Origin of the sequence: Blautia sp. AF19-13LB (genome assembly GCF_003479105.1) — a bacterium.
GTDB classification, from domain to species: domain Bacteria; phylum Bacillota; class Clostridia; order Lachnospirales; family Lachnospiraceae; genus Fusicatenibacter; species Fusicatenibacter saccharivorans.
The window spans coordinates 2,926-59,503 of record NZ_QUGO01000018.1 but is presented as its reverse complement, the minus strand read 5'-3'; the positions used below and the strand labels follow the sequence as shown (position 1 = coordinate 59,503).

General features: G+C 46.1%; 63 protein-coding genes and 1 riboswitch (1 of these 64 cut by a window edge). Of the genes, 42 read left to right on the top strand and 21 right to left on the bottom strand.

Annotated features, from left to right (window positions below; genetic code table 11):
• Both DWX32_RS15810 and DWX32_RS15805 read left to right on the top strand, forming a co-directional pair.
• Positions 1–296 carry the end of an FAD-dependent thymidylate synthase gene (locus DWX32_RS15810; RefSeq protein ID WP_256372856.1) on the top strand. Its footprint begins 472 nt before the window's first position, so 296 of the gene's 768 nt are visible here — the last part of the coding sequence; the start codon falls outside the window, past its left edge; the stop codon is at positions 294–296.
• Positions 293–706 carry a dUTP diphosphatase gene (locus tag DWX32_RS15805; RefSeq protein WP_118427310.1) on the top strand — a complete coding sequence of 138 codons (414 nt, stop codon included), beginning with the start codon at positions 293–295 and terminating at the stop codon, positions 704–706. The genes DWX32_RS15810 and DWX32_RS15805 overlap by 4 nt, the downstream gene beginning before the upstream one ends.
• A gap of 119 nt (positions 707–825) precedes the next feature.
• On the opposite strand, the gene DWX32_RS15800 is transcribed toward DWX32_RS15805, so the two are convergent.
• Complete coding sequence (locus DWX32_RS15800; RefSeq protein ID WP_005361112.1) at positions 826–1,140, bottom strand: helix-turn-helix domain-containing protein; 315 nt, start codon at positions 1,138–1,140, stop codon at positions 826–828.
• Positions 1,141–1,289: 149 nt separating this feature from the next.
• On the opposite strand from DWX32_RS15800, the gene DWX32_RS15795 reads away from it, so the two are divergent.
• The 37 genes from DWX32_RS15795 (at position 1,290) to DWX32_RS15610 (ending at position 34,245) form a co-directional block, all read left to right on the top strand.
• Positions 1,290–1,799, top strand: coding sequence for an SLOG family protein (locus DWX32_RS15795; protein ID WP_117514300.1), 510 nt, complete (start codon positions 1,290–1,292; stop codon positions 1,797–1,799).
• A gap of 65 nt (positions 1,800–1,864) precedes the next feature.
• Positions 1,865–1,990 (top strand): DUF3789 domain-containing protein, encoded by a 126-nt coding sequence (locus tag DWX32_RS15790; protein ID WP_081017347.1) that lies wholly within the window; start codon positions 1,865–1,867, stop codon positions 1,988–1,990.
• A gap of 3 nt (positions 1,991–1,993) precedes the next feature.
• Positions 1,994–4,102: a DNA topoisomerase 3 gene (locus DWX32_RS15785; RefSeq protein ID WP_118427312.1), complete on the top strand. Its 2,109-nt coding sequence runs from the start codon at positions 1,994–1,996 to the stop codon at positions 4,100–4,102.
• Complete coding sequence (locus DWX32_RS15780) at positions 4,099–4,482, top strand: hypothetical protein (protein WP_117567355.1); 384 nt, start codon at positions 4,099–4,101, stop codon at positions 4,480–4,482. The genes DWX32_RS15785 and DWX32_RS15780 overlap by 4 nt, the downstream gene beginning before the upstream one ends.
• Positions 4,483–4,487: 5 nt before the next feature.
• Positions 4,488–4,856, top strand: coding sequence for a cysteine-rich VLP protein (locus tag DWX32_RS15775; RefSeq protein WP_117567357.1), 369 nt, complete (start codon positions 4,488–4,490; stop codon positions 4,854–4,856).
• Positions 4,857–5,049: 193 nt separating this feature from the next.
• Positions 5,050–5,643 carry a hypothetical protein gene (locus DWX32_RS15770; protein WP_182438755.1) on the top strand — a complete coding sequence of 198 codons (594 nt, stop codon included), beginning with the start codon at positions 5,050–5,052 and terminating at the stop codon, positions 5,641–5,643.
• Positions 5,644–5,656: 13 nt separating this feature from the next.
• On the top strand, positions 5,657–6,577 hold the full coding sequence (locus DWX32_RS15765) for a DUF4316 domain-containing protein (RefSeq protein ID WP_117504575.1): 921 nt from the start codon (positions 5,657–5,659) through the stop codon (positions 6,575–6,577).
• The gene (locus tag DWX32_RS15760; RefSeq protein WP_118427316.1) at positions 6,577–7,275 is read left to right on the top strand and encodes a hypothetical protein; all 699 of its coding nucleotides are present in this window, start codon (positions 6,577–6,579) and stop codon (positions 7,273–7,275) included. Before DWX32_RS15765 ends, DWX32_RS15760 begins: the two co-directional genes overlap by 1 nt.
• The gene (locus DWX32_RS15755) at positions 7,272–7,616 is read left to right on the top strand and encodes a plasmid mobilization protein (RefSeq protein ID WP_117468891.1); all 345 of its coding nucleotides are present in this window, start codon (positions 7,272–7,274) and stop codon (positions 7,614–7,616) included. Before DWX32_RS15760 ends, DWX32_RS15755 begins: the two co-directional genes overlap by 4 nt.
• Positions 7,617–7,701: 85 nt before the next feature.
• Positions 7,702–7,992, top strand: a complete 291-nt coding sequence (locus DWX32_RS15750) for a CD1845 family protein (RefSeq protein WP_117567363.1) — start codon at positions 7,702–7,704, stop codon at positions 7,990–7,992.
• 88 nt (positions 7,993–8,080) lie between these two features.
• Positions 8,081–9,490 carry a relaxase/mobilization nuclease domain-containing protein gene (locus tag DWX32_RS15745; protein WP_118535723.1) on the top strand — a complete coding sequence of 470 codons (1,410 nt, stop codon included), beginning with the start codon at positions 8,081–8,083 and terminating at the stop codon, positions 9,488–9,490.
• A 57-nt stretch (positions 9,491–9,547) separates the two neighbouring features.
• Positions 9,548–9,647: riboswitch (TPP riboswitch) on the top strand.
• Positions 9,648–9,870: 223 nt separating this feature from the next.
• Positions 9,871–10,545: a TenA family protein gene (locus tag DWX32_RS15740; RefSeq protein ID WP_118535721.1), complete on the top strand. Its 675-nt coding sequence runs from the start codon at positions 9,871–9,873 to the stop codon at positions 10,543–10,545.
• Positions 10,542–11,345 (top strand): bifunctional hydroxymethylpyrimidine kinase/phosphomethylpyrimidine kinase, encoded by an 804-nt coding sequence (gene thiD, locus DWX32_RS15735; protein WP_004611583.1) that lies wholly within the window; start codon positions 10,542–10,544, stop codon positions 11,343–11,345. The genes DWX32_RS15740 and thiD overlap by 4 nt, the downstream gene beginning before the upstream one ends.
• Positions 11,346–11,356: 11 nt before the next feature.
• Entirely contained in the window at positions 11,357–11,998 is a 642-nt protein-coding gene (gene thiE, locus DWX32_RS15730) for a thiamine phosphate synthase (protein ID WP_077326105.1), read from the top strand.
• Positions 11,988–12,644, top strand: a complete 657-nt coding sequence (locus DWX32_RS15725; RefSeq protein WP_005361145.1) for an HAD family hydrolase — start codon at positions 11,988–11,990, stop codon at positions 12,642–12,644. Before thiE ends, DWX32_RS15725 begins: the two co-directional genes overlap by 11 nt.
• A 2-nt stretch (positions 12,645–12,646) precedes the next feature.
• Positions 12,647–13,132, top strand: a complete 486-nt coding sequence (locus DWX32_RS15720; protein ID WP_223385983.1) for an NUDIX hydrolase — start codon at positions 12,647–12,649, stop codon at positions 13,130–13,132.
• An 847-nt stretch (positions 13,133–13,979) separates the two neighbouring features.
• The gene (locus tag DWX32_RS15710; protein WP_117686259.1) at positions 13,980–16,388 is read left to right on the top strand and encodes an ABC transporter permease; all 2,409 of its coding nucleotides are present in this window, start codon (positions 13,980–13,982) and stop codon (positions 16,386–16,388) included.
• A gap of 86 nt (positions 16,389–16,474) precedes the next feature.
• Complete coding sequence (locus DWX32_RS15705) at positions 16,475–17,167, top strand: response regulator transcription factor (protein ID WP_005361153.1); 693 nt, start codon at positions 16,475–16,477, stop codon at positions 17,165–17,167.
• Positions 17,164–18,195 (top strand): sensor histidine kinase, encoded by a 1,032-nt coding sequence (locus DWX32_RS15700; protein WP_117686260.1) that lies wholly within the window; start codon positions 17,164–17,166, stop codon positions 18,193–18,195. The genes DWX32_RS15705 and DWX32_RS15700 overlap by 4 nt, the downstream gene beginning before the upstream one ends.
• A 27-nt stretch (positions 18,196–18,222) precedes the next feature.
• Positions 18,223–18,639: a hypothetical protein gene (locus DWX32_RS15695; RefSeq protein WP_004611616.1), complete on the top strand. Its 417-nt coding sequence runs from the start codon at positions 18,223–18,225 to the stop codon at positions 18,637–18,639.
• A 182-nt stretch (positions 18,640–18,821) separates the two neighbouring features.
• The gene (locus DWX32_RS15690; RefSeq protein WP_117686261.1) at positions 18,822–19,082 is read left to right on the top strand and encodes a hypothetical protein; all 261 of its coding nucleotides are present in this window, start codon (positions 18,822–18,824) and stop codon (positions 19,080–19,082) included.
• Positions 19,083–19,087: 5 nt separating this feature from the next.
• On the top strand, positions 19,088–19,753 hold the full coding sequence (locus tag DWX32_RS15685) for an ABC transporter ATP-binding protein (RefSeq protein ID WP_004611618.1): 666 nt from the start codon (positions 19,088–19,090) through the stop codon (positions 19,751–19,753).
• A gap of 14 nt (positions 19,754–19,767) precedes the next feature.
• Positions 19,768–22,152: an ABC transporter permease gene (locus DWX32_RS15680; RefSeq protein WP_117506281.1), complete on the top strand. Its 2,385-nt coding sequence runs from the start codon at positions 19,768–19,770 to the stop codon at positions 22,150–22,152.
• A 187-nt stretch (positions 22,153–22,339) separates the two neighbouring features.
• Positions 22,340–23,110 carry a response regulator gene (locus DWX32_RS15675; protein ID WP_117686262.1) on the top strand — a complete coding sequence of 257 codons (771 nt, stop codon included), beginning with the start codon at positions 22,340–22,342 and terminating at the stop codon, positions 23,108–23,110.
• 204 nt (positions 23,111–23,314) lie between these two features.
• Positions 23,315–23,698 carry a GntR family transcriptional regulator gene (locus tag DWX32_RS15670; protein ID WP_002578893.1) on the top strand — a complete coding sequence of 128 codons (384 nt, stop codon included), beginning with the start codon at positions 23,315–23,317 and terminating at the stop codon, positions 23,696–23,698.
• Positions 23,691–24,551, top strand: coding sequence for an ABC transporter ATP-binding protein (locus DWX32_RS15665; protein WP_117686263.1), 861 nt, complete (start codon positions 23,691–23,693; stop codon positions 24,549–24,551). The genes DWX32_RS15670 and DWX32_RS15665 overlap by 8 nt, the downstream gene beginning before the upstream one ends.
• Positions 24,544–25,194, top strand: a complete 651-nt coding sequence (locus DWX32_RS15660; RefSeq protein WP_006861334.1) for an ABC-2 transporter permease — start codon at positions 24,544–24,546, stop codon at positions 25,192–25,194. The genes DWX32_RS15665 and DWX32_RS15660 overlap by 8 nt, the downstream gene beginning before the upstream one ends.
• Before the next feature lie 128 nt (positions 25,195–25,322).
• The gene (locus DWX32_RS15655; RefSeq protein ID WP_074021989.1) at positions 25,323–25,502 is read left to right on the top strand and encodes a cysteine-rich KTR domain-containing protein; all 180 of its coding nucleotides are present in this window, start codon (positions 25,323–25,325) and stop codon (positions 25,500–25,502) included.
• A gap of 80 nt (positions 25,503–25,582) precedes the next feature.
• Positions 25,583–26,206 (top strand): VanZ family protein, encoded by a 624-nt coding sequence (locus tag DWX32_RS15650; protein WP_025580950.1) that lies wholly within the window; start codon positions 25,583–25,585, stop codon positions 26,204–26,206.
• A 391-nt stretch (positions 26,207–26,597) separates the two neighbouring features.
• Complete coding sequence (locus tag DWX32_RS20485) at positions 26,598–26,732, top strand: hypothetical protein (RefSeq protein ID WP_256186109.1); 135 nt, start codon at positions 26,598–26,600, stop codon at positions 26,730–26,732.
• Positions 26,733–26,780: 48 nt separating this feature from the next.
• Positions 26,781–27,038, top strand: a complete 258-nt coding sequence (locus tag DWX32_RS15645; protein WP_071441246.1) for a DUF3592 domain-containing protein — start codon at positions 26,781–26,783, stop codon at positions 27,036–27,038.
• 131 nt (positions 27,039–27,169) lie between these two features.
• Entirely contained in the window at positions 27,170–27,562 is a 393-nt protein-coding gene (locus tag DWX32_RS15640; RefSeq protein WP_055201467.1) for a winged helix-turn-helix domain-containing protein, read from the top strand.
• Between the two features lie 504 nt (positions 27,563–28,066).
• Complete coding sequence (locus DWX32_RS15635) at positions 28,067–28,489, top strand: hypothetical protein (RefSeq protein WP_015542925.1); 423 nt, start codon at positions 28,067–28,069, stop codon at positions 28,487–28,489.
• Positions 28,490–29,089: 600 nt separating this feature from the next.
• Positions 29,090–29,305 (top strand): DUF6870 family protein, encoded by a 216-nt coding sequence (locus DWX32_RS15625; RefSeq protein ID WP_005361189.1) that lies wholly within the window; start codon positions 29,090–29,092, stop codon positions 29,303–29,305.
• A 135-nt stretch (positions 29,306–29,440) separates the two neighbouring features.
• The gene (locus tag DWX32_RS15620) at positions 29,441–31,069 is read left to right on the top strand and encodes a recombinase family protein (protein WP_117468927.1); all 1,629 of its coding nucleotides are present in this window, start codon (positions 29,441–29,443) and stop codon (positions 31,067–31,069) included.
• Entirely contained in the window at positions 31,070–32,719 is a 1,650-nt protein-coding gene (locus DWX32_RS15615) for a recombinase family protein (RefSeq protein ID WP_118174147.1), read from the top strand.
• Positions 32,704–34,245, top strand: a complete 1,542-nt coding sequence (locus DWX32_RS15610) for a recombinase family protein (RefSeq protein ID WP_118427045.1) — start codon at positions 32,704–32,706, stop codon at positions 34,243–34,245. The genes DWX32_RS15615 and DWX32_RS15610 overlap by 16 nt, the downstream gene beginning before the upstream one ends.
• A gap of 65 nt (positions 34,246–34,310) precedes the next feature.
• On the opposite strand, the gene DWX32_RS15605 is transcribed toward DWX32_RS15610, so the two are convergent.
• From DWX32_RS15605 to DWX32_RS15560, 10 genes are all read right to left on the bottom strand, one after another.
• Positions 34,311–35,369, bottom strand: a complete 1,059-nt coding sequence (locus DWX32_RS15605) for an Arm DNA-binding domain-containing protein (protein ID WP_243037609.1) — start codon at positions 35,367–35,369, stop codon at positions 34,311–34,313.
• 3 nt (positions 35,370–35,372) lie between these two features.
• Entirely contained in the window at positions 35,373–35,609 is a 237-nt protein-coding gene (locus tag DWX32_RS15600) for a helix-turn-helix domain-containing protein (RefSeq protein WP_118660533.1), read from the bottom strand.
• 428 nt (positions 35,610–36,037) lie between these two features.
• Positions 36,038–36,289 carry a helix-turn-helix domain-containing protein gene (locus DWX32_RS15595; protein WP_118660531.1) on the bottom strand — a complete coding sequence of 84 codons (252 nt, stop codon included), beginning with the start codon at positions 36,287–36,289 and terminating at the stop codon, positions 36,038–36,040.
• The gene (locus DWX32_RS15590; RefSeq protein ID WP_118592104.1) at positions 36,270–36,710 is read right to left on the bottom strand and encodes an RNA polymerase sigma factor; all 441 of its coding nucleotides are present in this window, start codon (positions 36,708–36,710) and stop codon (positions 36,270–36,272) included. Before DWX32_RS15590 ends, DWX32_RS15595 begins: the two co-directional genes overlap by 20 nt.
• 517 nt (positions 36,711–37,227) lie before the next feature.
• On the bottom strand, positions 37,228–37,416 hold the full coding sequence (locus tag DWX32_RS15585; protein ID WP_118660529.1) for a cysteine-rich KTR domain-containing protein: 189 nt from the start codon (positions 37,414–37,416) through the stop codon (positions 37,228–37,230).
• A gap of 38 nt (positions 37,417–37,454) precedes the next feature.
• Positions 37,455–39,065 carry a hypothetical protein gene (locus DWX32_RS15580; protein WP_118660527.1) on the bottom strand — a complete coding sequence of 537 codons (1,611 nt, stop codon included), beginning with the start codon at positions 39,063–39,065 and terminating at the stop codon, positions 37,455–37,457.
• Entirely contained in the window at positions 39,034–39,768 is a 735-nt protein-coding gene (locus DWX32_RS15575; RefSeq protein WP_118660525.1) for an ABC transporter ATP-binding protein, read from the bottom strand. Before DWX32_RS15575 ends, DWX32_RS15580 begins: the two co-directional genes overlap by 32 nt.
• A gap of 72 nt (positions 39,769–39,840) precedes the next feature.
• Complete coding sequence (locus DWX32_RS15570) at positions 39,841–40,149, bottom strand: DUF1648 domain-containing protein (protein ID WP_118660523.1); 309 nt, start codon at positions 40,147–40,149, stop codon at positions 39,841–39,843.
• An 18-nt stretch (positions 40,150–40,167) separates the two neighbouring features.
• Positions 40,168–40,764 carry an SdpI family protein gene (locus DWX32_RS15565; protein WP_118660521.1) on the bottom strand — a complete coding sequence of 199 codons (597 nt, stop codon included), beginning with the start codon at positions 40,762–40,764 and terminating at the stop codon, positions 40,168–40,170.
• Entirely contained in the window at positions 40,748–41,059 is a 312-nt protein-coding gene (locus tag DWX32_RS15560; protein WP_118660519.1) for an autorepressor SdpR family transcription factor, read from the bottom strand. Before DWX32_RS15560 ends, DWX32_RS15565 begins: the two co-directional genes overlap by 17 nt.
• A gap of 198 nt (positions 41,060–41,257) precedes the next feature.
• On the opposite strand from DWX32_RS15560, the gene DWX32_RS15555 reads away from it, so the two are divergent.
• The 3 genes from DWX32_RS15555 to DWX32_RS15545 all read left to right on the top strand — a co-directional run bounded on the left by DWX32_RS15555 (position 41,258) and on the right by DWX32_RS15545 (position 43,517).
• A complete protein-coding gene (locus DWX32_RS15555; RefSeq protein ID WP_118660535.1) occupies positions 41,258–41,611 on the top strand; it encodes a helix-turn-helix transcriptional regulator in 354 nt (117 codons plus the stop codon).
• Positions 41,612–41,877: 266 nt separating this feature from the next.
• A complete protein-coding gene (locus tag DWX32_RS15550; RefSeq protein WP_118660517.1) occupies positions 41,878–42,207 on the top strand; it encodes a plasmid mobilization protein in 330 nt (109 codons plus the stop codon).
• Positions 42,168–43,517, top strand: a complete 1,350-nt coding sequence (locus DWX32_RS15545; protein ID WP_118660515.1) for a relaxase/mobilization nuclease domain-containing protein — start codon at positions 42,168–42,170, stop codon at positions 43,515–43,517. Before DWX32_RS15550 ends, DWX32_RS15545 begins: the two co-directional genes overlap by 40 nt.
• A 182-nt stretch (positions 43,518–43,699) precedes the next feature.
• On the opposite strand, the gene DWX32_RS15540 is transcribed toward DWX32_RS15545, so the two are convergent.
• The 10 genes from DWX32_RS15540 to DWX32_RS15495 all read right to left on the bottom strand — a co-directional run.
• Positions 43,700–44,065: a cysteine-rich VLP domain-containing protein gene (locus DWX32_RS15540; protein WP_118660513.1), complete on the bottom strand. Its 366-nt coding sequence runs from the start codon at positions 44,063–44,065 to the stop codon at positions 43,700–43,702.
• On the bottom strand, positions 44,062–44,274 hold the full coding sequence (locus DWX32_RS15535) for a transposon-transfer assisting family protein (RefSeq protein ID WP_442857716.1): 213 nt from the start codon (positions 44,272–44,274) through the stop codon (positions 44,062–44,064). Before DWX32_RS15535 ends, DWX32_RS15540 begins: the two co-directional genes overlap by 4 nt.
• Positions 44,271–45,224, bottom strand: a complete 954-nt coding sequence (locus DWX32_RS15530) for a hypothetical protein (RefSeq protein ID WP_118660509.1) — start codon at positions 45,222–45,224, stop codon at positions 44,271–44,273. The genes DWX32_RS15535 and DWX32_RS15530 overlap by 4 nt, the downstream gene beginning before the upstream one ends.
• A 3-nt stretch (positions 45,225–45,227) precedes the next feature.
• The gene (locus DWX32_RS15525) at positions 45,228–48,938 is read right to left on the bottom strand and encodes a YodL domain-containing protein (RefSeq protein ID WP_118660507.1); all 3,711 of its coding nucleotides are present in this window, start codon (positions 48,936–48,938) and stop codon (positions 45,228–45,230) included.
• 202 nt (positions 48,939–49,140) lie between these two features.
• Positions 49,141–51,237, bottom strand: a complete 2,097-nt coding sequence (locus tag DWX32_RS15520; RefSeq protein WP_118660505.1) for a DNA topoisomerase 3 — start codon at positions 51,235–51,237, stop codon at positions 49,141–49,143.
• Entirely contained in the window at positions 51,234–51,935 is a 702-nt protein-coding gene (locus DWX32_RS15515; protein WP_170158610.1) for a DUF4366 domain-containing protein, read from the bottom strand. The genes DWX32_RS15520 and DWX32_RS15515 overlap by 4 nt, the downstream gene beginning before the upstream one ends.
• Positions 51,925–52,182, bottom strand: coding sequence for a DUF4315 family protein (locus tag DWX32_RS15510; protein ID WP_118592089.1), 258 nt, complete (start codon positions 52,180–52,182; stop codon positions 51,925–51,927). Before DWX32_RS15510 ends, DWX32_RS15515 begins: the two co-directional genes overlap by 11 nt.
• A gap of 33 nt (positions 52,183–52,215) precedes the next feature.
• Complete coding sequence (locus DWX32_RS15505; protein WP_118660503.1) at positions 52,216–54,270, bottom strand: CHAP domain-containing protein; 2,055 nt, start codon at positions 54,268–54,270, stop codon at positions 52,216–52,218.
• 35 nt (positions 54,271–54,305) lie between these two features.
• Complete coding sequence (locus tag DWX32_RS15500; RefSeq protein WP_118660501.1) at positions 54,306–55,187, bottom strand: DNA-methyltransferase; 882 nt, start codon at positions 55,185–55,187, stop codon at positions 54,306–54,308.
• The coding region (locus DWX32_RS15495; protein WP_243037608.1) for a VirB4-like conjugal transfer ATPase, CD1110 family at positions 55,184–56,578 on the bottom strand (1,395 nt) is incomplete at its 5' end. The genes DWX32_RS15500 and DWX32_RS15495, both read right to left, overlap by 4 nt.

Sequence of the window (56,578 nt, the reverse complement as noted above, 5' to 3'; positions counted from 1 at the left end):
GATTGCGGAATGTACTGCTCATCAGCGCCACCCCTTATCAGTGGAAACATATCATCAGCCAGCGGGTATGCCGGAGAAATACAGATGAAACAAGGATCGTGCTGCTAAAGGTCTGGAAAGAACTTTATGAACTAAGCCCTGCTTTGTTTGCCCCATCACTGACCGGGCCTTTTTGTCAGATGGATCGATGTCTGGAAGGGAAAATGACCTGCGGACGAAAACTGCAGGCAAATATGACGCCAGAGGATATTTTGGAAAAAGATTATCCTGCTCTTTGGGAAGGAGACTGCCGATGAAAATAAAACTGATCGACTTTGGCGTGCCGGAGCACCAGCGTCCTTACCGTCCGCATGGCAATGATGCCGGAGCGGATGTTTATCTGCCCTATGACTGTACCTTACAGCCCGGAGAAATCGCCAAAATTCCTTTGGGTTTTGGACTGGAAATACCGGATGGATATGCGGGATATATCTTTCCCCGTACCAGCATGGCGGTAAAAGGTCTGGTCTGTGAACTGCCGCCTGTGGATTCCGGCTATTGTGGAGAGATCCATGCGATCATCAGCAATGTAAGCAATCAGGCGCAGTCTCTTTTTAAGGGAGCCCGTATCGGGCAGCTTGTGATCACGCCGATCGTCATTGCGGATTTTGTAACCGATCTGGGAACAGAACGAGGAACCGGCAGCTTTGGCAGTACCGGCGAATAGAAAAAGGCTGTTTGGAGAACAGTTTTTGAATACTTATCGGTATAGGGAGCGGACATTTCGAGAACATTATAAAATATAATAAAGAAAGTCACGAAAAAAGCGGCCTTTACCGTGACCGCTTACTTTCTGCTATTGAGTTCTTTCATAATACCGAGGATATATTGCATGGATTGAGGATCAAGCTGTCTTGCCTCTGCAATGAATTCCTTTAAGGTTTCCGGGTAGGTATTTCCTTCATCAAAGAATTCCTGCGGTGTCACACCCAGATATTCGCAGATGTAGAAAAAAGACTGCATAGCGGGAAGTGACTTTTTATTCTCAATATTATTGATGTAGTTGTTTGCCTGACCTAACGATAAAGACATATCGCGTGCGGAAACTCCTTTTTGTGTCCGCAGTTTCGCTAATCGTTCCGGGACAAAATCTTCATACATCGCCTTCACCTCCCATTCTGTAATAGATTGTACCTCACGCCCCTTTATTATCCGCAAAAGGAAAAAGGGTATTATCGTTGACTTGCTAAATTAAATCTATTACTATATGAAAAGTGAAGAATTTTACCTATCAGATGGAGGGATGACCGATGAAAGGAAAAACTTGCTGTGTTACCGGACACAGGGATTTACCGCAGAATGAGATCAACAAAATAAAAACAGCCTTGGCACATGAGATCGATGCTGCTGTTACAGATGGGTTCACCTGTTTTATGAGCGGTTTTGCAGATGGCGTAGACCAGTATTTTGTGGAGCTGGTGCTGGAAAGAAAGCAGACCACCCCGGCACTGGAGCTGATCGCAGTGATCCCTTACCGCAAGCGTCTGGACAGCCTAAATAAGAAAACAAGAACCCGTGAACTGCTGGAGGCTTGTGCGGATGTTGTTGTGATACAGGAAAAATATCTCCCAAGCGTCTACTCCCACAGAAATCGTTATATGGTGGAACACTCCGACCGAGTGATCGCTGTATATGACGGACGGGAAACCGGAGGTATAGCAAAGACGATCCGCTTTACCCACCGGATGAAGAAGGAACTGCGGGAAATCCCAGTTGGAGAAATCGTCCTGCCGGATCACTTGAAACCAAAAACAAAATAGATACCTGTTGATGCGCTCACTTTGAAGTGGGCGTTTTTCTTTACCCATTTTTAGGAGGAATGCTTATGTGGAACCTGATTTCACATTTCCTTACCTTTGCCGGAGGAATGGCTTCCGGCGTTATGTTGATGTGTCTTATGCAAACCGGAAAACTTGCGGATAAAGAATTTGAAACTATGAAGGAGGAATAAAAATTGAAACTTGTGATTGCAGAAAAGCCCTCTGTTGCTATGTCACTGGCAGCAGTATTAGGCGCAACGGAAAGAAAAGACGGTTATCTCGAAGGTTCCGGCTATCTGGTGAGCTGGTGCGTGGGACATCTTTTGGAACTGGCACAGCCGGAGGCTTACAAAGAACAGTACGCCAAATGGCGGTATGAGGATCTTCCGATCCTACCGGAAAACTGGAAATATGAAGTGCCAAAGGATAAGAAAACGCAGCTTGCCCTTTTGTGCCGATTGATGAAGGACAAACGGGTGGATTCCGTGGTATGCGCTACGGATGCCGGACGAGAAGGAGAACTGATCTTCCGTCTGGTCTATGAATATGCCGGATGTAATAAGCCTATGGAACGCCTTTGGATTTCCAGTATGGAGGATGCGGCGATCCGTGAGGGTTTTGACCATCTCCGTCCCGGCAGTGATTACGATAAACTCTATGATGCGGCGGTCTGCCGGGCAGGAGCCGACTGGCTGATCGGGATCAATGCCACCCGGCTTTTTTCTGTCCTGTATGGTGTCACCCTAAATGTCGGCCGTGTTATGTCACCGACACTGGCACTTTTGGTACAGCGTGAGTCGGATATTGAATCCTTCATCAGTAAGCCTTTTTATGTGCCGGAAATCACCTGCGGAGGTTTTACTGCTTCCGGCGAAAAAATGACGGAACGATCCGAGGCTGAAAAAATCCGTATGGACTGTGACCACAACTCCGCTTTTGTGCGTTCTGTGGAAAAGCAGGTAAAAACTATACAGCCTCCCCGCCTTTATGACCTTACAACTCTGCAAAGGGAATGTAACCGTATTTATGGCTATACGGCTCAACAGACCCTTGATTATGTGCAATCTCTCTATGAAAAGAAGCTGGCAACCTATCCGAGAACGGACAGCCAGTATTTGACGAAGGACATGCAGGCAACCGCCGCTTCCCTGATCCTATGGCTGCGTGACAATATGCCCTTTGGAAAAGGCTGCGCCGGAGAGCCGGACATTGACCGGGTAACAGACGACAGCAAAGTGACCGACCACCATGCCATCATCCCAACTGTGGAGATTGCACGGACAGACCTGTCGGAGCTTCCTTCCGGGGAGCGGGATGTGCTTACCCTGCTTGCCGTCAGACTGCTTTGTGCCACAACGCAGGCAAACCGGTTTGAAGCGGTCACCGCTATGTTAGACTGCCAGGGATATACTTTTACGGCAAAAGGAAAGACCATCTTACAGTCCGGCTGGAAAGAGGTGGAACGGATTCACCGTATGAGTATCAGGCAGAGTGAAACGGAACACAGAGAAAATGAAGATGCCGCTCTCCCTGTGCTGAAGGAAGGACAGACTTTTGAAACTGTGTCAGCAAGTCTCCGTGAAGGGAAAACTTCACCGCCGAAACATTATACGGAGGACACGCTGCTGTCCGCTATGGAGACGGCCGGTGCGGAAGATATGCCGGACGATGCCAAGCGTAAAGGATTGGGTACTCCGGCTACCCGTGCGGCAACACTGGAAAAGCTGGTTTCTGCCGGATTTGTACAGAGAAAGAAAAAGCAGCTCATTTCTACGGAAAAAGGAAGGAACCTGATCGCAGTCCTGCCGGACAATATCAAATCTCCCATTTTAACTGCAGAATGGGAATCTATGCTGAAACAAGTGGAACATGGCGAACTGTCGGCAACATCTTTTATGGATCAGATTGCAGATATGAGCCGGACGCTGGTAAAAGAACATACCGCCCCGGAGAAACGTTTTGCGGATCTGTTCCCTTCTTCCAGAGAAACTGCACATGAAGCCGTGGGGGTATGTCCTCGCTGCGGAGCCCCGGTATATGAAGGAAAGAAAGGTTTTTTCTGCGACAACAGGGAATGTTCTTTTGCTCTTTGGAAAGATAACCGTTTCTTTTCCAGCAAGAAAAAGTCCATCACAAAGTCTGTGGCAGCGGCTCTTTTGAAAGAGGGCCGTATTTCTATGTCCGGGCTTTACAGTGAAAAAACAGGAAAGACCTATGATGCGGAAGTGATCCTGGATGATACCGGCGGTAAATATGTGAATTTCAAGCTGGAATTTCCCGTAAAGAAAGGCAGGCGTAAATGAGTGACCGAAAAACCTTTGAATATGGCGGTTATCACTTCACGCCCATACGAAAATTTCACAAAAAAGAAGGCGACTTTTTCGTCATATCGAAACGGCTGGCAAGTGACTTCAACTTAGGGTTGTGTACCTATCAGGATCGGCAAAAAGCACCTTATGATTACAAAGACTTTTATACCGTCGCAACCGACAAAGAATGTGACATTTTCCGGTGCGAAGAAAATGGTTTGTTGTATGTGCCGGGGAAAAACGAACTTTTTATTTACCATGAACCAAAACAGAAAAAGCGGAACTCTATTGCCGATGCCCTTTCACAGTCCAGGAATGTTACTGATATAACCGGATTTTCCAGCGGCCGGCAAAGAAGTGCCCCGGAAAGGTAGGCGTTATGGCAGAGAGAGAATTGAACCGCTCGGAGCGGGCTGCGATCCGAAAGCTGGTTACGGAGCTTTGCGCCAACTATGACTCTCAGGATAAGATCTGCCTTCCTTTGGACAGTCCTTGCTATATGCTGAATAAATGGTGGACCGGTGCTTATTGCAGGTACTTTGAAAAAGCGGTGCTGCCGGTGGATGCAGCACTGGAATCAGCCATTACCGGCGAGGACACCTCCATGAGACAGAAAATATGCCCTGTGTGTGGAAAAGTGTATCTTCCTATAACCAGCCAGGCATATTGTTCTGATGCCTGCCGGATCTATGCAAGACGGAAATCCGAGCGGGAACGCAAACGCCGGAAGCGGCAAAACCAACTATGATATGTACGCAACTTAGCCCCAAAAGTCCTTGATTTTCAAGGGCTTTTTGCACCTGTTTTCAAGGGCGCTGTATAAGAATACTCCAGTGCTTTGAAATGAGGTTAAGTTGCGGACAAAACATATATTTTAACAAAAACGATAGGAGGCGATTTTTTTGAATATCAACACGATTACTGCGGAGGATCTTCGCCGCATGCCGGATAAGGAAGGACTGATTTTACAGGGCTGTGGCGGGGATCTGACAGAATGGGTAGACGGAATCAATGAAATGCTGACACAGGCAGGCATATTGAAAGATGGCAGTCAGTTTGAGAATGTGTTTGCTTTTCAGCACGGAGAACTGACCTGTTTGCTTTACCCGTTTGATGATGTGAAACTGGATATAGGAAAACTTGCCCTGTGGCGTTTACAGACCCATGAAGTCTATGGCGGCACATGGCTGTCGGACTTTGTGCCGAATTATTTAGGCGGATTTATAGAAACACCGGAAGCGTTGGCAGATAAACCGGATTGTCCACTGATCGGAGCAGATGGGAACATTTTTAATCTGCTGGGTATTGCTTCCCGTACTTTGCGGGAGCATGGTCTGAAAGAACAGGCAAAAGAAATGTCTGATCGGGTATTTGCTTCCGGCAGTTATGGAGAAGCGCTCTGTATCATTGGCGAATATGTCAACATCACAGATTCCGAACCGGAGCATAAGAATTCTCTCCGTCAGCAGCTAAAAGCAACAAAACCGGCAGACCCGGTAAAAAAGCAGCAAACTTCCAAACAGCAGGAACGATAAGGAGGGATGCGGAATGGAAAAGAAACTGACCTATGGTGTATGGGCGGTACGAAGCAGCACTTCTATTTTCGGACCGGCACAAAGCTGGTGCAAGGAAAATGGAAAACCGTTGGAATTTGATAGCAAAGCCGATGCTGAAAACTATGCAAAGGAAGCCAACGAGCATACGACAGCAAATGTCCGATACTATGTGAAAGAAAAAGAACCGGAACCCGGTGCTGTTCGGAAAGGAACATCTCAACCGGAGCTGGATGCACGCAGCCATGAAGAAGTGACACCAAGAAATGATGCATCGGAAAAACAAAATGAGATTCCGGGCAGACAGATTCCTTCTCAAACAGATCCGCTGGTAGAAATCCGCTCTGCGGTTCATAGTAATTACGCAGGCATGGTCGCTATGCTGGGTGCGGACAACCGTGTGTATTTGGGGCGTGAGGAACGCTGCCATTGTCAGGATATGCAGCCATCTTACTATGACAATCAGGATGGTTCCCTGTGCTTTGTCTGTGATCAGCCCGACATGTATTATTTTCTTTATGGAGAAGGCTGGGCGCATACCCAGACGGAAATGCTGGAACGAGGGCTTACCCTGCGCCAGTATGAAGAATTTGCGAGACTGCAAAATGGCGTCCTTGCACAGTTTACCACACAAAGAGAAATCCTGTTTGCCGGACAGCCATTTCAAGCGCCAGAAAGTTATCTTCGCAATGCGGAACTTTATGAGGAAGGACAAACCGGCAACTACAATATGCTGGATGGCAGGCTGAACAACGAACCTCTTGTGCGTCCGGATCTGACAGATGGACAGACGGATGAAGAAATCCGGGAGCTGGTGCCGGAAGCAAAGCCGTCCTTGATGGACCGTCTGAAAGCAGATAAACCGGAGCATGAAGCAAGGCAGATGATCCCTCCGGTGCCGGAAAGGGAACGCTGATGGCTGGGGTAAGATTTGAGGATGTAGATCTTCTGGGTGCTCTTTCCCGTATCGTAGATCTTCATACCCAACATTATAAAGAGGACTTTGACCTGGATAAAGAACTGATCTCAAAACTGGCTGTGTCAGACCGTTCAGAGGATAAACAGCTTCTTTGGATGTCACGCCCCTGCGGAACCTATACCCTGCGTGAACGGGAAGTTTATCTGGAGGGCAGCCATGAAAACAAAGTGTGGCGGTTTTACCAGGAACATACAAATGATCCCGTTTTGGCTTATGCTATCTCTTTGAAAGAAGTCAGGGACGGAAAAATATTTGGCGATCTCTATCCGCTAAATTACAGAGAACATGTGGAACGGATGAAAAAACTGACCTGTCCAATCGGAAATGTAGCCGTTGCATTTGAGGATGGAAATATTATCACGATTCCCTATCAGGAACGGAGACAGCTTATGAACCGGCTTATGCCAGAGCATGGAGCACCTAAAACAATGACGTATCTGCCAGAAAATGAGCCGGAGTTGATGATGATCCTAAAACGGGAACGCTTCAAACGCAGCTATCATGCGACAGCCGGAAATCTGGAGGAATATCTTGATAAGCTGGAAAAGACCACCTTGCGGGAAAAACTCAAAAGAGCAAAGACGGTGGTTTCAACACAGGAGGTCTCATCTCATAAAAGAGGGTTGGAACGATGAAGGGCAGGCATAACAAAAAATCTGTCCGCGTCGAATTTGTCATGTCCGAAGCGGAGGCCGAACTGGTAAAAGAACGCATGGCGGAACTTGGCATTACCAATCTGTCGGCATATCTGCGAAAGATGGCCGTAGACGGTTACATCATTCACCTTGATATGGGAGACATTCAAGAAATGATCCGGCTTCTCCGCATTTGTTCCAATAACTTAAACCAATATACCAGACGGGCCAATGAGACCGGCAATATTTATGCCGCAGATATAGAGGACATCCGCACCCGTCTGGACAGCCTTTGGGATGGCATGGACAAACTGATCCGGGGATTTGCAAACATTTCATAAACATCCGGAAAGCCGTTGCTTTCTTTTTGCCGTCACGGTAAAATTTTTATAAGGGCAGATACCCTTCTGAAAGGAGGCAAAGCGTATGCGTTTGATAGGTAAATTACTGGCACTTCCTTTTATGCTGGTTACGGGAATTCTTTATCTGGTATGTAAATTTTTGGTGGTCCTTTCCGGTGCGGTACTTGGGATTCTTTCCGGGATCATCTTTTTGGCAGCATTGGTGCTGTTCTTTGTCGCAGGATTTTTGCCGGGTCTTGCCTGGCTTATGATCGCCTTTCTTATCAGTCCATACGGTCTGCCTCTGGCGGCTGCATGGCTGGTAGGGATCATTGGTGGGACAAACAGTGCCTTAAAGGATTTTATATTTGGTTAAGCAGATTTGGCGGGGCGCATAGGCAGCCCCGCTCTTTTTCTGCAATTATAACTTCTCTGATTGAAATTAAGTTAAGGAGGTGACGAAAATGGCGACCACAAGACTGATGCCGCTGCACATAGGAAAAGGCCGGGATATTTCTACTGCGATTGCAGATATTATTGATTATGTAGAAAATCCGCAGAAAACCGATTTGGGAAAATTCATTTATGGCTATGAGTGTGATACCCGGCTTGCTGATGCAGAGTTTCTTCTGTCCAAACGACAGTATGCAAATCTGACCGGCAGAAATCAGGGTGCAGATGATGTGATCGCCTACCATCTCCGTCAGGCATTTAAGCCCGGCGAAGTTACGCCAGAAGAAGCTAATCAGATCGGCAGGGAGCTGGCACTGAAGCTCACAAAAGGAAACCATGCCTTTGTTGTCTGCACCCATGTGGATAAGCACCATGTCCATAATCACATCATTATCAACTCTACTACACTGGACTGTCAGAAAAAATTTCGCAACTTCTGGGGTTCTACCTGGGCAATCCGGCGAATGAATGACAAGCTGTGTTTGGAGCATGGACTTTCGATTGTAGAAAATCCGAAACCCAGCCGGGAGCATTATGGCACATGGCTGGGAAATAAAAAGCAGCCTTCCTTTCAGGAGCAGATACGCATTGCTATTGATGCTGCATTAGAGGAAAAGCCAAAAGATTTTGAGGAACTTCTACAGAAGCTGGAAACTGCTGGGCTGGAAGTCAACCGTGAAAGAAAACATCTTCGGTTCCGAGTTCCGGGACAAGAAAATTATACCCGATGCGATACGCTCAAAGGCGATTATACAGAACAAGCCATCAAAGAACGGATTGCCGGTACACGGACAGTAAAACCCCGCCATGCCTTTTCTAAAAAAACGGTTTCCAAAGTTGGATTGCTGGTTGATATTGAAGTTGCAATCCGTTCCGGCAAGGGCCCTGGTTATGAGCGCTGGGCAAAAGTGTTCAACCTAAAGCAGCTTTCTCAGGCAGTGCTCTACTTAAAAGAACATGGCGATATGGGTTATGAGGATCTTCTGGAAAAAGCCAACGCCACTACCACTAATTTCAATACCTTATCCGTTCAGATCAAAGATCTGGAGTCAAAAATGAACGCCAATGCCGAGCTGCAAAAACAGATCGTAAACTATGCGAAAACGCGGGCTGTCTATGTAGAATATCGCAAAGCCGGGTACAGCAAAAAATTCCGAACAGAACATGAAGCTGAAATTCTGCTGCACCAGGCGGCAAAGAATCATTTTGACGAGCTGGGAATCAAAAAGCTCCCCTCTGTCAAATCTCTCCGGGAGGAATACACCGATCTTCTGGAACAAAAACGGAAAGCCTATTCTGCCTATAAGCAGGCCAAAAATGATATGAAAGAACTTCATAATGTTCGGGCCAATGTGGAATACCTATTAGAGATTTCTTCCCCACCACAACCGCAGCGCAGCACAGAAAAATCCCGTCAATAAGGTTTGCTAACTTGAATTCTATAGACCTTGACTTTCCTGGACTTCTTAACTATAATAATACTCAAGCAGGGGGACTACCTTGTAGTTGAGAAGGTTAAAACCTGACCGTTTGAACCTGTTGGCTAATACCAACGCAGGGAGCTAAAGAATACAGATTCGTATTTTTTGGACATTCTCTGTTTTGGGAATGTCCTTTTTAATTGAATAAGATATGATATGTGTTTGCGAGGGAACTGAACAAGTTGAAAAAGGTAAGACCTGACCTCTGGACCTGTCGGCTAATACCGGCGTAGGGAAGCAATTTCTTACGCTCGTATTGCGTCTGAAAGAGCTTCTAATTGTTTTAGAGGCTCTATTTTTTTATTTTAGGAGGAACAAACATGGCATTTATGAAAGACATTTTAACCCGCAACATCCCCATTTGGGAAGAATGTGCAGCTACCCCATTTGTGCAGGAAGTGCAAACTGGAAAGCTACCTCTTGAAAAGTTCAAGAGATATATGATTCAGGATAGTATCTATCTGAAAAACTATGCCCGTATATACGGCAAGGCAATTTTTCATGCTGATACATTAAGAGAAATTCAGCTTTACTATTCCATGCTGAATTTTGTAAATGATACGGAATCAGAAGTGCGTCTGGATTATCTAAAGCAATTTTGCATGACGGATAATGATATTGAACTGATCGCTCCTCTGCCTGAAAATCAAAATTACATTGATTTCATGTTTGAGATTGCGTCACATGGAAAGAATGAAGAAATTTTAATGGCGGTTCTTCCCTGTATGCTAAGTTACAGCTATATATTCCGCAAATTGGCGGCTGTTCCTACAAGCAGACAGTCAAGATATTGGGACTTTATCAAAGATCATGCGGATGAACAATATGCAGAAAGCTGCAAAGAATGGTCTGCTTTTGCAGAGCATAAATGTGCCGGGTTATCAGTAGCAAATAAAAAGTATCTGGCTGATATTTTTGAAAAAGCAAGTTTGTTAGAGCTTGCTTTTTGGAAGATGGCCTATCGGAACGAGAGAATGGAGGAAAATGCAAAATGAAAAAAGTATTGTCCATTGCCGGATCAGATTGCAGCGGAGGTGCAGGTATTCAGGCTGATTTGAAAACTTTTTCTGCTCACGGTGTATTTGGAATGAGTGTTATTGTTTCTGTTGTTGCAGAGAACACCAGCCGTGTTATCGACATCCAAGATATTACCCCGGATATGATTGAAAAACAGATTGACGCCGTATTTGAAGATATTGAAGTGGACGCAGTAAAAATCGGTATGCTTTCTACACCAGAATGTATGAAAGCGGTGGCAAAGAAACTATTACAATATAAGCCCCAAAATGTTGTAATCGACCCGGTTATGTATGCCAAAAATGGCTGCCCATTGATGAATCCTACGGCGGTTTCCACCTTGATAGACACAGTAATTCCACTTGCCGATGTACTTACTCCAAATATTCCAGAGGCAGAGAAAATAGCGGATATGCAGATTTCCACAGTTTCAGATATGGAGGCTGCCGCAAGAAAAATATATGCCATGGGTTGTAAGGCGATTGTTGTCAAGGGTGGACATCATATAGGAAATGCTGTTGATGTCCTATTTGATGGAGAAAATTTCTACCATTTTGAAACATCCCGCATTGATACGAAAAATACTCATGGGACAGGCTGTACCTTTTCTTCTGCAATCGCTTCCCAGCTTGCAAAGGGAAAAAGTGTTCCGCTTGCAGTCGAATCTGCAAAGGCTTATGTCACAATGGCAATCGAACACTCTCTTGCGATTGGAAAAGGCTGTGGCCCGACGCACCATTTCTACGAATTGTATCAGCATGGTTTATCTAAAGAATAGGCAGGTGCAAAATGAACTTTGATTATACACTTTATCTTGTTACTGATCGTCAACTAATGAGCTGCGATAGCCTGACAGAAGCGGTAGAACAGGCAATTTTAGGAGGCTGCACAATGATACAACTCCGAGAAAAAGAATTGTCCTCATTAGAATTTTACAATCAGGCTGTTGCCGTGAAACAGGTTACGGATAAATACCATATTCCCCTCATCATAAACGACAGAATAGATATTGCAATGGCTGTGCAGGCTGCGGGAGTACATATTGGACAGCATGATTTACCTGCGGCTGCCGTCCGCAAAGTAATAGGAGAAAATATGCTGTTGGGGGTATCTGCTTCTTCCATTGTAGAAGCAATACAGGCACAACAGGATGGTGCGGATTATTTGGGAGTTGGCGCAATGTTCCCTACTGGAACTAAAACCGACGCTGATTCTGTATCAATGGAAGAATTACAGAAAATCCGCGCAGCCGTTTCTTTGCCGATAGTTGTTATTGGCGGTATCAATAAGGGAAATGCAGGGCGTTTCAAGCCCATGGGAATTGACGGGCTGGCTGTTGTATCTGCCATCATAGCGCAGTCTGATATAAAAGCTGCTGCTGCGGAACTGAAAGATTTATTTTGCGGAAAGGAAAAGAAAAATGGATTTTAATGCGGCAATCTTTGATTTAGATGGAACAATTCTGGATTCAATGGATGTATGGGAGCATATAGATATTCAGTTTTTGAAAAAGAGAAATCTTCCCGTCCCGGAAAATTATGTAACTGAAATATGTGCAAGGAGTTTTGAGGAAGCCGCACAATATACCATTGATCTTTTTGGATTGCAGGAAACGGTAGAGGGAATTATTGAGGAATGGAATAATATGGCGGTCGAGGAATACAGTAACCATGTCGGTCTGCTGCCCCATGCCCTTGATTATCTTCTGCGCTTAAAAGAACATGGAATAAAACTTGCAGTTGCTACGGGGTTGCCGGAAAAGCTCTATATTCCATGCTTAAAGAACAATTCTATTTTAGAATTATTTGACGCTCTATGTTCAACAGATGAGGTTCAGCGGGGAAAAGAATATTCGGATGTCTTTGAATTGGCCGCAAGAAAATTAGGGGTTGCACCTGAACACTGTATTGTGTTTGATGATGTGCTTCCAGCAATTAAAAGCGCAAAGGCAGCCCGTATGTTAGCAGGCGGGATTTATGATAAGTATTCCGCAGATCAGCGTACAGAAATAGAAAGGATTGCGGATATTTACTTACTTGATTTTCGGCAAGCACCGATCCCACACAAAGAGGTATGAAAATGGAAAAATGGGATTTATATAATGCAAAACGGGAAAAGTCTGGAATAACAGTGTGCCGTGGAGAAATCATACCCAAAGGGCTGTATCATTTATCTGTGAGTGTATGGATCGTCAACCAGCAGGGGCAGTATCTTTTATCACAGCGGCATCCGAAAAAGCAATACCCTCTTTATTGGGAATGTACGGGTGGTTCTGTACTTTCCGGGGAAACCAGTTTACAAGGAGCAATCCGAGAGGTAAAAGAAGAATTAGGAATACTGCTTACTCCCGGAAGTGAAAAATTGATTTATCAGAGCAGACGGGAAAATGTGCAGGATTTTTACGATGTTTGGCTATTTCATAAGGATATAAAGATTGAAGAAATGCGTTTACAGGAAACAGAAGTTGTGGATGTTCAATGGGTAAATCCAGATAAGTTATTTGAGATGTTTCGCCTGAAACATCTGCACCCTCTAATTACCTATGTAGATCAGCTAATAGGCTGAAAAAGCGCCGGGCGCAGAGGTATCAAAGCCTCTGCATCTGGCGCTTCTTTTTTGTCATTTTTCCCGCATTTAGAACCCCGTTTTGCGGGGAACAGGATAACTTTATCCACCTGCCTGCCTGCCATGCGGAAAAACCCTTGATTTCCGTGGACTTTTAACGCCCTAAATGCGTAGACAGGAGGTATCTTTTCCGCTGGCGCTCAGCCTTTTAATTCCGTGTTGCACATGAGGCGGAAATCTTACTGCACCAGACAGCGAAGAATCATTTTGACGAACTGGGAATCAAAAAGCTCCCCTCTGTCAAATCTCTCCGAGAGGAATACACCGATCTTCTGGAACAAAAACGGAAAGCCTATTCTGCCTATAAGCAGGCCAAAAATGATATGAAAGAACTTCATAATGTTCGGGCCAATGTGGAATATCTATTAGAGATTTCTTCCCCACCACAACCGCAGCGCAGCACAGAAAAATCCCGTCAATAAGATTTGTCTGCTTTTGGTTTTCAGCGTTCCAACGGAACGCGCAGCCATTGCCACCGGCAATGATCTCAGGGGTTTGGGGATATGTCACCAACAAGCATTAGCAGGAATTCCGGAAACGGGATTTCTGCTAAATACGCAATCTTACGTAAGATTGCATTGCTTGCCAGTAGTTTTAAGAGTCTTTGGCAGAGAATCTGTTTACAGTTGCCGCATTGATAAACCTTTGATAACTGCCTATAATAGAGTTATTATTTTGAACTGCTATAACAGAGAAATGCAAAAAAATAAAATTTTTTGTCCGCTGTAACATTTCGCGGACATTTGGGGTTTACAATGGCCTTATCAAATATGGAGGTGATACAACTATGACATGGCCTTTTGAGAATGACACCAGCGCCATTGTAAAAAAATTAGCAGACCGAAGCATGAAAGCGGATAAAAGACGCAATGCGTTTATTATCATAACGATTGCTTTTGCAGTTAGTTTGATGATGGTATTAGCACTATATAATCTCGGAACAGACCGTGAAAATAGGCTTTATCTGCAAGGACGCTATCAGGGCAGCTTTATTAACAGTACCAGTACCGTCTTTGAAAAACTGGAACATAACAACCAGATTGAAGCAGTCGGCAAAGAGGCTGCAATGGGAACGAGCCGTATCAATGACTATACTTTGGATGTGTATTACAGAGATCAAAATGCACTTGAACTAAAAGGCGTTACTGACTTGCTGGGAAAAATGCCGGAGGCAGAAAATGAAATCATTGTGGAACAGTCCTATTTGGAGCATTTAGGGTTGCCGGTTCAACTGGATCAAACCGTTACACTGGATATGCCTTTTGGAAAAAATCAGACATATCATGTTTGCGGCATTATTCAAAGCAGTAATGCGTCCCGTATTTATCAAGTCATTGTATCGGATGGCTTATATAGCCGGTATGAAAAAGCAAACTGTTACGATCTTTTGGTTCGCGTGAAAAATACCGAAAATATGGACAGCGAAACTTTGAAACTGCTGATAAACGAAATTGCGGAACAAAGCGGTGTACCTGAACAGTATGTTATGTATAGCTCTACCTACTTTGGATTGGCAGAAGAAAAATCCACGCTGGAGCTATTGGTGATTATCGGAGCAAGCAGTTTAATTGTACTGGCCTGTTCTTTGGTTATTTACAGCCTGTTCTACATTTCTGTTATCGGGAAAACACATGAATATGGCAGACTGCGTGTGCTGGGGGCTACATCGGTTCAGATCAAGCGTATCGTGCGAAAAGAAAGTTTTTTGTTATCCTGTGCTGCAATTCCTATCGGTGTTGTATTGGGAAGTGTTTTGGGCTATTGTTTCGTCCCGGACGGCTGGCATTGGATGACTACACTGGAATGTGCCGTTGTGATTGCCCTTGTTACAGAAATTGCCTTGAAAATTGCTGTCCATACCCCTGTAAAGAAAGCCTCTATGGTATCGCCTATTGAGGCGCTGCGAATCAATACGACTGATACACCGGCGACAGAAAAAACGCGGATCGAACATCGAAAAATTACGCCATCTTCGCTTGCCCGAATGAGCTTTGCCCGGAACAAGAAAAAAGCTATACTAACCGTATTGTCTTTGGGATTTGCCGGAGTTTTACTGATGTGTGCCGCCACCTACCTTAATTCAACTGATGTAGAAAGCATGGCAAAACAGCAATTTGCAAATGGCGACATTGTACTTTCCCTTGATCCCGCCAACACAAATGCGGAAGATCGCCCCGCCGGGATCAATGCACTTCAAACGAAAAATCCATTGGATGAAGTTTTGGAAGAAACGATTTCAGATATGGATGGCGTAAAGAATATTGAATTTATACAGGGCTGTGTTTCAAATATGGAATTTCCCACTCCTTTCAAGGATGGTAACAGCCATTTCTTTACCCAAATTGGAATCCCCGAAAATCAGTACGAGGCCTTTTCACAAGGACTAATTGAGGGAACCGCAGACCGCCAGAAACTTATCAACGGAAAAGGAGTTATTGTAGATAATTCCGCCAAGCTGTTAAGCGACTATTATAATTACACTCCTCAAATTGGCGATATAGTCAAAGTGGAAACAGCGGATGGACAATGGGAAGAATTTACTGTAATGGGGATTGGGAAAGCTCCTAATCTCGGTGGGGATTCAGCTTCTTTCTATTTTCCGCAGGAACTCTTACCTATGATGAAAGAAAATGTTTCCAACTTCAACATAACCTGCATTGTAGATGTGGAAAGAGATCAGCTTACAGAAGTTGAGAATAAGATTTTCCAGTTGGCGGAAAATCGTGGAGGTATAGAAGTTTTCAGTATCAGCGATATTATTACTTATCTGCAAGAGGAAATGGATAACATAAAAATGCCGTTATACGGATTGGTATTTTTCATTGCTGTTTTTGGACTAATCAGCCTTATCAACACGCTAATGACAAACATTATATCAAGACAGCAGGAATTTGGTATTTTACAGTCTGTGGGATTGAGCAGTAAGCAATTCTCCAAAATGCTGCAAACAGAATGTTTCTATTATGTTTCTGGTACGGCTATTTTAACTTTAACGATTGGAACTTTAACAGGATTTGTACTTTGCAAAGTTTTCAATCAGGTTGGGACATTCGGGACATTGACTTATCATTTTCCAGTTTTAGAAATAAGCATATGTTTTGTAGCGCTTTTCTTCATACTGGCCGCTTACTCCGTTTTCTCTGTACGATATAGCAAAAGACATCCTGTGATCGAGCGCATTAAAACAATGGAGTAAATTTTCCTTTATCAGAAAATTGTGTTTTCTGCAACAAAGGACATTTGCCTGTTATACTATCTACAAGAAGCAAAGGAAGTGAGGATATGAAGCAGATTTTAATTGTCGAGGACGACAGTTTTTTGAATAAGATGGTGGCCTATAACCTGACCGCAGACGGCTACGGCGTGACTTCTGCCCTAAACGCCAGAACCGCAGCCGAAGCCATACGCCAGCGGGAATTTGACTTAGTGCTGCTGGACATCAACCTGCCGGACGGCAACGGTTTTGAGCTGTGCAAACTGATAAAGCCCCAGCACCCGGACACCATTGTGATTTTCCTGACCGCTAACGATCAGGAGAGCGACCAGATACGGGGCTATGAGGTGGGCGCGGTGGACTACATCACAAAGCCCTTTGTGATCGGGGCCTTGCAGCGAAAAATCAAAGCCATGTTCGCCATGCTGGAACACCACAAACCGGCCAAGGACATTTACGACGACGGGCGGCTGTTTCTGGACTTCTCGGAGCAGACGGCTTCCTTAAACGGCAAGCCCCTGACCCTATCCCCGATGGAGTACAAAATGCTGAACCTGTTCCGTAAAAATCCCCGGCAAGTGCTGACCCGTGGGCAGCTTTTGGAAAAGCTGTGGGATATAGACGAGAAGTTTGTGGACGAACACACCCTGACAACCTCCATCAGCCGGATTCGGAGTAAGATCGAATCCGACGGCGGCGCGCCCTACATCAAAACTGTTTACGGCATGGGCTATCAATGGACGGGAGGCGAGGCAAAATGAAGTTGCAAAACCTCTCGGTAAAGCGGCTGTTTGGCCGGGTAGCAATGGGGCTTGTCCTTTCCATGTCCGGGATTACCATAGTCCTGTTTTTTGTGACAAAACAGACGGCGGTGCTGCTGACAGGCGGGGCGCTGCTGCTGTGCGCCCTTGTGGGGATTTTCGTACTGACGCAGGCGTTTGGAAAGCGGCTGTCGCAGTTTACCGCTGACCTGTGCCAGACCTTAGACCACATGATCGCCGGGAATGAAGCGCCCCAGCGCCCAGAGGACAGCGAAACCCAGCTTGCCAGAATTGGGCACCGTCTGGCAAGGCTCTACCAGATCATGCAGGAGAACCGCCGCCGGGTGGACGAGGAACGGCAGGAGTTACAGACCCTTGTATCGGATATTTCCCATCAGGTGAAAACGCCGGTAAGCAATCTGAAAATGGCGACGGACACGCTGCTGGAAAAGCCCATGACCGAGGCGGAGCGCACCGACTTTATCCGGGGAATCCGCAGCCAGACGGATAAGCTGGACTTTCTCTTTCAGGCCCTTGTGAAAACCTCCCGTCTGGAAACGGGCGTGATCCAGTTGGATAAGAAACCGGGCCGCCTCTTTGATACCGTGGCACAGGCCATGAGTGGAATTGTGTATGCAGCAGAGAAAAAGGAAATCGTCGTGTCCGTGGACTGCCCGGAGGATTTGACCGTTTTCCATGACAGCAAGTGGACATCCGAAGCCCTTTTTAACCTGCTGGACAATGCGGTGAAGTACACCCCGGCAGGCGGGAAAATCGCTGTGTCGGTGGTGCTGTGGGAAATGTATGTGGAAATCAAAGTAGCCGACACCGGCAAGGGCATTTCCGAAAGCAATCAGGCCGCCATCTTCCGGCGCTTCTATCGTGAGGAAGAAGTACACGAACAGCAGGGCGTGGGCATTGGCCTGTATCTGGCCCGCGAGATCGTAACACGGCAGGGCGGCTATATCAAAGTGGTTTCGGAGCCGGGCAAGGGTTCGGAATTTTCCATTATGTTGCCGACTAAATAAAGCACACTTATAACAGGAGAAAACACCATGAAAAAAATCAATTTTTGCAAAGCAACAACAATCATCTTAATAATCAATGTTATTTTATCTATTGTTTTATTTTTCGTTGTTCCTGATAAAATAGCAATTCAATGGGTAGGTACATCCCCCAGCAATGCAGTAGATTCTTACTATGTATTTTTGGTGCCGGTATTGTCAGTGCTTTTTGCTTTTACGGGAAAACCTATTTTTACAATGTTCCTGTTTAGATTGTGGAATAGAACTAACGAGCATTTAGTGACATACTTAAATTTGTGTCTGCAAGTTGTATTTCTTACTTGTGAAATCTATATCGGATTATATAACCTATGTAATTTTAATGTTGCCATTAGTATAATTCTCATTGTGGAACTTATGATAGATGTGGTGATTGGATTGAAATTATTTCACAATCAATCTATCTAAAAGATTGTGTAGTATGATTCGGCGGACGACCATTTCCGGCTGTCCGCCGTGAATTTTTTTGAAATGTCCGAGCGTTGTAACATTTCACCCCGATTTTCAATGAAATTTTTTGGCCGCTGTAACATTTCGCGGACATTTGGGTTTTACAATACCCTTATCAACAAAAGTGAGGAGGCGACGCAATGGAACTGACCCCGACATTGATTTTGAATCTGGCGCTGCTGATCGTCCCGCCCGTTGCCCTTGTGCTGGTGTTCCGGCAATGGCTGGTCCGGCACATCCGCTGCACGGTTGCCTTGACTGCTCTCTGTGATGTTCTCCTATTTTGGGATGAACTGTTCTACTATGAGAGCTTCGGCCTGTTCGCTGTGCTGATTCTGGTGCAGTTGGCGGCCACCGGCGCAGCAGCGTTCCGCATTTACAACAAACAAAAAAAGGATTGAATTTTATGAGCATTTTACAGACTATCGACCTGAAAAAGTATTACGGCACAGAGCCGAACATCACCCGCGCCCTTGACGGCGTGAACTTCTCCGTAAATGACGGCGAATTTGTGGCCGTTGTGGGAACCTCCGGCAGCGGCAAGTCTACCCTGCTTCACATGATGGGCGGGCTGGACACCCCTACTTCCGGCAATGTGATTGTCCGGGACAAAGAACTGTCGAAGATGAACGACGAACAGCTCACCATCTTTCGCCGCCGCAACATCGGCTTTATCTTCCAGAACTATAACCTTGTTCCCATCCTGAATGTGTATGAGAACATCGTCCTGCCGGTGGAGCTGGACGGGGACACGGTGGATCAGAAGTTTTTGGACGAGATCGTTCACCTGCTGGGGCTGGAAGATAAACTGAAAAATATGCCGAACAATCTTTCCGGCGGACAGCAGCAGCGTGTGGCTATCGCCCGCGCCTTGATTACCAAACCGGCTATCGTGCTGGCCGACGAGCCGACCGGCAACCTTGACAGCAAGACCAGCGCCGAGGTGCTGGGGCTTATCAAGCGCACCAGTGCGGAGTTCCGGCAAACTGTTGTGATGATTACGCACAATGACGACATTGCCCGCCTTGCAGATCGGATTGTCCGCATTGAGGACGGAAAGATTGTGGAGTAAGGAGGTGGCAGGCTATGACATGGCCTTTTGAAAATGATACCAACGGCATAGTAAAGCGCATATCAAACCGCAGTATATCGGCAAATCGAAAAAGAAATATCTTTATTATTTTGACGATTGCACTTGCCAGCGCATTGCTATCTGCTATTGTCCTCTATGGCTTTGGGGTTATGCAGGAAACGCAGAACCGCAACCAAAAAACAGCGCAGATTATGTATCATGCGATTTCTGAACAACAGGGACAGGAACTATACAAGCAAGAAGAAATTGCGTGGGTTGGGGAATTTTTTAACGCATTTTCTGAACAGGTAAACCATTCAACCGTGAATTTTACTTATGCAAATGCAGATATGCTAAAATCCCAAAGTATGCCCTATTCGGGAGATTTACCAGCTTCGGAGAATGAAATTGTAGTGCAAGAATCCTTTTTGGATAGTTTGGGCTATTCAAATGAATTGGGACAGACAATTCAAATCCCCTTTTCTGACGGCACTACCCATGATTTCAAATTGACGGGAATCTTAGATGTGAAAACCGGCGATATTGGGCGCTATACAGCCATTATATCGAAAGAATTAGTAAGACAGCAGTATGGCGACGAGGGCATGATTGATTATTACATTGGGCTGAAAGGCGCTCAAAATATGAGCGAGGAAGAAGCCACCAACTATGCAAACACTCTGGCGCAGCAATTAAAAATTTCCGATGATAATGTGATTGTCCGTTCCACATATTTTAACTTAAAGGACGAAAATCACGGAAGCGATATGCTGTTCTATTTCTTGATTGGTTTTGTAACTTTCATTGGTTCCGGCATTGTGATCTATTCGATTTTTTATATTTCAGTAGCAAGCAGTATCCGTAACTATGGACAGCTTCGCACAATCGGAACTACAAAACGACAGATCAAAAAGATGGTTTACCGCGAGGGGAAATTACTTGCTGCCATTGCTATCCCAATTGGTCTGGTTATTGGAAATGTGATTGGGTACTTTCTGGTTCCTGCCGGTTGGTACTGGCTGACCACTTTATGTGTGACGGCCGGGGTTGGCCTTTTTGCATTTATTATTGTGATGATTGCCATTCATACTCCTGTAAAAAGAGCTGCGGCAGTATCTCCGCTGGAAGCATTGCGATATTCCGATTATCAGGGGAAAATGAAAGAAAGTTCCGTGCTGCACCGTAAAATAACGCCTGCTTCACTTGCTAAAATGAATCTGTCCAGACAAAAGGCAAAGTCCACTTTAACAATACTTTCTCTTTCACTCGGCGGAGTATTGGTTGTATTGATTTCGACAATGTTAGTTTCCTATGATGGCGTTGCAGAGGCAAGAGGCAGGGCGTTCCCTGTCGGTGAATTTAACATTCAGCTCAACGCAAATCAATCGTGGGACACTGCTGGTATTTCTTTGTCTGGATTGCAGCAAAAGAATTCTCTAAATGCCGATTTTGTAAATGCAGTAGAATCTATTGATGGCGTTACAGGAATCAAGCACTGGTATTACACGGACGCAGAATATCGTGTAAATGGTAATTCTGGAAAATGGATTCAGGGCTTTTGCCGAGATGAACAGCAGAATTTGGAGAAAGAGCGAATTGCGGGAACGACTGATTATGATGAACTGGTGGCAGGAAATGGAATTGTCTTGCTTCAAGAGCGTGCCGATCTCTATGATATTGAGGCTGCGTTGGGTGATACCGTCGAAGTGGACTATAAAACCGAATCCGGCCAAATTTGCACAAAGACCTATACCGTCATGGGCATTGTAAACGAATATTCTTACTCCGGCTTCTCAAAATGCTTTGCGCTTCCGGAGCAGTTTATGAATGAAGCGACCGGGATAGATTGCACAGGTACGATTTCTGTAATTACCGATATGGAAAAATTTGATACAGTTGAAGCTGCATTAAATCAACTGATAGACGGAAATAGCGATTTGGTTATGGAAACCATAAAAGAAAGTATCACTTATTATAGCGGACTTCAACAACTTTCCATCGGGGTATTGTTGATCGTGGCTGTTATTGTTGTGTGCTTTTCTTTAATCAACCTTGTCAATACGACAATCACAAACTTCTTATCCCGTAGGCAGGAAATTGGAATGTTACAGGCGATTGGTTTGAGTAAAAAGCAGCTTATCAAAATGCTGTGCTATGAGGGGTTGATGTATTCAGTTTTTGCTACGCTGGTAACATTGGTTTTGGGGACTGGACTGGGCTTCCTATCCGTACAGGTAGTTGTGAAAACGATGAATCCATACTTTTACTATTCATTTCCGTGGCTGATCGTATTGATATATTTAGCAATCCTGCTGATTGTGCAATTCACCTTGATTTCTTACACAACTGGAAATCTGAAAAAACAATCTCTTGTTGAGCAAATCAGGACGATGGAATAGCCGTATGGGATCGGCGGGGCGGCGTGTGCTGCCCCGCTTTTTTCGCCATTTCTCAAAAAAATTTTTGAAATGTCCGAGCGTTGTAACAATTCAGCCTGTTTTTCTGTCGAAATCAAAGGCACCTCGGACATTTGTGTAACATTTGTAGTTTATGCTTGTGGTAAATCAATATTGGGGGTGAGGACACATGAAAAAGATACTGCTGATCGACGACAGCGACACCTATACATGGTGTCTGAAAATATACTTACAGCACCGGGGCTACCCGGTGAAAACGGCTTGTACGCTGAAAGAAGCGCGGGCCGCCATCCAAGAGGAAATGCCGCTGGTGGTCTGCTGTGATCTCGACCTGCCGGATGGTTCTGGCATGGACTTTCTGGACGAGGTGCGGGCCGCAGACAAGGAGCTGCCTTTTGTTCTGGCGTCCTGCCATGACAAGGACGACTACGAACAGGAGGCTATGCGCCGGGGCGCGACGCTGTGCATGGACAAAATGAAAGGACTGCTACTACAAGATAAGCTGGTGGAATACGCCTACCGGCAGTTATCCGGCGAAAAGGCCCCGACTTTTCACAAGCTGCTCTTTGTCTATGCAGAAGATACCAGCGCCGAAGTGCTGCGGGCTGCTATGCTACAAAAGGGCTTTGACCTGATTCTGGTTTCCTCGATTTGGGAAGCCAAGCGCCGGATTTTTGAGGATAAGGAAATAGAACTGATCTTGTGCGATCTGGAACTGCCGGACGGCACAGCAATGGAGCTGTTTCATACGCTACGGCGGGTGGCGGGGATGTTCCAAATGAAGAATCCCCATGTCCGGCTTCTGCCGTTCTTTATCCTCACCGAGAACAACGACCCTGCCACGGAATATGAATACCGGCATGAGGGCGTGAACGACTATATCACCGCCCCGGTCAATATCCCGGAGCTGATCCGGCGGGTTCTGTTCTTTGTGGAATGAGATCGTTACACATATAAAAATATGTCTTTGTAGTGGACAGGATAGACGCTTTTTTATGAGAAATTGGTCAGGACAGTAAATTTATTGTCCCGACCAATTTTTGCTATTATGAACTTTTCTTAAACTATATTGCTTTTTGAAAAATTTCGTGTTATACTGTTATACATAACAGCACAACAGTTAAAACACACGGAGGATGCAGCAATGAAACTGATTATTTCAAATGTATCTGGCGTCCCCATATACGAGCAGATTAAACAGCAGATCAAGGCGGCTATTTTATCTGGCGAGCTTCAAGCCGAAGAAACTTTGCCCTCCCTTAGAACACTTGCCAAAGACTTAAAGATCAGCGTCTTAACAGTGACAAAGGCATACACAGAATTAGAGCAAGAGGGCTTTGTTAAAAATGTGCAGGGGCGTGGATGTTTCGTAATGGGGTCTGGTTCAGAACTGATTAAGGAGCAGCTTATTTGCAAAGTAGAAAACAATCTCACCGAAGCAATAAAAGCTGCAAGAATGGCAAATCTATCCACAGAGGAATTACATCGCCTTTTGGACATTTTAACGGAGGTAAAAACAGATGACTAATTATTTAGAGGTAACGAATCTTTCAAAATCTTTTGATTCTTTTCAACTTCACAATATCAGCTTTACTTTGCCAAAGGGATATATTATGGGCTTGATCGGCCCGAATGGTTCTGGCAAAACAACGACAATCAAACTGATTTTGAATATGCTCAAGCGCACCGGCGGCACAGTCAAAGTGATGGGGCTGGATAATATCGCAGAAGAACAAAAAGTAAAATCAGAGCTTGGCGTTGTTTTCGATACAAATTATTTCAGTGATGATTGGAAAGTGTCGCAGGTTGAAAAGTCTATTTCGGTATTTTATCCAAATTGGGACAGCCAGAAATTTGCGGATATGTTACGGAAATTTCACATTGCACCAACCAAAAAGGTAAAAGAACTTTCCAAAGGTATGCAGATGAAGTTAATGCTTGCCTGTGCGTTTTCATACGACGCAAAACTGCTGATCCTTGACGAACCGACCAGTGGACTTGACCCGGTTTCCAGAGATGAACTTTTGAAAATTCTTTCGGAGTATATTGAAGATGGCGAACATAGTGTTTTGTTCTCCACCCATATCACAGGCGATTTGGAGCGTGCAGCCGATTATATTACCTACATCAGTTATGGCGAGTTGTTCTTTACTGGCAGCAAAGATGATTTTGTAGATATGTTCCGCATTGTAAAAGGTGGAATTGAGGAACTGTCCGATGATCTGAAAAATAAGGCGGCTGGTATTCGTACATTCCCTACGGGATTTGAGGCGCTGATGAAAACCGAAAATATTAGCGGTTTCCCTAACCTGACCGTTGAGCCTGCCACTATTGATGAAATTGTAGTGTTTACAAGCAAGAAAGGTGACGATTATGAGTAATATTTTGAAATCCACAAAATTAGATATTGCATTGGTAAAACCATATTTTAAGACGATTTGCTTTACCCTGCTTCTGCCGATTGTGTTTGCCGCAATCAACCGTTCTTTGCTGACAGGGGTATCATTTGCCATGTGCTTTATTGCTATGACGACGGGATATACCTTTTCCATCACAGAAAAAAACAGCATGGATCGGCTGTTTGGTATTTTACCTGTTCGGAAAAGCGAGCTTGTGATCGGACGCTATGTTTTCGTCCTTGCAATGGGGCTTCTTTCCTTGATTATTTCTTTGATTGCACAGCCGCTTGTCTTGAAAGTGCTGGGTGAAACAGTTGGCGTATTTGACATTGTAACTGCCGCTATTGCAGGAGTATTCTTATTTGCACTCTATACCGTGTTCCAGATTCCGGGATATTACAAGTACGGTTCAATCAAAGGACGGGTATTTATGTATATTCCAGTGGCCGGTTTTTTGGTGACTTTACTTCTTCTCTCTAAAATGCCAGCCATCGGGAAATCAATTATTTCAGTCGTTGAATCTTCTCCGATACTTCTCGTTTTCCTTGCGGTTTTTGCTATTGTCGTGATGTATGCGGTTTCGATCTTCTTGTCCATTCGGATTATGAAGAACAAAGAAATGTGAGGTGATTGTATGGATTTCACAATTTTGGCAGTTGTGCTTTTGCTTGGTGTTGGCGTTCCTATCCGTAATAAACTCATACGGAAATATCGGGATAAGAAAAAGAATGATCGCAATTCGGAGTGAACAATATGGAGAAAACAGAGTTCATCCGCTGCCCAGTCTGCGGGAATAAAACACGCGACAAAATTCGGGAAGATACCGTACTTAAAAATTTTCCTCTCTTTTGTCCAAAATGTAAAAGTGAATGTCTAATCGACATTGAACAATTAGACTTACGATTAGCATTATGGGAATACCGTCGTTACTAATGACAGTATTCTGTTTGCTTTATGAGAAAATGCTCAATGCTGGAATGGGCAATAAATTTGAATTTGACAAGGAGATAATAATGATACCAATTTCTGATATTCTCATCCGCTCAATTAGTGGGTATGTGTTTATGGTTCCAGTCTTCGTACTGTATTTCTTGTGGCTCAAAAAATTGGGGAGAACACAAAGTTTTCTCCATACCGCTGCAGTGTTTGTTTTTGGTTATTATTTATTCGGACTTTTGACCGTCACAGGCATCGGCTTTACAAGCACAATGACCTTTCGCCCGAACATTTCTTGGACTCCATTTATCGGTATGATAACTGGGCCAATTGATACCATTCTGAATATTATTCTGTTTGTCCCGTTGGGATTTTTCCTGCCGCTGCTGTACAAGAAATATCATCACATGAAGACGGTTGCATTGACTGGCTTTCTGTTTTCTTTGGCTGTTGAAATTGTCCAGATGTTTGGCTGGGGTTCTTCCGACATCAATGACTTGATGACAAATACCGCTGGAGCCTGTATTGGATTTTTAGTTTATTGTCTGCTGTCAAGAATCTTGCCTGCCAATCTGAAAAAGCAACTTCAATCCAGCCGTGTCAATGCTGTGGCTGAAGTACTTCTCTTTGCTATTTGCACATTTGCCATTATGGTCACGGCTCAGACTTGGTTTGTCCATGATGTGCTGAATGTTCCATAAATTGTATCGGAAACAATCGGTCTCAGATATAAAAAAATAGTGTCTTCTGTTTGACACACCTGCAGACCGATTTTTCCGTATTGAACTTAGTCGCGTCAACGAAGCCACTACCTATGGAATTTCAATCTTTTCCTTCCTGTTATGCTTGGACAGATTGAATAATTCTCTTTGTGTTATATCTATTATTTTTAGGTAATAGTCCACAACGGCTTCTAACATGAAGGTACAAAAAATAAAAGTTGATCCTCAATCAACCCTATTATTGTACTCTTCAATTCATACTTTTCGATCTCAATGGTAGTATGGTTAGATAGACATCTGTTGCCGCTATCCCTTGGTAAGTTACCCGTTCAGCTTACCTACAAATTTAGAATACAATAAATGGCATCATTTGAACAGACTATATTTTTGGGATGAACTGTTCTACTATGAGAGCTTCGGTCTGTTTGCTGTGCTGATTCTGGTACAGTTGGCGGCCACCGGCGCAGCAGCGTTCCGCTTTTACTACAAACAAAGAAAAGGCTGAATAGAAAATAGGTATCATCAATCAAAAATATCATTGGAGGTATAACTTATGGAAAAAGAAACAATGGGAACTGTAATTTCAGTTATAAAACAATGGTGGTTAAAAGTGAATCGTAAACCTGCCCGCGTTCATGCGATGGATGGCGCAGCCTTTCCGCATACTATCAAGGTCAAATATACGATAGACGGCAAAGATTACATCTGCCGAAAATGGATTGGCGCAGGAAACAAAGTCCCTGACAAGGGAACAACGATTAAAGTTATCTATTGTGAAGATAAGCCATCGAAAGCAAGAATTGAACTCTAATCAATAAATTTATTAAAATACGGAGGTGATGATGTGATGGGACATTAGCTGTTTTTGATATAGAAGAATCCGGCAAGCAGATCGGAGAAAAGTTATTTCTGCTTCTTAACGAGGAACAAAAGAATGCTCTAATGCAATATATTTTGGAACAAGGAGCCTGTCATGGAACGGTATTCAATTCCTGTCACACTTCCTTCGCAGCAAAGAAAAATCCTCTAACAGAAATACAGGAAGGCGAGCTTTATCTATGCCTGGAACACCGCACTGTCAGGGTTAGGGAACGGATGATCAACCTGACAAGTAAGGAGTTTGATATACTGGCATTGCTCATTGCCAATCCCAAACGTGTTTTTACTTACGAACTGATTACCGATTTGGTTTGGAAAGAGGATTGTGATTTCTATTCGAGAAAAGCGATTCATAATCATATAAGTAAGCTGCGTAAGAAGTTGCGCTTTGAACCGGATCTTCCAAACTATATTGAGAGTGTCGCCGGGATCGGCTATAAATTTGAACATCTATAACATGAGCCCACAAGGTGTTGTTTCCCCTTGTGGGCTTGCTTTTTGCAGCATATATTCTAAGAGCGGAATATGTAGAAAATTGCGAATATAAAGAGTAAAAAGCGAATATCTGCGGACTGATAAAGGAAACATAACCGATATAATTTTCTCCCAAGGAGGTATCAAGCAGCCGATTCAGGTTCCTCCTTGATGGGAGGAAATGCCTATGCGTCTATGCAACACAGATCTGCAGATAAACTGCTTTACATTCAGTCACCTATACGTCGTAGTCCAGCTCGTATGGATTGCGGCGTTTTTGGTTTCGACAAAGTTTGAGCATTTTCGCTGTCAACCTCCCGGAAAAATTTCATACTGCTGCTTTGGCGCGCCTGTTCTTTGTACGGGCGCGCTTTTTTGTACCCTTTTTTTAATCAGAAAGAGACTTAGACCTTATCGCTGCCGCAGCCCACCCTCTGATTTCGATTTTTGCCATCAACTCAAACATCGAAATTGGAGGAAATTACTATGAAGAAAATCAATCTTCGGGATTATTACCCGTATTATACACAGGACATGATCGTTGAGGTGCCGGATGAAGTTGCTTTGTTGCTTCGGGAATATATGTTGTTGGAAGAAGCCTATCGGATTCGTACATACCGCTATAAAGCATTTTACTCTCTGGATCGAGACGAAGGTATTGAGCGTGAGATATTGCAAAAGCCTCTTAACCCGGCAGAAATTTGGGAACAGCGCCAAATGACGGAGTTGATTTATAAAGGTCTTTCCAAACTTCCGGTAAAGCAGCGCCAACGAATCTATGCACACTTTTTTCTTGGCATGAGCAAAGCAGATATTGCCAAAGCGGAAGGAACACACAAAAGCCGGATCACCCGTTCTATCGAAGCCGGATTGCGTAGTCTGGAAAAATATTTCAAAGAAATTTTATAACAGACGGCAACTTTGCCCCTAAAAATGTACTGAATAGTAGAGGGACATATTCGGCGGGACAAGCTGGACGGGTGTGGTAAGGAAGCATATACATCCTCCCACCCCAACTGCAATATCAATTTGTCTGCCATGCCCCTTGCTTGTTCCTTGACAACCGAATATACGCTGTTACAGGTACTTCATTCTGTGTTCCGAGCGGCAGATGGGGCGGCGCGGTGACAGGCGGCCTAAGGAGGTGATGGATCCAGGCTGTCCGAGCGATAAACGCAACCTACGAAACCGGCTGTGGCAGGCCGGACGCGATAACGACGCAGATCATAATGGTACTTCTTCACAGCTTCCTAAAGACTTGGGGAGAGTTCCTGCGGCGTTTGCTTGCTCTGGCAAAGCGGCGGCGTATGCGGGACTATGATGCGGTGACGCTACCCGCAGCCTGTAACAGCCCCGTCCTTATTACAGAAGGACTTGCCGGGGTGCGTGGCAAATACGGCAGTAAAATCGAAATCAGATATAATGGGCCGGATTTATGTGTGTAATAACCATAGATCCGACCTATTCATGTGGTTTTGATAACACAGTTTTCAGAAGGGAGTTGATACTATGGAATTGAATACCATTGTCAGTGAAGTGGGTACACTGGTAGACATTCGGGATGTCTCTGTCAACAAAGAACTTTCCCGTGATGAACGGATTGCAGAATTCGTTCAGCAAATCAAAAATCCATACCATTTTAAGTGTGGGCGTTTTACTGTACAGGCCAGCTTTTCTGCTGAAGGTGCTACCCTGGAAGAATGTATCAAGGGTATTTTGCGATAGGTGCAATTTTAAGAAAGGGGCTGACTTTTCCGTAAAAGCATGGTAGAATAAGAATCGGAAAAGGAATTGAATATGGCATAACCACACTTCTTGAATTGCGGGGATTTTTCTGTGCAACGAAAGGAGTGTTTTTTTATGCAGGTTTACAAAGCGATTAAGTACATCCGTCTTTCTTATACGGATGATAAAACAGTAGAAAGTGACAGCGTTGCTAACCAGCGGCGCCTGATCGATGACTACATAGCCCGACACCCGGAAATTGAGGTTGTGGCAGAAAAAATTGACGATGGTTATAGTGGTGTTTTGTTTGATCGCCCGGCATTTCAGGAAATGATGCGGATGATCGAACAAGGCGAAGCTAACTGCGTGATTGTCAAAGACCTCTCCCGCTTAGGTCGTGAGTACATAGAAACAGGCCGTTATATGCGCAGGGTATTTCCAGCCTATGGAGTGCGTTTTATCGCAATTAACGATAATGTGGACACGGAAAATGACGCTGCCGATGATCTCACGGTTTCTGTCAAAAACATTATGAATGAGGCTTACTGTCGGGATATTTCCGTTAAGACACGGAGCGCCCTGGAAGTAAAACGGCGCAGCGGGGATTTTGTAGGTGCTTTTACCATTTATGGTTATGTGAAAGTCGGCGATAAACACAAGAGCTTGGAAGTAGACGAATATGCTGCTAATGTTGTGAGGGATATTTTCAGAAAACGGCTGGAGGGATTCAGCGCTTCCCATATAGCGGATGAACTGAACCGATTAGGAATTCTTTCGCCTTTAGCGTATAAGCGCAATCACGGAATGCCTCATGCAAAAGGTGGCTATACAGACCGAAAGGATTGCAAATGGTCTGCAACTACAATCATCCGCATTTTGCAGGATGAAACTTACACCGGAACACTGGTCCAGGGCAAACAGACAACGCCCCATTTCAAATTAAAAGAGCGTGAGGACAAACCTTCTTCGGAATGGATTCGTGTGGAGGGAACCCATGAAGCGATCATACAAAAGCACGATTTTGATCTGGTGCAACGGCTCCGCAGGATTGACACAAGGACTTCTCCCAAATCGGATAAGGTTTACCTGTTTTCCGGTATTTTGATCTGCGGATGCTGTGGCTGCCGTATGACCCGCAAGACGAACCGCTATAAAGACAAAGAGTATCACTATTATTACTGCCCGACCGGCAAAAAGAATGGCTGCACATCGTCGGTCATGCTGAAAGAGTCGGATCTGATTGAATGTGTGCAGGACAGTTTGAAAGGACATATTGAAAATGTTGCTTCTCTGGATGCCCTGCTGTCCAGTATCAGTCAGGAACGGATCAACCGGGAATTGGCGCAGGAATATGCCGCACAGATCAGAGTAAATGAAAAGCGTGTGGCACAGACCGAGGGCTTTAAGGCAAAACTCTATGAAAATCTGGTGAGTGGAATTCTGACAAAGGAAGAATTTCTCTCTTATAAGCGAAAATACAATGCAGATATTGAACTGTTCCAAAAGGCAATCGCTGAATGGAACGATAAACTTACAGATGTATTGGAAAACCGAAGCGAACGAAACCGTTGGATCAACCATTTTATGAAATTTTCTACTATGGAGGATATTGACCGCCGGGCAGTCATGCAGCTTATCCGAAGCATACGGGTAATGGGTAAAGATGAACTGCATATTGAATTTAATTACCAGGATGAATATCAGAAAGCAATCTCTTTGGCTGAACAGATTGCTACAAAAAATGAAGAAAGGATGGTGAGCTAAATGGCAAGAAAAAGCAGAAAACAGACGGCAGCTCCTATGCCGGCACCATCTTTGTATGTACATGTGGCTCTGTATATCCGTCTTTCTGTGGAGGATAACAAAAAGCGGGGTTGCTCAGTAGAAAACCAAAAACTGGTACTGAATGACTTTCTTTCGGATAAACCGGACTTCGTTGTGTATGATACTTATATCGACAACGGAGCGACAGGGACAAATTTTCACCGCCCTGGATTTCAGCAAATGCTATCTGATATTGAAGCAGGCCACATTAACTGTGTGATTGTTAAGGATCTTTCCCGATTAGGGCGAAATTCTATTGACACAGGTTATTATATCGAACAGTATTTCCATGCTCATAATGTTCGCTTCATTGCTGTTACGGATCAGTTTGACACAGCGGATTCCGGAAATCTTCATGGTGGTATCATGCTGCCTTTGAAAAATATGATCAATGAAGCCTATGCTCTGGACATTGGACGAAAAATCAAAGCACAGGCGCGGCAGGCTATGAAAGATGGCGACTATATTGGTGCACGGGCGCCTTACGGTTACAGGAAAGACCCGGATAATTGCCATAAACTTCTGATTGATGAAAATACTGCCCCTGTGGTAAAACAGATTTTTGAATGGGCACATGAGCATGTGGCACTGAACCGGATTGTCCGCAATCTAAATGAGATGGGAATTCCGGCACCGAGCCATTATAAAAAGACCACTGGCGAGATTACCAGTCCGGGACTGATCGGAAGTGGCAAATGGCAGACCCGCACAGTGATGAAAATCTTAGAAAGCGAAGTTTATACAGGCGATCTGGTGCAAGGAAAAACAAAGATTGTAGATCATCAGCAGGTCAAGGCTGGAGAAGATAATCTGATTATTGCAAAATGCACCCATGAACCGATCATCAGCCATGAGTTGTTTAATGCAGTTCAGGAATACAGAAAACAGATCTGTGAAGAAAGCAAAGCAACTCCAAAACGTCCCTACACACCAAACATTTTCAAAGGTAAAGTGTTCTGTGCTGATTGTGGCAGAAGCCTTCACAGGCAACGCGCCGAGCGCCGGAAAGGACCCGACACTTACTGGTTCCACTGCCTTACAAACAGCCGGGTAGAAAAAGATAGCTGCAAAGGTGCGATGATACAAGAGAAAGAACTGATTTCTACTGTTACGGCTATTCTTGAAAAAGAGCTGACAGTTGCGCTGGGAATGTCGCTGCCACTCTTTCAGTTGGAGACAAGACAAAAACAGGAAAAAGATAAGCTGAAAATTCAGATGTCGGCCAAACGGCAGGAAATTGAAAAAACACGCCGGCTGATCCGTGGCCTATATGAAAATTTTGTGCAGGGTATTTTGACAAATGACGAATACTTTGAATTGAAAGCGGATTATGAACATGCTATCAATGCTCTGTCTGGTGAGATTGAAGTATTTGAAAAATCTATGGACTCTCTGGACAACCAGCTTGCCAGATACCGTGCAATGGAAAAGGATGCAAAAACACTGGCACAGGATCACGTACTGACTGTAGAACTGATCGAACGGCTCATTGAACGAATTGAGATAGACCACGAGCGGAATATTCATGTGACCTTCCGTTTCAAAAATGAATTTCAGGGAAAGGCGGTGGAACCGTGCGCAACTATGTGATTGCCCTTTATATCCGTCTTTCTGTGGAAGATTTCAAAACTGAAAGTTTGAGCATACCAAATCAAAAACTGATTCTTCGTGAAAAAGCTATGTCTCTGCCGGAATGGGATGACAGCGAGATTTTGGAATTTATTGACAACGGTCATACGGGGACAAACTTTGAGCGTCCGGCGGTGCAGGAACTTTTAACAATGGTTCAGGCCGGAAAAATCAACTGTATTATTGTAAAAGACCTTTCCCGATTTGGACGTAACAGCATTGAAACCGGCTATTTTATTGAGCGGGTATTTCCTCTTTATCACACCCGTTTTATTTCCGTCAGTGATGATTTTGACACAGCTAATTTCAAAGGTGATACCGGAGGGATTGATATTGCTTTCAAGTATCTTATCAGCGAGTGGTATAGCCGGGATATGTCCATGAAAATCCAAAGTGCAAAATACGCAAAGATGCGTCGTGGGGAATATCAGAGTGTCATCTGTCCTTACGGCTATCGCAAGAGTGCAGACGGACGTATGGAACCGGACGAGGATGTTGCCCCGAATGTGCAGATGATATTTCAATGGGCGTCTGAAGGCAACACCGCAGCCGAGATCACAAGAAAATTGTATGCCATGAATATCCCCACCCCTGGGGAATATCGCAAACTTAAAGGCAAGGCCTATTACAATGTTTCCCGAACAAACGGCGTTTGGAGTACATCAACGGTTCTGCGTATTTTAGAAGATCAAAGATATATCGGTACCTATGTAATTGGCAAGAGAAAGGTAAAAGAGATTGGCAGCCGACATACACAGTTAAAGGATGAAAGTGAGTGGTTCAAAATCCCGAACCATCATCCGGCTATTGTAAGTGTGGATCTATTTGAGAGAGCCAATGCTTCAATTAAGCGTTTCTCTCTGTCAAATAAAAAGCCGCGTGATTATCTGCTCCGTGGTAAGGTATTCTGCGGATGCTGCGATCATGCAATGTCTCTACGAAATGGTGCGTGGTTTTATTGCCGTCATTCCGAGGTGGCTGAAACGCTTCCTTGTCATGGTGTGCGCATAAAGATGGCAGATCTGGAGCAGGTTGTATTTGAAACAATTCGGGCTCAAATGTGTCCGGCATTGGGAATTGATAGCAATAAGGATAAATTGGATTTGCAGACAGTCCAGCAGGCCGAACATGAAGAAAAACTCCGTTCTATTCAAGATAGCAAGCGGTATCTTTATGAGCAGTATGCACTCGGAGAGATTGATTTGGAAACCTATCGGACACGAAAAGCGGTTTATGACACGGAACTGGTACAAGCCAAAAATGTTCATGCTGTCATCACTGCACAGACAAAGCAGATAAAAAGTGATTATGAGATTAAGCTGAAACAACAGGAAATTGTGCAGAAAGTCGGAAACGCCAACATGCTGACAAAAGCTCTGATTGACCGGCTTATCAATAAAGTTTACGTCTTTCCAGGAGATCGGATTGAGATTGAATATGCAACACAGGATTTCTTAGAAACTAAGGAATCCGAAAAGGAAGTATAACCGTGAACACCCATTTGAAACAGCTATGGGCAGCTATGAAGCTGCCCGAAAAACTGCAAAAAAAGTTATAAATTTTTTGTCGTGGGCTTGACATACGGGTGGCGCAAATCGTGAAAACGGATATGCGGCATTTCCAAATCTTCAAGAAGTTTACCAAACTGCGACGATACCCAAGACGCATTGATAGGCGCACCGTCCGGCTTTGCCACAACAAGGTCATTGTCGTAGTAGGGCTTTCCCTCCTTTGCTGCCTGTTCCTTTTGCACTTCCTGCATAGCAAACTGTTTGAGGAAGAACGGACGGGCAAGCTCGGTAATCGGTAGCTTCCTGCCGTTGGATTTTGGCGGTGCCATTTCTTCAATGACTTTTGTTTTCGGCGGCACCTTAAAGGGTAGCTGCTCGGTAACGTCAAAGGTATTGTTTTCTAAATCCACGTTGCGCCAACGCAGCCCCAAGATTTCAGAACGGCGCATACCATAAAGCCCGCCAAGAATAACGGGCATTTCCCAAACTGTCCCCTCCACCCGCTGCATGAGCAGCTTGACTTGTTCCGGCGTGTAGGGGTCGGGTGTCTTATCGCCTTTTCCAAACTTCGTAAGGGTGTCCTTTGCAGCGTTTGTTTCAATATAGCGATATTTCCGGGCATGGCTCAACGCCACGCTCAACACGCGCTTTGCCCCGGCTGCGGTGGACGGTTTCAAGCCCTTGTCAATAATCTGCTGAAACATCTTGTCTACCATAGCCGGGGTAAGCTGATTAAGGGCAACGCCGCCAATGTATGGATTGATATAGTTTGCAATGGTCTTTTTGTACCCGTCGTAGGTAGAGGGGCGCAAGTTTACTCTTGCATAGCTTTCCACCCAATCATTGAGATAGGCGGCGACGGTCTGCTTGCGCTGTGAAGTAATGGAAGCGATCTGCCCCGGATTTTGGAGTTTCGTTTTCATTTCCGCTTCATGCTGCGCCGCTTCGCGTTTGGTCGCAAATCCTCGTTTGGTATAGGATTTTTTCGCCCCGTCGGGGGCGGTGTACTTTATATCAACGTCGTAAACCGTACCCGGTCGCCCGGTCAGTACGCCGTTACTGTCGCGTTTGTTTTTCGCTTGTCTTGTTCTGATTGCCATAGCTTAACCCCCTTGCGTTGCCGGGGGCTTTGCCGCTTTCTTTGCTCTGTGGTACCAATCCCAAATAGCAGCGTCGGCAATCAAGCGGCGGTTTCCATTTTGGATATATTCAAGCTCGCCACTATCCATAAGCTCGCGCAGCTTGTTTTCGCCAATGCCGCTAACCTTGCTCATTTGCTCTACTGTTTTCAGCATAGGCAGCAAAGGGGCGGCATAGCTTGTAGTTTCTTTTTTTGCCATAGAGATTACCCCCTTTCGTAAAAATGGCAAAAGGTTTGTTTACGAAAAGTGGGTTTCATCAGACGGTCGATTCGCTTCTCAACCTCACGGGAATTGCACCCCTGCGCGGTTCTCGCGCAGCCCTACCCATTGCCTGCGACGCTTTGAACGCTCGGACTATGGCGATAAGGGAGTATCATTATGTATTTTGCGCTTCGTCGCCGACAAGCTGCTGTGCCTGTTTTCCGGAGTCGGTGTTGATCGCTCGGCAATCCGGAGCGGGGAAATCCCGCCGGGAATGCGTCATGGCGCACCCGCCGCATGGCTCGACGCAAAAGGAACGTATCTGATTTGCCCTATGCTGCGCCGCCGTTATCTTGCGTCGCTTTCTTTTTCAAGGTACAAAAGACAGAAATATACAAAGAGGAAAGGGGAGGAACACTTTGCGTTTATTTCTCTGTCTTAAAGGATAGGACAGCCCGCATGAGCTTTGCTTGCAGCCGTTCGCGCAAGTCCTCGTCTATGCCGTAATAGGTATTGCCGTTCTCGTCACGGATTTTCCGCATAGACAGGTGGGCTATGTAGCTTTGGTAGTGCTGCATTACAATTTTCATGGCGTCGGGGTCGCCCTTTGTCGCGGCTAAAATGACCGGGTAGGGTAATAAGCCGCGCTCATTGTCATTACAATTCGTTCCATTCATCAGCGCGTTCCTCCAAATATCGTTTTAGCAGTTCAAAAGAGCTTGTCCGTCTATACTGTACTGTGCTGCGGGGTACTTTCATAAGCTCCGCGATTTCAGCGTCGGTCATGCTGAAAAAGTAATACAGTAAAACGGCTTGCCGTTTTTCTTCCGGCAGGGAGTGCATTGCTTCGGCAAGCAACTTCGCCGTAATCTTCAAACCGCCTGCACAAAAAGCGTCCTCGTCCTCATTGACAAAATATCTGTCAACGGTATAAAGCTGCTTTTCCTCATGCGGGGCAAGGTCTGAAAAGTTGACTTCGTGCTTTCGCCGACTTTTGCTTTCCCGGCAGGCGTCAATCAGTTCGTTGCGTAGCGTGTGTTTGCAGTACGCATTAAACTCACATCTTGTCTGCCATTCCAACCGATTAGGATAATCCATGTTCTCACCCCCTTTCGTCCCGGGGGCGGGTTATTTATCCCCTTTCGGCTGCCTTCCACGGACGTGCCGCAGATTTGCCAAACGGAATAGAAAAGTTTTTCAAAAAAGTTTTGAAAAACACAAAATGCGCCCGTCTGCAAGGCGCAGACGGACGCAAAGGAAATGTAAGCAGTATTCAGATGATTTGACAGTTCATACTCATGGGTAGACTTGCCCGGAGGTGGAGCTATGCTTTTTTTAATTGATGAAGCTCATGGGTATTATGGAATACCAAAGTAGACACGGCGGCAACCTCCTAAAATACCGCCGTGTCAGTTCATGGTGTCCGGGTCGTCGCAAGTTTGGGATAGATTGACGAAAAGAAACGGCGGCTCTGAAAAATCAAAGCCGCCGAGATAAAATAAGCGCGTGAAAATATGGCTGCTGCACGACGGCTTTTTTTCTTTTGCCGTCGTCCGGCAGATTACTATTTGCTATCAAAGAAAGAGCCGATAACCGCAAATTTATGTTTTGCGGATTATCGGCTCTGCGTCTGTGCGTCTGGCTCTTTGATAACAGTAATATTCAATTTGTGGACGCTAATAAGATTTTCTTGTTTACACTTTGGGCAATATAAAGGGAAATTTTTAAGCACAGTATCATCTCGAATTTTTAATCTTGTTTTATTGCCGCACACTGGGCAAAATATCCACTCACATTTTATCATTTTTATACCTCACGAACATAATAACAAAAAGAGTACCTCTATAACGCTTGATAAAGGTGTTCTCCTCGCCTATTTAGACAAAGTACCAAAATACTTATTAACAGTAGAATAATGCCGCACACAATATACCCACCCAACAGCAATGAGTTTGAGAAGTATTTCAGAAGCAAATAGCATGTTCCACAGGTTGAGAGTGTTCCAATCAGTGCGCTTAATATTGCAGGTAGACTTTGCTTGATAATATGTGTAATATTTTCCCATTCAAAGTTGGGGAAAAATATGTTTATTAAACATCCTATTATGCCAATAAATAAAGAATATAGAAATGGCATAGCATATCCTAACATGACTTTTTCCAAAGACCAATGCAAGTAAAAAGCCATTACTGTATTCAAAACTAATATAATAGGCCCCGATACAGAAAGATGTAACAGTATCTTTGATTTGATAATGTATTTTGCGGTTATCGGCAAAGATTTCAATATTTCAATTTGTTTTCCCTCAATGGAAATACTGGGATAAGTCGTGCTGGATAATGTTACTAAAACAGTAAATACAAAAATATAAAACACATCATATTCCGCAGGGGCAACTTTCAAGTATTCGGCTAATTGATAAGCATACAGGCTAATTTTGTCTGTCATAAAAACAATTAACACTACAAATATAGCAGCAAACAAAAAACCACAAGCAGTATTTGTTAAATATACAGGCAACGAAAAATAGCGTACTCGTTCTCTTTTTACAAGCGCGGTCATAAGACTGTTTTGCTTAAAAGATTGTTTATTCCGATTAGTATTTTGGTATTTTGTATGATGAATGATGTTACAGTACCAATTTTGATATATTCTGCTTAAACCAAATAGTAACGAACTACCTATGATAAGCACAATTCCAGTATATAATCCTAATGATAAATAATCACAACAAAGAATTAAGTGTACATATCTGCTTCCAGGAATAGAAATAGCTGAAATTGAAAAGTTAAAACCCGTATCTCCCGCAACTATATCAGGAAATTTGCAAAACATGAATGTCATAAATGCAAATAAAATCAATACAGCTCCGATTGTTTTTAATCGTGTAACGAGAGCAGATGAGCTTTTCAATATATGATGAACTTTTGTTCCAACAATCGTTCCCAAAAGACCGGGAATGATAGGAAATAGCAAAACAACCCCTGCCATGACTGGATAATATGAAATTTTCATATCGGCAGTTAAGCCGAATAATACTGCCATAGGAAACAATAGCGTCATATCAAGGACGGCTTGAACTAAATATAAAATGCTTAACTTTGAGATTATTAACACCATTAAAGGAACAGGAAACGCAAGCAGGTTATCTATGTTCGTATCACTAAGGAGTAGTCCACTTCCCCAAAAGATACTGATAAAAACATTGAGTATCATGCAGATTAGGATCACTGGAAGAATAAGATTTATGATTATTTCGTCCAGTGTCCATGATAAAGAGAAAACAATGTTCAAAGAATAACTTAAATATACAAGCCCACCTATCAGGATAGTTCCAACAAAAATGTAGAGATAAATAGTGTTTCTACGCTTCTGGTTATCTGCATAGCGCAGTTGGTTAAGCCGGCACAACTGTATCAAATTATTTTTCAATAGAAGTAATAAAATTTTCATCGCTATTCATCTCCATAAAAACTTCTTCCAACCCCTTTGTTCCGGTGATTTCTACTGTCGGGCCGGAATATAGTAAATGCCCTTGTTTAATGACCGCTACTTTATTGCATACCTTCTCTACCACATCGAGAATATGACTTGAAAATAGAACGGAGCTTCCGTCCGCACATAATTCTTTCATTTGCTCTTTTAAGATTATAAATGCTTCGGGGTCTAAGCCAACGAACGGTTCATCCAAAATCAAGAGTTTCGGTGCATGTGAAAATGCAGCAATCAGCGCAAGTTTTTGTTTCATTCCATGTGAGTAAGAGGAGATTAAACTGTTCAAATGCGGTTCCATTTGAAATGTCGAAGCTAACTTTTCGATAATGTACTTGCGATTTTGAGATGGAACGGCATAAATGTCAGCAATAAAATTAAGGTACTGTATTCCTGTCATATACTCGTCAAGTTGTGGATTGTCTGGTACATATGCCATTTTCTTTTTGCAAACTATTGGTTCTTTGAGTATTGAAACACCGTCTAATAGGATTTCACCCTTGTCAATACCAACTATACCTAAACAAGATTTTAAGGTAGTTGTCTTACCAGCTCCATTTTTCCCAATGAAGCCCATTATGTCGCCGTCCTCAACTATTAAATTTAGATTACATACGGCTTTCTTTTCACCATAGCTTTTGGATAAGTTTCTGATTTCTAACATAGTGTCCTCCATTCTCATTTAGAAAAAAATCGAAATGAAAGTTAAAAAAATAAACCGTTCCGCTATCAATTCTCATTTCATACCTAAATAAATCATAATACCTGTCACAGCAAACGCCACCACTGGCATGATATAAAACATGTATGTCTTTTTATTTTCATGCTGGCTAAGAACTGCATCAACAATCAGATTGAGCAGGACACAAAATGCGGGAACACCAAAGACTACGACATTACGAGGCCAAAAAGAGTTCGCATTTCCGGCAGAATCAAAGTGCACTGGAACAGACTCTGGCAGTTTGCCAGAAAAGGCGATAAGGACTGCCAATGTCAATGCACATAGTACGGTACTGATAATGATATGTTTCTTTACAGATTTCATAAGTATATCCTCCTTAAATTAAGTGTTCTTCTTTCTTCTGAAATAAAGAAAGAGTGAATAGGCCAATGGAACAACGCCAACTAATAGAATAATTAGCGGAACGGTCACAAAGTAAAATTTGTGCAATGGATGTAGGATAAAGACTAATCCAGAAAGAAGCCATGTATAACTTCCCAATTTGTGTGTTTTATACCAACTTTCTTCATCATTGAACAGCCACGGGAATTTCAATCCAACATAAGGATTTATATGATTTTTAGGAAAGTAATTTCCGCTGATAATGAACATTATGCCAACAAACACATAGATAAATGCTTCCGTTATATCCTGCTCTGGAAATAGCAAAGAATAAAACTGGGGAATTAAATATACCACACCCGTAATCGGCATAATCCATTTGCCTAAAAATATCAGACTTTTAGCCCCGTTGGTCGAAGCAACCTTAATACTTAGTCCAAAGTTCAAGACTATATTAAGCAGAATGGCAATTACATAAAGTAGGATATACATGTCAGCATTGCTATTCTTTAGCTTTGAGATTATCAATGTTGTAAAAGATAAAATAATACATGCTATGGTTGAGATGATTAAAGTACGCTTATTTTTCTGGTTCATTCTTATCCTCCTGAAACTGCATAAGCCACATAACGGCGTCTTCAAATACAGAAATGTTTATCTCGTAATAAATGTATTTCTGATAACGTGTTTCAAAAATTAAATCAGCCTTTTTTAGAGTAGAAAGATGATATGAAATAGTGGCATTTGATAAATCAAATTCTGCGGCAATCTCTCCGGCAGACATCTTTCGTTTTTGTTTTAGTTTTAGTAATATTTCCCGTCGAACGGGATCGCTAAGTGCTTTGAATACATTTGGTAAGCTCACGGTATTATCACCTTTGGTTCTTCTCATTTTGATTTATTTCTAAATGACAATCACATTATATCACGGGCGTGCTAAAAATCAATATCATTTTGAAGATTTTCTAAATGAAATCGCTAAAAGCGAACAGTGAAACCAAAATAATGAATTATTTTAGTGCATAGTAGGAAGTATATAGACATATCCAACGAGAAAGGGGAACAGTAAAATGTAACTGGGTGAATGAATATGGCAAAAAGACCAGTAGAAAAATATGACTTCAAGGCTTTCGGGCAAGCAATAAAAGCAGCGCGGACAGCAAGAAAGGAGAGCCGCAAGAAAGTAAGCGACGAAATGTTTATTTCCCCTCGCTACCTTGCGAACATTGAGAATAACGGGCAACACCCAAGTCTGCAAATCTTTTTTGAGCTTATGCTCCGTTACGATATATCCGTAGACCAGTTCCTTTTAGAGAAGCCGGATACGAAAAATACGCAGCGTCGGCAGCTTGACACGTTGCTTGATACCATGAGCGATAAGGGAATACGGATTGTAACCGCAACGGCGAAAGAAATTAAGGAAGTTGAAAAAGAGGACAAATGAAAATGTCCGGCAAAATTGAATATGGATTTTAGGAAGCGTTGTAATCTTTTTTTGAGATTGCAGCGTTTTTCTTTTGGATAAGTTCGGCAAAATAGCTTTTTCTCCGTAGTGGGAAATAAGGACAGAAGAGATAAAAAACTTGAATAGCAAGCATAGGAAGCGGGTACCCACTTCCGTATTTTGCCCGTCCTGCGCTGCGGCAGCGTCGGCAAAATTGCTTGTTGGGAAGTGTCCCAAACCCTCGGAATGGAAAGGAGCATTTACACATGGACGGAAGAAAAAGAACGGTGCAAATCAAGTTCAGAGTAACAGAAGCGGAACGAGATTTAATTCTTGAAAAAATGAAGCTCGTTCCCACCCGGAACATGGCGGCGTATCTTCGCAAGATTGCCATTGACGGCTATATCATACAGGTAGACCATATCGACATAAAGGCAATGACAGCGGAGATACAGAAAATCGGCGTCAACGTCAATCAGATTGCAAAGCGCGTGAACAGTACGGGCAGCGTCTACCAAGAGGACATAGAAGAAATAAAGGGGGTGCTTGCGGAAATATGGCGGTTACAAAGATTAAGCCTATTAAGGGAACGCTAAACAAAGCCCTTGACTATATCCAAAATCCGGCAAAGACCGATGAAAAAATGCTTGTGTCCTCCTTTGGCTGCTCCTATGAAACGGCAGACATTGAATTTACATTTACTTTGTCGCAGGCGTTGGATAAGGGCAACAACCTCGCCCACCATTTGATACAAGCCTTTGAGCCGGGAGAAGTCGATTACAGAGAAGCCCATGAAATCGGGCGGCAGCTTGCCGACGCAGTAACCAAAGGTCAGCACGAATATGTTTTGACTACTCACATTGACAAGGGGCATATCCATAACCACATTATTTTTTGCGCGGTCAATTTCGTAGACCACCACAAGTACAATTCCAACAAGCGCAGCTATTACGGTATACGGAACATGAGCGATAAGCTGTGCCGGGAACATGGCTTATCAGTTGTCCTTCCGAACCGGGGCAGCAAGGGAAAAAGCTATGCAGAGTACCAGGCAGAGAAAACAGGTACCAGTTGGAAAGGCAAGCTGAAAATTGCCGTGGACGCTCTCATTCCCCAAGTGTCAAGTTTTGAGGAATTGCTATCACGGTTAGAAGCGACGGGCTATGAGGTAAAACCGGGGAAATATATTTCCTGCCGCGCTCCCGGACAGGAACGGTTTACCCGCCTTAAAACTCTCGGCGCAGATTATACAGAGGAAGCTATCAGAGAACGGATAAGCGGCAAACGCGCCCGCGCTGCGAAAGCTCCCCGCGCAGATCGTGGCGGCGTTAGTCTGCTCATTGATATTCAGAACAGTATCAAGGCGCAGGAAAGCCGGGGCTATGAGCAATGGGCAAAAATCCATAATCTGAAACAGGCAGCGAAAACCATGAATTTCTTGACAGAACATAAGATTGAACAGCACGCAGAATTGACCGCGAAAATCACGGAAGTTACCAAAGCAAGCGAACAGGCAGCGGACAGCTTGAAAGAGGTTGAAAAGCGGCTTACCGATATGACGCTGCTTATTAAGAATATCACTACCTATCAAAAGACAAAGCCCGCCTATGCTTCATACCGCAAGGTAAAGGATAAAGACAAATACCGGGCAGCCCATGAGAGCGATATTATTCTCTATGAAGCAGCGGCAAAGGCAATTAAGGCGGCGGGGATAACCAAGCTACCAAGTCTTGCCGCCCTGCAAGCAGAGTACGCAGCACTTCAAGAGCAGAAAGAAGCCCTGTATGCCGACTATGGGAAGCTGAAAAAGCAGGTCAAGGAATACGACGTTATCAAGAAGAATATCGACAGTATTTTGAAAGTGGAACGTCAGCCAGAACGGACAAAGGGAACAGAGCGCGGATAAATGAACACAAAAAAAGAACGGACGCGGCAGCCGGTATGTTGGCCACCGCGCCCGTTTTCTCTATGGGTGCAAATTATTTTTTGTTACGCAGTAGAACCGCGATTTTAAGGGAATAGGTATTAAGATATTACCGCCCTTCAAAACGGCTGTCAGAGCCGCATAAAACAAGGCTTTTTTCGCCCCTACTGCGTAACAAGAGCGCGTCTTTTCCTCATGCGCTCGGCTGCCTGTCTGCGGGTAATCCGCTTCCGGCAATCCGGGCAGTATTTGACGCTGTTTGAAGTAGATACAAAGAACGTGCCGCACTCGGTACATTTCTTTCTGTCCTCGGTCTGATTGAGTTCTGCATACAGGAGCTTGTCGGCGGGAAGTACGGCAATCCGAAACCACTTGCAGAGCAGCGAATAGGAAATGAGCTGCGGGCATACGCAAGTGTCCCCGTCGTCCAGTAAGATACAGTTGCCGTTATCGCAGTTGCAGCACTCCCGGCGTACAAGGGTATTGACTTTCCGGCTTTGGGGCGGCGTCAGCCGCTTAATCCCAGTCATACTTCATCAGCGGCGTAAATGGGAAGCCCCGCAAACTCCGCTTCGGTCATGGCTTCCACTTTGGAAAGGGTGCGCTTTGCAAGCTCTCGCATATCCTCGTCCATGAAAGGCAGCGCGGCGGTCATGTTCTCTACAAGCTGCGCTTTGCTTCCCTCGTGGTAAATGCTTAAAAGGTTTGTTTCCTCAACAGTCAATCTATTCATGCTCATACCTCCAAATCGTGATTTTTTGCTTTTGTCGTCGTCTTTTTAGGGGCTGTCTTTGTCTTATCTGCTTTTAGCTGCGCCCGGACAGAGGGGCGTGGCTTTTTAATCTCTTTGTCCCGGTTCTCTCCTTTGTCAATCAGCGCATACGTCCCATGTCTGCCCTCGATTTTGGAAAAGGAAAGGGTCTTGTAGGGCAGCATGGAGAAAAGGCGGTCAATGTCCTTTGTGTTCGCAAGCTGCATGAACGCCGGGGAAAGCTCCACCATGAAATGGGTCTTGTTCGGGCTGTTCGGTGTGTCATTCCGCTTCATTTCCCGCACAATGCGCCGCGCTTCCGTTTCAATCAGTCCGTCATGCAGCGTGGCGATATGTGCCTTAAAATCTCCCGGTAGAAGCTGCTCCCTGTTGCGGTGTTCCTCCCGTAAGAGCCATTTAAGCGCGTCCGGGTCGTTGGGTAGGGCTTCAAAGCGTTCAAACTTCCCAAGCTGCGGGTCTGGACTTCCGTTGAAATACTGTCCGGCGGGTATCGTCTGCTCCCCGCGCTCATAAATCAGCTTGACCGTATCGGCGGGCAGCCCCTTTTCCTTGACGCGCTCATAATGGCGGGAATAGTCAAGCTCATACAGATTGCCCTTGATTTTTCCATGCTCCCTGTCTGTCAGCTCGATTGCATAGGCAAGAATACGGTCGCTTGTCTGCTCCATGTAGAAACGCCAGGTGTTATGGGGCGCGGTGTCCTTTAGGAATACGTCGCGCTCCCGAAAGCAATGCGTCCCGGACGGTCGGCAAAACCATAAGAGGGTCTTGTCCTCTTTACTCGCATTTGCCGCCGCCCTTGCGATAATCTCCCTGTCAATGTCAAAATCGCTCTGATAAAATCCTGTATTCTGCTTTAATATCGCATGGAGAGAAGCAAGTACGTCCACATTTTCAAATTTATTCTGTTTCGGCATGGGTCAGCTCCTTTCCAAGTCCTGTGACTTCTGCTTTGTGTTCTTCTTTTTCCCCGTCCGTTCCTTGTCAGCTTTAAGCTGCGCCCGGATAGAGGGCTTTTCTTTGCCGCGTTCTTTGTCTGCCTTAATCGCTTCTGCAAGGTCAACAAGGGAAATCTGTTCCCCGGCTTTTACCTTTGCTTCCAGTTCGTCAACCGTAGGGGTGTTGTTGATGATACCGTCAAAGTTGTTGTCGTTCTGCTCGATTGTGTCCTCGACGTGCTTTAGCGGGTTTATCTTTTCCGGCTGTTGTGTCTGCTCCTGCAAAAACTCCGGCACTTCCTTGTAGCCGAAACTATCTACATAATGCGCCGCGTCCTGTCCGTTCTGATGAAGCACTACCACGTCGGAAACGGAAAGGCTGTGTCCCTTAAAATCTTTCGGGTGTTCGATATTGAAACGGGTGTAAATATCTTCAAGGGAAGTACCCGGCGTAAGCTCTGCGGAATAGACAAGCTCATAGTTTGCCTTATCAACCACATTTCCCGCCGCCTGCAGGCGGTTGTAAGGCTCAAAGCGGAAGTCCCGCGTTTCGTCCCCTTGCTTTAGCTGATAAATGGAAAAGGTGTCTTTGTCGGCTTCGGCTTCCTGCGCCTTTGCATATAGCTCCTTTACTTCTCCCTGCGTCAGCTCTCCGGCGTTCAGCCCGCCCATGAGTTCCCGGCATTTTGCAAGGCTGCCGATATACAGCACGTCCCCGATTTTTGCCCTGCCGTTTTCCTGCGGGAGATAGGCTTGCAAGAAAAAGCGGTCGTTGTCGCCCGTTGTGCGGGGGTTGGCTTCAATCTTGTAAATGTACTCCGGCATGGCGGCTTTCTCCCTCGGCGCGTCCTGCACCTGTTCCTTTTGCAGTTCTGCGATATGTTCATCAATGCTGTTGATGATTTCCGCTGCGGTGCTGCGGATTGTTTCAAGAGAGCTTTTCAGTTCGGTAAGCTCCCGTCCGGCACTCCACCCGGCAACATACCCAAAGGAATAATCAGAGGTATCAAGCCCGTAATGCTGGCACACGGTATAGGCGATACTTTCTGCCTGTACCTCACGGGTGCGGCGGTCGGGTCTGTTCTCCAAGTCCTCTAAAGGGGCGTTTAGGTCAATGTCGTGCAGCTTCGCATGGGCGATTTCATGGATAAGTGTCTTTAAGGTTTGCAGCTCGCTCATGCCCTCATCAAGGGCAATACGCTTGTCCTCCAAGTGGTAGTAACCATGTGCGCCGCCCTCGATTTTTTCAAAGCCAACAGGAACAGGAGAAGTCTTTTCAAGGGCAGCGAAAACCTCCTTGTAATGCTCCACGTCCCCGGTCAGCATATTTACGGCAATATCGGGGATTTCCCTGCCCTCGGTCTGCGATACGTCAAAGACCGATACCACCTTAAAGGCGGGGATTGTGATTTCCTTTTCCTCGGTTACGGGCTTTCCGTCTTTGCCGATAATGGCTTTCTGTGTCTGCGGGTCGATTTTCTCCATTTCTTTTTTAATCTTGAACGGCGACGGGGCAAGGATTTTGATACCCTTTTGTCCTTTCATCACGTTTCGTCCAAAGTTATTTTTCCATGCGGAAAATCCGGCGATAAGGGAAGCGTCGGGCTTTTGCATGGCGATCAGCAGCGTATTGTTAAAGCTGTAATTATGAAACTTTGACATGACGCGCAGATATTCCTTGTAACGCTCGCTGTCGAACAGTTCCGTAATGCCTTGCTCCAAGCGGTCGGTTATCTCTTTGAGCTTTTCGGCGGGCTTCTCGGAAGTTAAGACAATGGGGATAACCGGGCGCGGCTCCTGCGGCGTTGCTTCGGGAACAGTCGCCTGTACTGCCGGGGCTGCGTCCAGTTCGACGGTTGGCTGCGGGTAGCTCATAATGCGGTAGTCCTCCGGCACATCGCGCCCCTCAAAGTGCTGCTCCCATGCGTCGCCGCTTTCCACAAGGTAGCCGTATTCCGTAAAGCTGCCTTTTTCCTGTGCGGCGGCGTTTCGTCCAAAGGCGATAAGGTCAATGCTGTTTTTCCATTCAGCGGGCATTTGCACCATGCCGGATTTGTTAAGGTAATAATCGCCCAATTCGCGGAGATTATGTACTTCGGGGATATGCACGAAAAAGTCCTCGTTATAGGTAAAGTCAATGAGCTGCCCGATATTCTCAAAACCATTCCTGCGCTGCGTGGCGGCGTTCAGCGCGGTAATCCCGGAAGCGTCAAGGGTTTCCAGTCGTGCCGCAAGGAAATTCAGCTCGTCCACCTGTGCCGCGCATACCATGTCATACGGCAGGGCAATGTGTCTGTCCTCCCGGTCAGAGTAGCCGTGAATGAAAAATTCCTGCGGATTGTCTGCGGTAATGCCGACGCTTTGCATGGCTTCGTGAAGTTCTTCCTTTGTGGCGGGCATGGATAACCAGCAGCCGCCCGGTTCTCCCGTTTCAAAACGGGTGCGGCTGTCAATAAGGATTGCAAACTGTTCCGTATCCTGTCCCGGTTCGGTTCTCGGTGCAGCGGCGGGAATGTCGGCAGCGGGCTGCTTGATTTCCTCGCCCTCTACGGTATAGCCCGGTAAGAGCTGCCCGTTTACCTTAAACTGTTCCGCGTATTCCGGCGGGATAGCCGGGGAGATTTCCGTAAAAAGTTTTTCATACGCCTTGATACGCCCATTCAGATATTTTTCCATAGCCGCCCGGTCAGCAAATACCTTTCTGTCCTGTCCGGCGATTTTCGCCTGTCCGTACCCGTGGGGGCTGTTGGTGTAGATGTTCCAAGACAGCGTATAGGAATACGGGATAGATTTCTGTGCTGCCTTGTCGTAGCGGGTATTTTCATACACATGGTAGCTCATTTTATATACCCGGTTGCTGATGGTGTGGCGGTCGTTGTCCTCGTCCTGCCACTTGTTCGCCGTATGCTTCACTTCGGGTATTCTCGCATACTCAATCGCCTTGTCAAATAGCAGGGTCTTTCCTGCCTGTTCCTCCCATGCGGAAGCCTGTACTTTCAGATTTTCAAAAACAGTCTGCTCCGCAGCCGCGCTTTCCTCCCGCAGCTTCACAAGCTCGGCAAGAGGTAAGGCGGTCAGCGGGGAAATATCCGCGCCTTTCGTGTCAAAATAGATACCGCGCTCAATCTTCATCTTGTCGGCGGCTTCCAGTCTGTCATGGTCGTATGAGGAATAACCTGTTTTCCATTCGTCCATTTGCTCGCTCCTTTCTTTTTCAATCATGCGGTGCATAAGCTCGTAGTCCTCAATACTCATGCTCCCGTCAAATACATAAGGGTCAAAATCTTCCCCGTCCCGGTAGGGCTTTTCGGAAAAGGGAAGCCCCGCTGCATGGGCGGCGGCTTTTGCTTCCTCGATAAGCTCCGGGGGAAGTCTGTCGTCGTGGGCTTCGATAAATCCGGCAACGTCATTTGTGCCGTTTTTGTAGTGGTGGCGCACTCCGGCGGTCAGCTCGTCAAGGCTCATATTCTCGCCTAAATGCCCGCAGTAGTAGCCGTTTAGAATAACGGCGGCGGGGTCAGCCGCCTTGATTTCCTCTAACCGGCTCCTGTCAAACGGTTCTAAAGTACCGTCCACTTCAAGATGAAACAGCTCGGCGTTCCATGAACGTCCCTCTTTCCAAAATGCTACCCATGCAATACCGTCCCTAAGTTCCTCTTGATAGTCCTTTACGCTGTCGCGCAAACTTGCCATGTGTAAAACCTCCTTTCGCGTATGGCAGCGCGGACGCTGCGTTTGTGGTTACATAGTCCTACTACGGTGCGCCCGCATTTCTGCCAAAGATTTTTGAGGATTTTTAGAGGGTTTGGGAAACTTCCCAACAAGCAAAATCCCCGCCAAGCTCGGTTAGAGTGGCAGGGATTTTACGGAAGTGGGTACCCGCTTCCTATGCTTGCTATTCAAGTTCTTTGTCCTTTGAAATGGTTACTTTGTAATTCACATACTTGCCGCCCGTATCAGCTAAAAGTACCGTTCCGTCATAGGTTTTGCCTGTTTTCGGAGAGTACAGCTTTTTGACTTTTACCTTGCCGGATTTTAAGAGTGCTGCGGCAATCGACCGGGTAAAGACGGTTTTACGTTCCTCAAAGAAGCGGTCATTTTTCCACATGGTAAAGCCGCACTCTTTGTTGGAACAGTAGTAGTTTTTCTTTCCCTCATAGACCGGGGACTTGCAGCGGGGACACTTCCCAATCTCTGTTTTTTCTGTCTTGAAAAGCTCTTGTTTCTCACCCAACACGGAAGCGTAGGTTTTTACAAGCCCCTGTGCCATTGCTTCAATTCCCTGCATGAAAGCGGCAGGGTCGGCGTTGCCCTTTGCAATCTGCGTCAGATTGTTTTCCCATGCAGCCGTAAGCTGCGGAGAGGTCAGACTATCCGGCAGGACGCAGACAAGGTTTGTGCCGTCTTTGGTGGGAAATAGCTGCTTGCCCTTGCGCTCCACAAAGCCGCCTTTGACTAACTTTTCAATGACGGCGGCGCGGGTGGCAGGCGTACCAAGCCCCCGGCGTTCTGCGTCCGGGTCGGTGTCCTCATTCCCGGCGCGTTCCATAGCCGACAAAAGACTTGCTTCATTGTGGGGCTTCGGGGGCGTGGTGGCATGCTCTGTCACTTTTGCCGCCGGATTTTCAAAGGTCTGCCCCTCGGAAAAGTCCGGCACATCTAACACAAGCTCGTTTTCGTCGTCGCTGTCCGGCTTCTTTTTGAGGGTCGCCCGGTAAAGCCGTTCAATCTCTTTCCACCCGGCAGCGATTACCGCCTTTCCCTTTGCCGTAAATTCATGGTCGGCGCAGGAGAAAACCGCCGTTACCGCTTCGTAAACGTGCGGCTCTGCGGTTGCCATAAGCAGACGCGCCCCGGCAAGGGTCAGGATATTGCGCTCGCTTTCCGGCAGCGCGGTAAGGTCAGCCTTTGCAAGCTCCATAGTGGGAATGATTGCGTGGTGGTCTGATACCTTTTTACTGTTCAGCACCTTTGCAATCTCCGGCGAAAAATCCGCGCCCTCCATAAAGGAAAGTTTCTCACAAAGCACCTTGATAATGCCCGTCGCTGTTTCTCCCATGTCGTCGGTCAGAAATGCGCTGTCCGTTCTCGGATAGGTCAAGAGCTTCTTTTCATAGAGGGCTTGCGCCAGGTCAAGGGTCTGCTTCGCGGTGTACCCGTAAATACGGTTTGCTTCCCGCTGTAAACTGGTAAGGTCAAAGAGCTTCGGCGGGGCAATGGTTTTCTTTTCTTTCACAAGGGAAGTACAGACAGCCGCCGACGCTTCGCAGGCTGCTTTCAGTTTGCCCGCTTCATCAGCGGCGCAGATCTTCGCGCTTGCCGCTTCTGCGCCGGGGAGAGTAAGGCGCACATGGTAGTAGGTTTCTTTCTGAAAGCCTGTAATCGCAGCGTCCCGGTCTACAAGCATTTTGAGGGTCGGGGTCTGCACACGCCCCACGTTCAAGGTCTTTCCATACAGGCAGGAGAAAAGGCGGGTCGCGTTAATGCCGATAAGCCAGTCAGCCTTTGCCCTGCATAGTGCGGAATGGTAGAGGGCGTCGTATTCCCGCCCGTCCTTCAGATTGTCAAAGCCACTTCGGATTGCTTCGTTTTCCATTGAGGAAATCCAAAGACGGGTAAAGGGCTTCTTGCAGCCCGCTTGATGATAGACAAATCGGAAAATCAACTCGCCCTCGCGTCCTGCGTCGCAGGCGTTCACGACTTCCGAAACGTCGGCGCGGTGCATGAGGTCTTTTAAGATTTTGAATTGTTTTCCCTTGTCGGCAGCTACGGTGTACTGCCATTCCTGCGGCAGAATGGGTAAGCTGTCATAGCTCCATTTCTTGTACTGTTCCCCATAGGCGGCAGCTTCGGAAAGCTGTACCAAATGCCCGATACACCAAGAAATGAGGTAGCCGTTTCCCTCGATATATCCGTCTTTTCTGCCCGTAACGCCAAGGGCGGCGGCAACCGCCGCCCCGACGCTGGGCTTCTCACAAATCACAAGTTTCATGCTTCCTCGTCCTCCTGTTCGGTATCTGCGCTGTCAGCTTCTTCCTCCGGCTCGTCCTCGTCGTATTCGTCAAAATCAAATTCGTCAAGGTCGGTGCCGCCTTTTACGCTCTGCTTCGGTTTCATAAACTTAACGTAGTAGAGGGCTGCGCCGCCGCCAAGAAGTCCCACAACAAGGAAAATGAGAAGCCCGCCCATGCTGTTTTTGGGTTTCTCCGGCTCTGCGGGTGCTTCCGGCTCGGCTTCCTTGCCTGTGCAGTTATTCATGGCTGCGGAGCAGACGGGGCAGGCGGTGTTTACTTCGCCCGCCTTGCATTTCTCGGTACAGTTGCAGACAGCCGGGGGCTGCTCGGTCTGTTCCTCCCCGATAATCGCCATAAGGTCGCTTTCGTCTACTTGATTTAGGAAGTGGACGGAATTTTCGCCCTCGGCTGCCCGGTCAACGATAATGTAAAAATAGTTGCCGCCTTTGCTTTTCACGACGATAAACTGCTTATCCTCGGCAGCGTCCCCGTCGATGTCGTCCACAAGGGTCATGTTGCCCTCCGGGGTAAGGGGCTGCGGTTCGGTTTCCACGATTACGCCGCTGTCGTCGGTTTCCTCTGTCGGGGTCTGCGCGTAGGCAGTAACGGAAAAGCCGCCCACAAGGACAAGGGCGGCGCAAAGTGCGGTAATGCTTGCAAGGATTTTATTCTTCATCTGCATTGTCCTCCTGTTCGTCATAGTCTGTGGGCATAGGGGCAATGCCCGGAATACCGTTGCCGGAAAGCATAGCGGTAAGCTCCTGCGGGGTCAGACGCATAGCGCGTACAAGCTGCACGATTTCAAGGTTTTCCGCTTCGGTTTTCTGTGCTTCCAGTCCGCGCAGCTTGTTCTGATACTCCGTGATTTTCTCACGGGTCTTTTGGATTTCCTTTTCAATTCTTTCGATTTTACTCATTGCCATAAATTTTTTCTCCTTTCGATTTTCAAAAATGTGTCAGTTCCAGTTCATCAGCCCGTACCCTTTGATACAGGCATAGTCAAGGGGATAGCTCTTAATCTTGCAGGCGTCGCCGGAATTGCCCTCCACGGTATAAACGCGGTTTGCGTCCCTGCCGATAACAAGCCCTACATGGTCTGCGCTTCCGTCTAAATCCCAGTCAAAAAAGATAGCGTCACCGGGGGCAATGTTCTCATAGCCCCGCGCGCCCCATTGCCCGTGAGAGGTAAACCACGGAATACCCTGCGACTGGCAGGCGGCAAAGCGCGGCTCGGAAAGTCCCATTTGCCCGTAGCACCAGGACACGAAACAGGCGCACCATTCCACGCGGGAGTTGAAGCCGTACCAGCTCCAATACGGATAGCCGCCCACATTTCCGACTTGCTGCTTTGCAAGGTCAACGATAGCGGTATTACCGGGGCGCGTTCCGTTTACAAAGTCCACGCCGCTTAAATCCTCGGACGCGGAAGTGTCGGGAGAGCCGCCGCCAAAGATAAGGGGCTTGTTCCCGCTTGTCTGCAAGTACACCCGGTACATTTCCAGTTGTTCCGGGGGCAGATTATTTTCCGCAATGGTGGATAGCGGGGTGTTCGTCATCTTGACGTTTAAGATGTAATACTCATAAGGCACTTGTACCGTATAGGTGTCCGTATGCTCGTTGCCGTCCTCGTCTGTCCATGTGTCGGTGCGTTCTTCCTCCCGGTAGCGTATTTCCACTTCCTCGGTCAGCGTCAGCTTGTATTGCTGATTGAAAATCCGTTGTAATTCGCTCTGTACCTCGGCGCGGGTGTAGCTTTGGTATTTTGCGGTCAGATAGGACGCTAATTCGTGGGGGTTATGCCCGATATTTGCAAGGTCATAGCGGTACTCGTCATAGCCGGGGTGGGTGCTTTCGATAGCGTCAATCTCGTTTTGCAGCCCGCTTTCCAGTCCGGCATAGGCATTTTCCACTTCCACAAGGTCGCTGTCCTCGGAGGTATAAGACGTTCCAAGCACGCCGTTTAACGTGCCGGAAAACATTGCACCACAAGAGGACAGCCCGGACAGAAGCATAATGAAAAGTAGCAGCGCCCCGACAGCGATTGCCACGCCCGCCGGGTGTCTTGCCACAAACGCCGCTGTCTGCTTCGTTTTCTCGGCGGCTTTGGCTGCCGCTTTGCGGGTGCGTTCCGCTGCGCCCTTGATACCCTTTGCAGTATTGCGGGCTTCCTTTGCATACTGCTTTTTAATCTGCTGTTTCTGCCAAAAACGGGAAATAGGGTTAGAGGTAAGCTGTGGGTTATCATGCAGGGTCTTATGATACTGAAAATCCACGTTTGCCTTGAAAGCAGCTTTTTCAGCCTTTGCCGCTTCCCGGTAGGGTTTCAGCTTATGGTTGCGGTAGCCCTGCTTGATTTTCCGCGCCCCGTACTTCAATCCCCGTTCTGCGGCTTCCTCGCTCTTGTGTGCGCCCTCCACGCCGGAATTATCCTTTTCGACAGAATGGATTTTGTTATGTACCAAAATCCCGGCTTCCTGTGTGGGGCGGGATAGCGGGTTGTGCTTCTCCTTAAATCCGGGCGGCTTGTCCTTTTCCTCAAAGTGCAGGCGGGTCTTGCCTTTCCCGGTGGTTTCGTCAAAGGTGCGCTCTTTTACCAGTTTCTTTTCTTTGGGGATAGCTGCCTTTGCCTTATCCAAGCGGTCGGCGGCTTTGTCGGATTTCTTGATATACTTTTCAAGCTCCGGGGCAGCGCGTTCCTCGTCGGTAAATTGCAGCCGGGAAGATTTCGTCCCGGCGGTAGCTTCCGCCTGTGCCTTTCGTACCGCTTTTTTAGACGCTTTGCGGGTATGGGCGGCTTCGATATGCTCCATGACGCGCTCCGTTTTGCCTGTGTCCGCTTTGGGGGCAGCTCCCGGCACATGGGGCAAGGGAGAAGTCGGGGAAGCTGCACCTTGTAGCTGTGCTGCCTGTTGCTCCGGGGATTTCTGAAAATCCGCGTCCTGCGTCCGCTTGCTGATACGTTCCGTGTCTCCCGTGGTCTGATTTTCTGCGATAGCCCCGTCGCGGGTCATTTTCTGCGTGATTTTATCACGAGGTTTGTATTGCTTTATGGTTCTGCACCTCCAATCCGCGCCCCTGCAAGGGCGCAATACTCGGCGTTCAGTTCAATGCCGATATAGCGGCGGTCAAGGCTTTTCGCTGCAAGCCCGGTGGTGCCGCTTCCAAAGAAAGGGTCAAGGACAACGCCGCCTGCCGGACAGCCCGCCAGTATGCACGTTTCCGCGAGCTTCGGGGGATAGGCGGCAAAATGCCCGCCCTTATACGGTACGGTATTGATAAGCCAAACGTCCCGCTTGTTCCTTGTGGTCGGCATAAGAGCGTCGTCATAATAGCCGCCGCTGCGGGTTTTATTGATACCCTGTACCTTGCCCTGTCCGGGTATTTCCTCGGCATATTTGTGTCCTGCGCCGCGCCCCTGCCGGTACCGCGCAGCCGTTCCCGGCGCAATCGGCTCTGCAATGGCGGCAGCGTCATAGTAATATTTCTTTGATTTCGTCAGTAAAAAGATATGCTCATAGCAGCGGCTCGGTCGGTCGCGGCAGCTCTCCGGCATAGGATTTTCTTTCAGCCAGATAATATCGCTGCGTAAATACCACCCGTCAGAGCGCAGGGCAAAAGCAAGCTGCCACGGAATACCGATTAAATCCTTTTGCTTGCAGCCCGCTTTCATGCCTGTGCCGCAGTAAGTGTCTGCGATATTCAGCCAAAACGTCCCGTCGTCTTTGAGTACCCGGCGCAGCTCCCGGAATACTTCTACAAGCCTGTCAATGTACTGCTCCGGCGTGTCCTCCCGTCCAATCTGTGCGTCAAGCCCGTAGTCCCTAAGTCCATAGTAGGGCGGGCTTGTGACGCAGCAGTTCACGCTTTCACTCGGCAGCTCCCGCAGGGCATAGAGGGCGTCGCGGTTGATGATTACGTCCGTTTTCATGGCTTGCTCACTTCCTCCGGCTTTGTCGTAAGCAGACGGTAAAGCTCGGTGTCGGTTGGGAAGCGGTCAATGAACGGCAGCACCACATTCCCGTAAAAGATAAGCCCCTCGCCTGCTTCGGTGTGGGTTACATACTTCATCTGCTGCGGGGAGATGTTAAGCTGCTTTGCAAGGATAGCCCGGTCGCCTGCGGCTTGATTGAGCATGAGGACAAAATCGGAGTTTTCAAAGATATTCTCGACTTCGCGGCTGCTTAAAAGGTCTTTGACGTTCTGTGTGATTGCCGTCGGTATGCCGCCCCATTTACGAAAACGCTTCCAAATCTCCACGGAATAGGCTGCGGTCTGTTCCTCTTTCAAAAGCAAATGAAATTCGTCCATATAGTAACGGGTTGCCTTTTTCTCGGCGCGGTTTACGGTAACGCGGTTCCACACCTGGTCTTGCACAATGAGCATACCTAATTTCTTGAGCTGCTTTCCAAGCTGCTTAATATCAAAGCAGACAAGGCGGTTAGAAAGCTCTACATTCGTTCTGTGGTTAAAGACGTTCAGACTTCCCGAAACATAAAGCTCCAATGCCGCCGCAATGCGGGCAGCTTCCGGCTCCGGCTGTTTCAGCAGTTCGTTGTAGAGGTCGCCCAAGATAGGCATTTTTGCCGGGTCGGGGTCAGCAAGGAAAGGTCGGTACACATTCCTAACGGCGCGGTCAATGACGGTCTTTTCCACGGGCTGCAAGCCCTCTTTGCCGCCGATAACAAGCTCACAGAGGGAAAGGATAAAGTCGGATTTCAAGGCAAGCGGGTTGTCGTCCTCGGAGTAGTTTAAGTTAATATCCATAGGGTTCACATACTGGGGCTTACCGTCCATGCCTTTTCCGGCAGGCGACAGGCGTATCACTTGCCCGCCCAATCGCTGCACAAGGGAAAAATATTCTGCTTCCGGGTCGCAGATAATAATATCGTCGTCAGTAATGAGAAAGGCGTTTGTCATTTCCCGCTTTGCCGCAAAGGATTTACCGCTTCCCGGCGTTCCGAGGATAAGCCCGTTGGGATTTTTCAGTTGCTTGCGGTCGCAGAGTATCATGTTATTTGACAGCGCATTTAAGCCGTAGTAAAGGGCTGCGCCCCGCTGAAAAAGCTCCTGTGTGATGAACGGGATAAAAATAGCGGTGCTTGATGTGGTAAGCCCTCTTTGAATGGGGATAAGGTTCTCTCCAAGAGGGATAGAGGACATAAAGCCCGCTTCCTGCAAATAGTCAAGGCGGGTCAGAGCGCAGTTATTTTTCTGTGCAAAGCCCGCCGTAGCAAAGATGTCATTATCCAGTTTCCGTTTTGTGTCTGCCATGTTTACCACAAGGAACGTCAGCAGAAACATTCGCTCGTTGCGGCTCTG

Coding starts and splice junctions, on each gene's coding strand:
- DWX32_RS15805 (WP_118427310.1), top strand. CDS start 293: ATGAAAATAAAACTGATCGACTTTGGCGTGCCGGAGCACCAGCGTCCT.
- DWX32_RS15800 (WP_005361112.1), bottom strand. CDS start 1,140: ATGTATGAAGATTTTGTCCCGGAACGATTAGCGAAACTGCGGACACAA.
- DWX32_RS15795 (WP_117514300.1), top strand. CDS start 1,290: ATGAAAGGAAAAACTTGCTGTGTTACCGGACACAGGGATTTACCGCAG.
- DWX32_RS15790 (WP_081017347.1), top strand. CDS start 1,865: ATGTGGAACCTGATTTCACATTTCCTTACCTTTGCCGGAGGAATGGCT.
- DWX32_RS15780 (WP_117567355.1), top strand. CDS start 4,099: ATGAGTGACCGAAAAACCTTTGAATATGGCGGTTATCACTTCACGCCC.
- DWX32_RS15775 (WP_117567357.1), top strand. CDS start 4,488: ATGGCAGAGAGAGAATTGAACCGCTCGGAGCGGGCTGCGATCCGAAAG.
- DWX32_RS15770 (WP_182438755.1), top strand. CDS start 5,050: ATGCCGGATAAGGAAGGACTGATTTTACAGGGCTGTGGCGGGGATCTG.
- DWX32_RS15765 (WP_117504575.1), top strand. CDS start 5,657: ATGGAAAAGAAACTGACCTATGGTGTATGGGCGGTACGAAGCAGCACT.
- DWX32_RS15760 (WP_118427316.1), top strand. CDS start 6,577: ATGGCTGGGGTAAGATTTGAGGATGTAGATCTTCTGGGTGCTCTTTCC.
- DWX32_RS15755 (WP_117468891.1), top strand. CDS start 7,272: ATGAAGGGCAGGCATAACAAAAAATCTGTCCGCGTCGAATTTGTCATG.
- DWX32_RS15750 (WP_117567363.1), top strand. CDS start 7,702: ATGCGTTTGATAGGTAAATTACTGGCACTTCCTTTTATGCTGGTTACG.
- DWX32_RS15745 (WP_118535723.1), top strand. CDS start 8,081: ATGGCGACCACAAGACTGATGCCGCTGCACATAGGAAAAGGCCGGGAT.
- DWX32_RS15740 (WP_118535721.1), top strand. CDS start 9,871: ATGGCATTTATGAAAGACATTTTAACCCGCAACATCCCCATTTGGGAA.
- thiD (WP_004611583.1), top strand. CDS start 10,542: ATGAAAAAAGTATTGTCCATTGCCGGATCAGATTGCAGCGGAGGTGCA.
- thiE (WP_077326105.1), top strand. CDS start 11,357: ATGAACTTTGATTATACACTTTATCTTGTTACTGATCGTCAACTAATG.
- DWX32_RS15725 (WP_005361145.1), top strand. CDS start 11,988: ATGGATTTTAATGCGGCAATCTTTGATTTAGATGGAACAATTCTGGAT.
- DWX32_RS15720 (WP_223385983.1), top strand. CDS start 12,647: ATGGAAAAATGGGATTTATATAATGCAAAACGGGAAAAGTCTGGAATA.
- DWX32_RS15710 (WP_117686259.1), top strand. CDS start 13,980: ATGACATGGCCTTTTGAGAATGACACCAGCGCCATTGTAAAAAAATTA.
- DWX32_RS15705 (WP_005361153.1), top strand. CDS start 16,475: ATGAAGCAGATTTTAATTGTCGAGGACGACAGTTTTTTGAATAAGATG.
- DWX32_RS15700 (WP_117686260.1), top strand. CDS start 17,164: ATGAAGTTGCAAAACCTCTCGGTAAAGCGGCTGTTTGGCCGGGTAGCA.
- DWX32_RS15695 (WP_004611616.1), top strand. CDS start 18,223: ATGAAAAAAATCAATTTTTGCAAAGCAACAACAATCATCTTAATAATC.
- DWX32_RS15690 (WP_117686261.1), top strand. CDS start 18,822: ATGGAACTGACCCCGACATTGATTTTGAATCTGGCGCTGCTGATCGTC.
- DWX32_RS15685 (WP_004611618.1), top strand. CDS start 19,088: ATGAGCATTTTACAGACTATCGACCTGAAAAAGTATTACGGCACAGAG.
- DWX32_RS15680 (WP_117506281.1), top strand. CDS start 19,768: ATGACATGGCCTTTTGAAAATGATACCAACGGCATAGTAAAGCGCATA.
- DWX32_RS15675 (WP_117686262.1), top strand. CDS start 22,340: ATGAAAAAGATACTGCTGATCGACGACAGCGACACCTATACATGGTGT.
- DWX32_RS15670 (WP_002578893.1), top strand. CDS start 23,315: ATGAAACTGATTATTTCAAATGTATCTGGCGTCCCCATATACGAGCAG.
- DWX32_RS15665 (WP_117686263.1), top strand. CDS start 23,691: ATGACTAATTATTTAGAGGTAACGAATCTTTCAAAATCTTTTGATTCT.
- DWX32_RS15660 (WP_006861334.1), top strand. CDS start 24,544: ATGAGTAATATTTTGAAATCCACAAAATTAGATATTGCATTGGTAAAA.
- DWX32_RS15655 (WP_074021989.1), top strand. CDS start 25,323: ATGGAGAAAACAGAGTTCATCCGCTGCCCAGTCTGCGGGAATAAAACA.
- DWX32_RS15650 (WP_025580950.1), top strand. CDS start 25,583: ATGATACCAATTTCTGATATTCTCATCCGCTCAATTAGTGGGTATGTG.
- DWX32_RS15645 (WP_071441246.1), top strand. CDS start 26,781: ATGGAAAAAGAAACAATGGGAACTGTAATTTCAGTTATAAAACAATGG.
- DWX32_RS15640 (WP_055201467.1), top strand. CDS start 27,170: ATGCAATATATTTTGGAACAAGGAGCCTGTCATGGAACGGTATTCAAT.
- DWX32_RS15635 (WP_015542925.1), top strand. CDS start 28,067: ATGAAGAAAATCAATCTTCGGGATTATTACCCGTATTATACACAGGAC.
- DWX32_RS15625 (WP_005361189.1), top strand. CDS start 29,090: ATGGAATTGAATACCATTGTCAGTGAAGTGGGTACACTGGTAGACATT.
- DWX32_RS15620 (WP_117468927.1), top strand. CDS start 29,441: ATGCAGGTTTACAAAGCGATTAAGTACATCCGTCTTTCTTATACGGAT.
- DWX32_RS15615 (WP_118174147.1), top strand. CDS start 31,070: ATGGCAAGAAAAAGCAGAAAACAGACGGCAGCTCCTATGCCGGCACCA.
- DWX32_RS15605 (WP_243037609.1), bottom strand. CDS start 35,369: ATGGCAATCAGAACAAGACAAGCGAAAAACAAACGCGACAGTAACGGC.
- DWX32_RS15600 (WP_118660533.1), bottom strand. CDS start 35,609: ATGGCAAAAAAAGAAACTACAAGCTATGCCGCCCCTTTGCTGCCTATG.
- DWX32_RS15595 (WP_118660531.1), bottom strand. CDS start 36,289: ATGAATGGAACGAATTGTAATGACAATGAGCGCGGCTTATTACCCTAC.
- DWX32_RS15590 (WP_118592104.1), bottom strand. CDS start 36,710: ATGGATTATCCTAATCGGTTGGAATGGCAGACAAGATGTGAGTTTAAT.
- DWX32_RS15585 (WP_118660529.1), bottom strand. CDS start 37,416: ATGATAAAATGTGAGTGGATATTTTGCCCAGTGTGCGGCAATAAAACA.
- DWX32_RS15580 (WP_118660527.1), bottom strand. CDS start 39,065: ATGAAAATTTTATTACTTCTATTGAAAAATAATTTGATACAGTTGTGC.
- DWX32_RS15575 (WP_118660525.1), bottom strand. CDS start 39,768: ATGTTAGAAATCAGAAACTTATCCAAAAGCTATGGTGAAAAGAAAGCC.
- DWX32_RS15570 (WP_118660523.1), bottom strand. CDS start 40,149: ATGAAATCTGTAAAGAAACATATCATTATCAGTACCGTACTATGTGCA.
- DWX32_RS15565 (WP_118660521.1), bottom strand. CDS start 40,764: ATGAACCAGAAAAATAAGCGTACTTTAATCATCTCAACCATAGCATGT.
- DWX32_RS15560 (WP_118660519.1), bottom strand. CDS start 41,059: ATGAGAAGAACCAAAGGTGATAATACCGTGAGCTTACCAAATGTATTC.
- DWX32_RS15555 (WP_118660535.1), top strand. CDS start 41,258: ATGGCAAAAAGACCAGTAGAAAAATATGACTTCAAGGCTTTCGGGCAA.
- DWX32_RS15550 (WP_118660517.1), top strand. CDS start 41,878: ATGGACGGAAGAAAAAGAACGGTGCAAATCAAGTTCAGAGTAACAGAA.
- DWX32_RS15545 (WP_118660515.1), top strand. CDS start 42,168: ATGGCGGTTACAAAGATTAAGCCTATTAAGGGAACGCTAAACAAAGCC.
- DWX32_RS15540 (WP_118660513.1), bottom strand. CDS start 44,065: ATGACTGGGATTAAGCGGCTGACGCCGCCCCAAAGCCGGAAAGTCAAT.
- DWX32_RS15535 (WP_442857716.1), bottom strand. CDS start 44,274: ATGAGCATGAATAGATTGACTGTTGAGGAAACAAACCTTTTAAGCATT.
- DWX32_RS15530 (WP_118660509.1), bottom strand. CDS start 45,224: ATGCCGAAACAGAATAAATTTGAAAATGTGGACGTACTTGCTTCTCTC.
- DWX32_RS15525 (WP_118660507.1), bottom strand. CDS start 48,938: ATGGCAAGTTTGCGCGACAGCGTAAAGGACTATCAAGAGGAACTTAGG.
- DWX32_RS15520 (WP_118660505.1), bottom strand. CDS start 51,237: ATGAAACTTGTGATTTGTGAGAAGCCCAGCGTCGGGGCGGCGGTTGCC.
- DWX32_RS15515 (WP_170158610.1), bottom strand. CDS start 51,935: ATGAAGAATAAAATCCTTGCAAGCATTACCGCACTTTGCGCCGCCCTT.
- DWX32_RS15510 (WP_118592089.1), bottom strand. CDS start 52,182: ATGGCAATGAGTAAAATCGAAAGAATTGAAAAGGAAATCCAAAAGACC.
- DWX32_RS15505 (WP_118660503.1), bottom strand. CDS start 54,270: ATGACCCGCGACGGGGCTATCGCAGAAAATCAGACCACGGGAGACACG.
- DWX32_RS15500 (WP_118660501.1), bottom strand. CDS start 55,187: ATGAAAACGGACGTAATCATCAACCGCGACGCCCTCTATGCCCTGCGG.